Here is a 57,671-nt window from a genome sequence, read left to right on the forward strand (position 1 = left end):
CCCGCCTTTACGTCTTCGTGTTCCGTGGAACGCCGCTTCTGGTCCAGATATTCATCATCTATTACGGCCTCAGCCAGTTTCCGGCCATCCGCTATTCCTTCCTGTGGCCCATCCTGCGCGAGCCCTACTGGTGTGCGATCATCGCGCTGACCTTGAACAATGCGGCCTATGCCAGCGAGATCATCCGCGGCGGCCTGCTGTCGGTGCCGCATGGCCAGATCGAAGCGGCGAAAGCTTGCGGCATGTCGTCCTTCACCTGCTTCCGCCGCATCATCATGCCGCTTGCCATCCGCCAGGCGCTGCCGGGTTATGGCAATGAGATGATCTCGATGATCAAGGCAACCTCGCTTGCATCGATCATCACGCTCATGGAAGTGACCGGCATCGCGGCAAAGCTGATCGCCGAGAGCTATCGAGCGATCGAAATCTTCGTGATCGCCGGTGCGATCTACCTTGCCATCAACTTCGTCCTGACCCGTGTGCTGATGTTTGCAGAATACAGGCTCACCCCTTATCTGCGCCAGCCCGTCGTCAAGCTCTCATCCGAAGGACAAACATCGTGAGCAAAATCGTCTCTCCCAATGCACCGGTGGCTCTGAAAGTCGAAAACCTGCGCAAGAGCTTTGGCGCCAATGAAGTACTGAAGGGCATTTCGCTAGAAGCGCGCGAAGGCGAGGTCATTTCGATCCTCGGTTCGTCCGGCTCCGGCAAGTCGACCTTCCTGCGCTGCATCAACCTTCTGGAGACACCATCCTCGGGCACGGTGACGGTTTCGGGCGAAACCATCCGCATGGCGAAGAATGCGAAGGGCGAAGCCTATCCGACCGACAAGAAGCAGGTTTCGCGCATCCGTTCGGAACTGGGCATGGTGTTCCAGAGCTTCAATCTGTGGTCGCACAAGACCATTCTGGAAAACATCATCGAAGCGCCGATCTATGTGCAGGGGCGTCCGCGCGCGGAATGCGTGGCGGAAGCAGAAGCACTGCTGGCAAAGGTCGGCATTGCCGACAAACGTGACTTCTATCCGGCGCACCTTTCGGGCGGACAGCAGCAGCGCGCGGCGATTGCGCGCGGACTGGCGATGAAGCCGAAGGTCATGCTGTTCGACGAGCCGACTTCGGCCCTTGATCCGGAACTGGTCGGTGAAGTGCTGCGCGTCATGCGCGGCCTTGCCGAAGAAGGCCGCACCATGCTGGTCGTGACCCATGAAATGGGCTTTGCACGTGACGTCTCCAACCGCGTCGTGTTTTTCCATCAGGGCCTGGTGGAAGAAGACGGAAAGCCCGAAGACGTCTTCGCCAACTCAAAGTCGGAACGCTTCCGTAAATTCATCAGCCACGAGAACGCTGCCTGATTATCGAAACTCTGTATTCCGGCGCCAGCCGGACAGAAACACCCGCAATAGGATAACTGTAATGAAGACCATCGGACTTTTCAAAGCCGTGTTCATTTCCGCTCTCGCTCTGACGAGCATTTCGGCCCATGCCGAGGAAAAGAAGTGGACGAAGATCACCATCGCCACGGAAGGCGCATTCCGTCCTTACAACTTCACCAAGCCCGATGGCTCGCTGGACGGCTATGAAGTCGAACTCTACAAGGATCTCTGCGCCCGCATGAAGGTCGAGTGCACACTGGTCGCACAGCCTTTTGACAGCATCATCCCGGCACTCAATGCCGGCAAATTCGATGCGATCATGGCCGGCCTCACGGCAACGCCGAAGCGCGAAGAAACCATCAGCTTCTCGATCTCCTACGGCCTGACGCCGCAGACTTTCGCAACGCTGAAGGACAGCCCTTACGCAAAGCTGCCGCACACCGGCGAGACCCTTTATCTGGCCAAGGACGAAGCGACCGCACAGAAGGCAATTGACGAAGTATCTGCCGAAATCAAGGGCCGCACCGTCGGCGTCCAGTCCGCTTCGCTCGGTCTGTCGCTTCTCGATAAGTACTTCAAGGACAATATCGACATCCGTGAATACAAGACCACGGAACAGCATGACCTGGACCTGAAGTCGGGTCGTGTCGATCTCGTCGTGGCTTCACTCGCTTACCTCACCGACGCTGCCAAGAAGCCGGGTAATGAAGACATCGTCATGACCGGCCCGTTCTTCAAGGGCGGCATTCTGGGCCGTGGCGTCGCCGTCGGCCTGCGCAAGGACGATACCGAACTGAAGAAGATGTTTGATGACGCCATTGAAGCCGCGAAGGCTGACGGCACGATCAAGCGTCTGTCGGAAAAGTGGTTCGGCTTCGACGTCACGCCATAATTTCTGAGTTACGCCTTATGTAAAGCGCCGCCTCCGGGCGGCGTTTTCATTTGCGCGCAAACCTTCACATTAAACCGGCGAACGCCTATAAGTCCGCCAGACGCTTATTGAGAGCCAGAAACTTGCTGTGAGAGTGTGATGGTAAAAATCGGTTTCGTGACTGTTTCCGACCGCGCAAGTCGCGGGGAATACGAAGATCAGAGCGGCCCGGCCATGGAAGCATGGATGAAAAGCGCAGTCGTCACACCTTATGAAACAGTCCGCCGGGTCATTCCGGACGGTATGGAATCGGTCCGCGACACGCTTATCGATCTTTGTGACAACGAAGCCTGTGATCTCATCCTGACGACGGGAGGCACCGGACCGAGCCCGCGTGATGAAACGCCGGAAGCCATGCAGGCCATCCTGCACAAGGAACTGCCGGGTTTTGGCGAACTGATGCGCCGCGTCAGCCTTGAACAAACCCCGACCGCCATCCTGTCCCGCCAGACGGCAGGCAGTCGCGGCAAGAGCTTCATTCTCAATCTTCCCGGCAAGCCTGCATCGATTGCCATGACCTTGCAGGCAATTTTTCCGGCGGTCCCTTATTGTCTCGACCTCATCGGGGCAGGGCGTATCGAAACCGATCCGGCCGTCGTGAAGGCGCATCGACCGGGCTGAACCATCGCTGGCAACATTTGCGCGGCTATTAGAATGCGTCATAGTCCTGCTGTCGCGATGAAAATGCGCAACCCAGCTTTGCGCTTTTGCATGATTTCCTGACTTGCTTTTCCCTGAGCCCGGACTGAATAATAGGGAAAAAGAAGGGGAAGTAAGTGAAGCCATTCGATGAGATGCTCAACCATGGCGGGAATGTCCGCCAGCCTTACGAATTTCTCAAGCAATGGCTCGACCAACAGGACCCGCACAAACTTCTGCAGAAAAGCGACGACGCCGAAAGCGTGTTCCGCAAGACGGGCATCACCTTCGCCGTCTATGGCGATCAGGAGGCGGGCGAACGCCTTATTCCGTTCGACATCATTCCGCGCATCATTTCAGGGCAGGAATGGCGGCGTCTGTCGCAGGGCATCGAACAGCGCGTGATGGCGCTGAACGCTTTCCTCGATGACATCTACCATCGTCAGGAGATTGTCAGGGCAGGGCGCATTCCCAAAGAGCTGATTTCCAGAAATGAAGCTTTCCTGCCGGAAATGATCGGCTTCCGCCCCCCGGGCAACGTCTACACCCATATTATCGGCGTCGATATCGTGCGCACAGCCGAAAACCAGTTCTATGTGCTGGAAGACAATGCCCGTACGCCATCCGGCGTTTCCTATATGCTGGAAAATCGCGAAACCATGATGCAGCTCTTTCCGGAGCTGTTCCAGAACGTCAAGGTTCGCCCGGTCGAGAATTATCCGCAATTGCTGCGCCAGTCACTGGCAAGCGTTGCGCCTCCCGGCACGCAAGATGTTCCGACCGTCGCGGTGCTGACACCGGGCATCTACAACTCCGCCTATTTTGAACATGCATTCCTTGCCGACCAGATGGGCGTCGAACTGGTCGAGGGAAGCGATCTGCGCGTTGTGGACGGACGTGTGGCGATGCGGACCACGCAAGGCTATCGCGCCATCGACGTGCTCTACCGGCGCGTGGATGATGCGTATCTCGACCCGCTGACATTCAGGCCGGATTCGACGCTCGGCGTTGCCGGTATCATGGATGTCTATCGGGCCGGGAATATCACGATTGCCAACGCACCGGGAACCGGCATCGCCGATGATAAGGCGATCTATTCCTACATGCCGGAAATCGTGGAGTTCTATACCGGCCGCAAGGCCATTCTCGAAAACGTTCCGACATGGCGCTGCTCCGAACCGGACAGCCTTGCTTATGTGCTCGACAACCTTGCCGAGCTTGTGGTCAAGGAGGTCCATGGCTCTGGCGGCTATGGAATGCTGGTCGGCCCCGCTTCGACAAAGGCCGAACGCGATGTTTTCACCGAGAAATTGAAAGCAAGGCCGCGCAACTATATCGCTCAACCCACACTGGCGCTTTCAACCACGCCCATCTTCACCAAGAGTGGGCTTGCACCGCGCCACGTCGATCTGCGCCCCTTCGTTCTGGTTTCGGACCGCATCCGCATAACACCGGGCGGACTTACGCGTGTGGCGTTGAAGGAGGGATCGCTCGTCGTGAATTCCAGTCAGGGTGGCGGCACCAAGGATACGTGGGTACTCGACGACTGAAACAATTGGATTGACGTGCTGCAACTGACGGCAAGATCAGGGCGCGAAGAGGGGAATGATTTATGCTTCTTGGCCGTACGGCAAACGGACTTTACTGGATGTTCCGCTATATAGAGCGGGCCGAAAACATGGCGCGCCTTGTCGATGCGGGACTTCGCATGGCACTGACGAAAACCTCAGATGCACCCGAAGAATGGTCATCGGTGGCGGTGTCGGCAGGCGCAAGTCAGGGCTTTTCGGCGAAATACGATGTCTATAACGCCGCCAATGTCGCCGATTTCCTGCTGCGCGATGCGGATAATCCGTCGAGCGTGATGACATGCTTTGAGACCGCGCGTTCCAATGCCCGCATGGTGCGCACGGCACTGACACGAGAAGCGTGGGAGAGCGTCAACGAAGCATGGATGTCGCTGAAAAAGTCGCTCTGCAAGCCGTTGAAGGAAAGCGACCTTCCGCAACTCCTCGACCAGATAAAGCGCGAAACGGCGCTTATTCGCGGCTCTTTCCACGGCACGATGCTGCGCAACGAAATCTTCGATTTTGCAAGCCTTGGCACGTTCATCGAACGCGCGGACAACACGGCCCGCATTCTCGATGTGAAATATTATGTTCTGCTGCCTGCGATTTCCTATGTCGGCACCACGCTCGACAATTACCAATGGGAGTCCATTCTCCGCTCGGTGTCCGCGCATCGTTCCTACCGTTGGGTCTATGATGGCGACTATCGTCCGGCACAGGTCGCGGACTATCTTATCTTGAACGGTCGCATGCCGCGTTCGCTTCATTATTGCTATCGCAGTATCGCAGAGCATCTCGACTACCTGTCGAAAGATTATGACAATCGCGCGGCCTGTCACGAGACAGCGGACAAAATCTATGCAAGCCTGCAAAATCAGGACATATCTGCGATCTTCGATATGGGCTTGCATGAATTCCTGACCGAGTTCATCACCCGCAACAACCGGCTCGGCAACGAGATCGCTGAAACCTATAATTTCTATTGAGGTCTTCGCTTGCTGCTCAATATCCGGCACGTTTCGCATTATCGCTACGACCACCCGGTTCCCTATGCGGTGCAGAGGGTGCGGCTGCGTCCGCCGACGGTGCCGGGCCAGGTCGTGAGACACTGGGAACTGAAAATTGAAGGCGGGGAGCCGGAGGTTTCCTATGTCGACGGTTTTGGCAACAAGACCGATCTGGTCCAGCACGCCCGCAATGTCAGTGAGATCGTCATAACGGCAAGCGGCAGCATCGATGTGGAAGACAGGGTCGGTGTGCTCGGGCCCGTATATGGCTTTGCACCGCTCTGGCTTTTCGAGCGTGAAACGCCGCTGACGATGCCGGGCGAGCGGATCAAGGATCTGGCTGGCGATCTCCCGACAGGGCAGGAACGGCTTGCCCTGATGCATGATCTGATGAACGCCATACACAAGGCGGTTGCCTATATGCCGGGAACGACGAGCGTTTCCACGGATGCCGAACATGCACTGAACGCCGGCAAGGGCGTTTGTCAGGATCACACCCATATCTTTCTTTCGACGGCGCGGCTTATCGGCGTTCCTGCCCGATATGTATCGGGATATCTGATGATGGAAGGCGTCGAGGAACAGACCGCAAGCCATGCCTGGGCCGAAGCTCATATCGACGGCCTTGGATGGGTGGGGTTCGATGCCGCCAACAATATCTGTCCGAATGACCGTTATGTGCGGATTGCAACCGGGCTGGACTATCGCGACGCGGCGCCGATCTCGGGCGTCCGGCTCGGCGGTGCTGCGGAAAGTCTTGCGGTTCACATCAATGTAGGGCAGTGATCCTGCTGAATAGCCAGTTGCCTGCCGGATATTGCTTATGACCTATTGCGTTGGAATGAAAATCGATCGCGGCCTTGTGTTCATGTCCGATACGCGGACGAATGCCGGGCTCGACAATATCTCCGTTTTCTCGAAGATGCGAAGCTGGTCCAAGCCGGGTGAACGTATGATCGTTCTGCTTTCAGCAGGCAATCTCGCGACAACCCAGGCGGTGGCAAGTCTTCTGGAAGAACGTATGAAGGCTCCTGCAGACCGGCACCCGTCGGTCTTTGATGCGGCCTCCATGTTCCAGGTCGCACGTCTTGTCGGCGATACGGTCAAGGAAGTCATCCAGAACTCCGCCACCGGCGGCCAGAACGCCGATGCATTTGGCGCCTCGTTCATTCTCGGCGGGCAGATCAAGGGCGGCCAGCCGCGCCTTTTCTATATCTACCCGGAAGGCAATTTCATCGAGAGCTCCGCAGACACGCCTTTCTTCCAGATTGGCGAGAACAAGTACGGCAAACCCATCCTCGTCCGCGCCTATCAGGAGCAGATGAGTTTCGAGGAGGCGGTAAAGCTGCTGCTCGTCTCGTTCGACTCCACGCTGAAAGCCAATCTTTCGGTGGGACTTCCGCTCGACATGCAGATATACGAAGCCGACAGTTTCGCGCATGGCGCACGCCAACGGTTCGAGGCTACCGATCCTTATTATCAGACAGTATCGGAAAGCTGGTCGGAAGCGCTGAAATCGGCGCTGGAGCAATTGCCGCCCTTCAGCTTCGAGGACGGGAAATAAGAAGGCCGGGCAAAGCGCCCGGCCTTTTCGCATCGCGTCAGTCCTTCGTTACGGTCTGGACATAGTTGGCGTCGGCAACCATGTTGAAATCGTGCACATTCGGAGCCGTCACAGCTGTTTCGATCTGCTGATAGATGATCGCGAACGGGCTGGTTTCCTGAAACTTCTTCTGGAGGTCGTGATACATTTCCTCACGCTTGGCCGTATCGCGCTCTTCAGCGGCAGCCATGGTTTCCGCCGTCAACTCCGGAATATCCCAATGGGCCTGCCATGCGCTCGTGCGCATTGAGACGTCTTCGCCATTGTTGGGATTGTTGGTGAAGGTGACCGCATTGGTGTGCGGGTCCCAATAATCCGGCCCCCAGATGCCAAGCGCCATCTGATGCTTGCGTGCGCGAACCTTGGTGGTCGTCAGCCGGCCGTCTCCCTGCAGGATTTCCACCTGAACGCCCGCCTTGCCCATGGTCTGCTGGATGCTTTCCGCGATGCCGACAAATGGCTGCGTGTTGCGCACGTCGAGCGTCACCTTGAAGCCGTCCTTGAGACCTGCATTTGCAAGCAACTCCTTGGCTTTATCGACATCATAGGAGAACGGCTTGTCACCGACAGCGCCGAACATGCCGAGAGGCAGGAAGGACTGATGCGTGCGTCCGATACCGTTGATGAGTTTCGCTTCGATCGTATCGTAATCGATCAGGTATTTGAGCGCCTGCCTGACTTCGGGCTTTGCAAGTTCAGGCACATTCTGGTTGGCCACCAGATAGTAGACGCGGCCCTTTGGTGCGTTGAGGACGTGATACTTCTGGTTCTTGCTCAGCTCTTCAATGTCGCCGGGTTCCAGATTGCGCGCAATGTCGATATCGCCCGCCTCAAGGAGCAGGCGCTGTGAAACACCCTCCTTCACATGGCGATAGATGACGCGCTTCATCGCCGGTTTTGCATCGGAATAGTTTTCGTTGCGCTCGAGAAGCAGCACTTCATTGGCACGCCATTGCTTGAGCGCCAAGGGACCGGAACCGGCATAGTTGTTCTTCAGCCATTCGTAACCGAAGTCGGTTTCGTAGGGGTAATCCTTGGTCTTTTCCGCTTTCTGCTCATGTTCCTTCACCAGCTTGCTGTCGACAATCGACGCCACGCTGGAGGTGAGACAGTTCAGGACGAAACTTGGCGCAAATGCCTTGCCCGTAGTGAAAACAAGCGTTTCGTCATCGGTCGCGACGATGTTCTGATCGGCGTTTTCCCGGGTGAGGCCAAACTGGCTCAGAATGAATGCCGGGCTCTTGTCCAGCTTGATGGCGCGCTGCAGCGAATAGGCGGCGTCCTGCGCGGTCAACGGGTTGCCGGAGGCGAATTTCAGCCCCTTGCGGATTTTGAACGTAATCGACTTGCCATCGTCGGAGAAGGTCCAGCTTTCGGCAATCTGCGGGACGATCTTGGTCGGGTCCTTGGTATCGGTCGTGATGAGCCGCTCATAGGTGCTGGTCAGGATTTCGGATGTGGTGATCTCGAAGATCTCAGCCGGGTCGAGTGAAATGACATCATCGATGCTCATCGCTATGACGAGCGTGTCGGCCGGTGTTGCGGCTTCCACCGCTTTTGGCGACGCTGACAGAAACAGAGTGATCGCGAGCGCAGCCGGCATGGATGCGCGCAGCAGCTTCCGTGCAACGCCGCGCTTGTTGCGGGCTGCCTTCGAGATATGAGCAAATGGCGGTATTACGGTTGTCATGCAACTTCCCCCTTCGGACCGCGCAATCTGCACATGTCGTGCAATTGCGGCCCGTTCTGATGAAGCTTCACGAGCTTGTCGCTTGGTTGCGACTCTCTTGAAGCATCCCCATTACATCCAGCTTTTGGAGAGGGGACAACGGCCTGATGAAATATTTTACCGCCGGAAAGAAAAAGCCGGAGGAAACTCCTCCGGCCCGATCTTTTTCAATACAATGAACGATTAGAAGAAAACCTTGAAACGGTCGCCGTCGTCCATGAAAGCCTTTTCGCCGAAAGGCTGTTCGTTTGAGCCGAACGGCATCTGGGCGCGGAGTTTCCACGAGGCTGGAATGTCCCAGGTCTGGGCAACTTCCTGATCGATCAGCGGGTTGTAGTGCTGGAGGCTGGCGCCAATATTAGCATTGGCGAGCGCGGTCCATACCGAATGCTGTGCCATGCCGCCGGACTGTTCGGACCAGACCGGGAAGTTGTCAGCATAAAGCGGGAAATTTTCCTGAAGCCCCTTAACAACGCTCTGGTCTTCATAGAACAGAACCGTACCGGCACCGGCAGCGAAGCTGTCGACCTTGGCTTCTGTCTGCGCGAAAGCGTCGGCCGGAACGATCTGGCGAAGCGTTTCCTTCACGATGCTCCACAGCTTGTCGCTCTCGGCGCCAAACAGGATCACGGCACGCGAGCTCTGCGAGTTGAAGGACGAAGGGGTGTGCTTGACCGCTTCGCGGATCAGCTCGGCCACATCTTCGTTCGACAGCGGAAGGGACTTGCCCAGAGCATACTGCGTACGGCGCTTCTTGATGGAATTCAGCAGGGAATTATTCATGACTGGGTCCTGTGTTTCAGCGGTCTGGCAGGCTGTCTGGCTTGGGATTTTCGAGGCAGCCTGTTGGGATAATGTTGGGCTAGATATTGTTATTCGGGCGGTTGAGGCCAGCCCGTGTTTCTGAAACACACTGTCAACGATACGTGGCTGATTTCTTCTGACTGTTTACTTTCCCGCCATGCGCCTGGAGCTAATACGAGTTCATTGTCCGTCAGCCCCACGGCAATTCTCCCGGTTTTGCGGGGTTTACAAGAGCGGTTCTTTATTGGAATCTAACTAAATTAGTGAGATTTATAGGGCGGGTTTTGACGGCGCTCTATTCGGGTCGTTGTCGGGAATTGGGATGAGGTCACGATAGTTTGAAGTCATTTATCATCATCGGCGCCGGGGCAAGCGGCATCATTCTGGCTGCACAGTTGCTCGGGCGTTCACCGGAATCGTCTGTGCGAATTTTCGAGCGGTCGGGCAGGTTGGGAGCGGGGATCGCTTACGCGACGGAAAATCCCAGCCATCTGCTTAATGTGCGCGCCAGCAATATGAGCGCGTTTCCCGACCAGCCGGATCACTTCCTCAACTGGTTGCAGGAGAGCGGCGACCGGTGGGAACCGCACAGTTTTGCGCCGCGCAAAGTCTATCGCGCCTATCTGGAGCATCTGATTGAGCCTTATCTCTCTGTCGGCAGCTCACGATTGACGGTCGAAAGGACAGGCGTCGTCGATGTGGCGCTCAAAGCTGGCAGGCCGGCGGTTGTAAGCGAAACTGGCGAAACCTTCGTGGCGGATGCGGTCATTCTGGCGACGGGCAATGAGGCCGCTATTGCGAAATCAGGTGGCCAGATTGCTGAATACTGGGCGAGCAACGGCTATTTCGATGTGCCGACAGATGCACCTGTGGCGATATTTGGTACAGGCCTCTCGATGATCGACAGCGTGTTGTCGCTGCTCGATAATGGACATCGTGCGGAAATATATGCCATTTCGCGCCGTGGGCTTCTTCCGGCACGCCATGCCCCTGCGCAGGTTTTTCCCGTCGCAGCCGACGACCTTCCGGTCTCGCTCGGGCTTTCCAAGCTCATGCGACGCGTGCGCACCATGATGGCGGAAGCGGAAAGATCGGGTTCCGGCTGGCGCGGCGTGTTGGACGGTCTGCGGCCGCATACACAGCATGTCTGGGCGGGGTTGCCGACCTCACAGCGTCGCAGTTTCCTCCGGCATCTGCGCCCATGGTGGGATGTCCATCGTCACCGCATGGCTCCTGCCGTGGCGGATCGCATCGAATCTGCCATGAAGCACGGACAACTCAAAATCACGGCCGGTCATCTCGTTTCAGTGCGCGGCGAAGGGGAAGGGATGGAAATCCGTTATCGCCCGCGTCGCAGCGAGAAGATCGAAAAGCAGCATGTCGCGACCGTCATTGATTGCCGTGGCGGAAATCCGCGTTTCTCGACAACCCGCAATGCGGCTTTGATCGGCCTCATGGAGCATGGGCTGGCCCGGCCGGATGCGCTCGATCTCGGATTGGATGTTACCCGCGACCTTCAGCTTCTCAATGCGCGAGGCGAACCATCAGGTCCGTTCTTCGCAATCGGGCCGGTCACGAAAGGCGCATTCTGGGAGGTCACAGCCGTACCGGATATCCGCGTTCAGGCCGAGCGGCTATCAGCGATCTTGCTTGAAGGATAAGAACCTCTCCAAAGCCATTACTGCGGCAATCGCCCCGATAAGATCATGTCATTCGGCTGAAAGATATTCGGGGCAATATGTCCAATCGTCGGGCATCGCGGTCCGCAGCAACCGACAAATTATAGATTTTCCGGCAAGAGGAACCATAAAATGATTCAAATTCGCGCGATAAGCCATTGAAAGCTATTGCCATAATGTTCCGTGGCCCGTCATAATAACGCCATCGGAACATATGATTCCTCTCTACAACTTGCCGGAGCGATTCTGTTGCTGTTTTCTTGAGCGGTGCCTGCTTCGGATCAACCTTGACTTCGGCTAGGAGGCCTGTGGCGCATGACGATGGACGGCAGAATGCTTTTCCTGCTTGTCCTTCTACCATTTCTCGGCAGCGCCATAACCGGACTATTCAGGGGGGCGGATCGTAGCGGTTCGGCCTGGTTTACGGCAGCGATTGCGCTTGTCGCCTTTATCGTCACCGCCAGCCTTTATCCTATCGTTTCGGACGGCAAGGTACTTCGCGGCACCGTGGAGTGGCTCTCGGCCTATGGTCTCAATGTCACCTTCCGGATGGACGGCTTTGCCTGGCTTTTCGCGATGCTCATCACGGGTATCGGGCTTCTGGTCGTCATTTACGCGCGTTACTACATGTCCCCGGAAGACCCGGTGCCGAGGTTCTTCTCGTTCCTTTTGTCCTTCATGGGATCGATGCTTGGTGTGGTTCTGTCGGGCAATCTGATATTGCTTGCGGTATTCTGGGAACTGACCAGCATCTTCTCGTTTCTGCTGATCGGGTACTGGTATCACAATGCCAGCGCCCGCGATGGCGCGCGCATGGCGCTGACAGTGACCGGCATAGGCGGTTTCTGTCTGCTGGCAGGCGTTCTGATCCTGGGGCATATCGTCGGCAGCTACGATCTCGACAAGGTCCTGGTAGCGGGCAACCTCGTTCGCACGCATCCGCTCTACAGCGTGGCGCTGATCCTGATCCTGCTTGGCGCATTCACCAAAAGCGCGCAGTTTCCGTTCCATTTCTGGCTTCCGAACGCCATGGCAGCGCCGACGCCGGTATCGGCCTATCTGCATTCGGCAACAATGGTGAAGGCTGGCGTTTTTCTGCTTGCCCGCCTCTGGCCGGTTTTGAGCGGGACCGAGGAGTGGTTCTGGATCGTCGGTTCGGCGGGCCTGATCACCCTTCTGATCGCAAGTTTCTTTGCGGTTTTCCAGCAGGATCTCAAGGGTCTGCTCGCCTATTCGACCATCAGCAATCTTGGCCTCATCACCGTTCTGCTCAGCCTTGGCAGTCCTCTGGCAGCAGTCGCCGCGATCTTCCACATGGTCAACCATGCGATCTTCAAGGCATCGCTTTTCATGGCCGCCGGCATCATCGATCACGAAACCGGCACGCGTGACATGCGCCGGCTGAGCGGGCTCCTGCGCCCCATGCCCTATACGGCGACGCTTGCCATGGTGGCGAGCGCGGCCATGGCCGGTGTCCCGCTGCTCAACGGGTTCATTTCCAAGGAAATGTTCTTCGCGGAAGCGGTCGAAACCCATATGGCCTCCTGGCTCGACACGATCACGCCTTACGTGGCCACCATCGCGGGCATCTTCACGGTCGCCTATTCGGTGCGCTTCATCTATTCGACGTTCTTCGGACCGCCGCCGCATGATCTGCCGCATGAGCCGCATGAACCGCCGCACTGGATGCGCCGTCCTATCGAGCTTCTGGTTCTGCTTTGCCTGTTGATCGGCATCATTCCGGGACTGTCGATCGGGCCGTTCCTGCATTCGGCTGTGCTGTCGGTGCTGGGGCATGCGACGCCGGAATACAGCCTTTCGGTCTGGCACGGTTTCAACCTGCCGCTGATGATGAGTATCGTGGCCATGATCGGCGGCATTCTTCTGCACTGGATGCTGAAGAACTATCTCGCGACGAGCGAAGACGGCCCTCCGCTTTTCCGGCACTTGCAGGGGCAGCGTATTTTCGAGCGTGTTCTTGTAACCCTGTCGTGGAACTGGGCGCGCAAGGCGGAAGCTTTCCTCAGCACGCGCCGTCTGCAACCACAGCTCCGTATCGTGGTCGCGGTGGCGGTGCTTGCCGCCGCCTGGCCGATTTTCGCCTCCGGCTTGCAATCCGGTTCGCTTGGTCCGCAGCCGGTGGACCCGATCTTCGCCGGACTTTGGATACTTGGCGGGGCCTGCGCCGTCGGGGCGGCCTATCAGGCCAAATATCACCGGCTGGCAGCGCTTATCCTTCTGGGCGGGGCGGGGCTTATCACCTGCATCACCTTCGTCTGGCTGTCTGCGCCCGATCTTGCGGTAACGCAGTTGCTCGTTGAGATCGTAACCACCGTCCTGCTGCTGCTTGGGCTTCGCTGGCTCCCGAAGCGTTGGGAAGATCCCGATCCGCTTCCGGTGCAGATCGGCCCGCGCATCCGCCGTTATCGCGACCTGTTGCTCGCCATCGGCAGCGGGGCAGGTGTGGCTGTCATCGCCTATGCCGTGATGACGCGCCTGTCGCCCAGCAGCATCGGCGATTATTTCCTCGAAAACGCCTATTCGGGCGGCGGCGGCAAGAATGTCGTCAATGTCATTCTGGTCGATTTCCGCGCCTTTGATACGTTTGGCGAAATCGCCGTCCTTGGTATTGTCGGTCTTACGGTCTTTGCACTGCTGCGACGTTTTCGTCCGGCGCCCGACACGACCGGATCGACCGCCCAACAGAAAATACAGGACGCCTATGACGAGGCAGCGCCCGACCGCAAGGCAGGTGAAACACTGGCCGATTATCTGGCCGTGCCGTCCGTCATCATGCAATGGCTTTTCCCGGTGATCGTCGTGCTGGCAGTGCATCTGTTCCTGCGTGGCCATGATCTGCCGGGTGGCGGGTTTGCGGCCGGTATCACGCTCGCAATCGCATTTCTGCTGCAATATCTGGCGTCAGGCGCGCGCGTTGTGGAGGACCGCCTGCGCATCCTGCCCCTGCGCTGGATCGGGATGGGCCTGCTATTGGCCGGTGCAACAGGCGCGGGATCGTGGTTCTTCGGCTATCCGTTCCTCACAACCTTCTTCCAGTATACGGAGATACCGCATATCGGAAAAATGCCGACAGCCAGTGCGCTGCTGTTCGATCTTGGAGTCTTCACCCTCGTGGTCGGCGCTACGGTGCTCGTTTTGATCGCGCTCGCGCACCAATCGCTCCGCAAACACCGTGTCGAGAAACTGGCCGCAACGAAGGAGGAGAACTGATGGAACTCGTTCTTGCTCTGGCAATCGGCGTGTTGATGGCATCCGGCGTGTGGCTGATCCTTCGCCCGCGCACCTTCCAGGTGGCGATCGGCCTGTCGCTGATTTCCTACGCGGTCAATCTCTTCATCTTTTCGATGGGGCGGCTTCGCACCAATGCGGCTCCCGTACTCGATAACGGTGTTGACGTTCAGGCCACGCAATATACCGATCCTGTGCCGCAGGCGCTTGTTCTGACCGCCATCGTCATAGGCTTCGCAATGACCGCGCTTTTCCTTGTCGTGCTGCTCGCCTCACGCGGGTTGACACGTACGGACCACGTGGACGGCAAGGAGAATTGATGTTGGACTGGAAAACACATCTCATCGTTGCGCCAATCGTCCTGCCGCTTGTCACGGCGGCCGTCCTGCTGCTGTTCGATGAGCGCAAGCGCAAGCTCAAGATGGCCATCAACTCCATTTCGACCCTGGGGTTGATCGCGATTGCCATCACGCTTGCAGGCATGGCGAGCGAAAGGGCGCCCGATGCTCTGGTCTACCTGATCGGCAACTGGCCCGCGCCATTCGGCATCGTTCTGGTGCTTGATCGCCTCGCGGCCCTCATGCTCGTGCTGACAAGCCTGCTCGGCATGGCATCGCTCAGCTTTGCGCTTGCCCATTGGCACAAGGCCAGTCCGCATTTCCATACGATATTCCAGCTTTTGCTGATGGGACTGAACGGCGCATTCCTGACCGGCGACCTGTTCAACCTTTTCGTGTTCTTCGAAGTCATGCTGGCTGCGTCCTACGGGCTGGCGCTACACGGATCCGGTCCGGCGCGCGTGAAGGCCGGCATGCATTATATCGCCGTCAACCTCGTCGCCTCGTCGCTGTTCCTGATCGGCGTCAGCCTGATCTACGGTGTGACCGGCACATTGAACATGGCTGATCTTGCGCAGAAGATTTCGCAGGTCGCGCCCGAAGATCGTATGCTGCTTGAAGCAGGCGCCGCGGTTCTGGGCGTAGCGTTCCTCGTCAAGGCAGGCATGTGGCCGCTCAATTTCTGGCTCGCGCCAACCTATACTGCAGCAGCAGCACCGGTTGCGGCGGTCTTCGCCATCATGAGCAAGGTCGGTATCTACGTCCTTCTGCGCCTGTCGCCGCTGATGTTCGGCATCGGTGCCGGTTCATCCTATGGCTTCGGCAATGACTGGCTCTATTTCGGCGGGATGGTAACGCTTGCCTTCGGCCTGATCGGCGTCGTCGCATCGCAGGCGATGGGACGTCTCGCCAGCTATAGCATTCTAGTATCCTCCGGCACCTTGCTGGCCGCCATCGGCAGCGGCAACACCGCCATGACAGGTGCTGCACTTTTCTACATGGTCAGTTCGACACTCACCATTGCCGCATTTTTCCTGCTGATCGAATTGATCGAGCGCGGGCAGGACGCAGCCGCCAACGTTCTCGCCGTTACCATGGAAGCCTATGGTGACGATGAGGAGGAGGAAGAAGAGGATGAGATCGGCGCAGTATTGCCCGCGACCCTTGCCGTTCTCGGCACGTTCTTCGGAATTTGCGCGATATTGCTGATCGGTCTTCCGCCGTTTTCGGGCTTCATCGCCAAATTCCTGATCCTGGCGGCGGTGTTCAACGGAGAAGGTGCAACCCCGCAGCTTGCAATGCCGGTCAGCCCGGCAAGCTGGGCACTGGTTGCGCTTGTTCTCCTATCCGGCCTGTCGGCCCTTATCGCGATGACACGTACCGGCATCCGTACCTTCTGGGCTTCGCTCGAAGGTAACGTACCGCGTGTTCTGGTGCGCGAAGTCGTGCCGATCGCAGGACTTCTGGCAATCTGTCTGGCGTTGACGATCGCAGCCGGTCCGGCGATGCGTTACATGGACGAAACGGCGCGTTCGCTGCACAATCCTGCATCCTATATCAGCAGCGTTCTCAATGCGCCGCGCGCTGGCATGCAAACGGAGGAGGCACAGTGAAGAGAATCCTGCCTTATCCGCTTCTGTTCGCCTCGCTGCTTCTGTTCTGGCTGCTTTTAAATGGCTTCACACGGGCGCAGTTCCTGCTCGGTGCGATCATCGCAATCATTGCATGCCTCATCATGACGGCCTTGCAGCCGCAGAAGAACCATATTCGCTCAATCCCGACCATGCTCTGGCTGTTCGGAGCCATAAGCTATGACATACTGCAATCGAATATCGCCGTTGCGGGGATCATCCTGTCGCGCAAGCGCAAGCGGCGTCCGGGCTTCGTCGTCATCCAGCTCGATCTGGAAAACCGGACTGCGCTTGCTGTCCTCGCCTGCATAATCACCGCGACGCCAGGCACGGCATGGGTGGATTATAACGCCGCAAGGCGCGAACTGACGATCCACGTGCTCGATCTGGACGATGCGCAGGCGTGGCGAGATACGATCAAGGGGCGGTATGAGCAGCCGCTCATCAAGATATTTGCAGTCGCCGACACCGTCGAAGAGGAGAAATCCGCATGAGCGCAGTCATCATCTTCTGGTCCCTGCTTTTCGCTCAGCTGATGCTTCTTGGCGCCATGGCCTGCGCAGTCTACAGGCTTCTGGTCGGTCCGCGCGCACAGGATCGCATTCTCGCGACCGATGCGCTTTACCTCAATGCGTTGCTGCTGCTGATTACATTCGGCATACGCACGGGCAGCATCATCTATTTCGAAGCCTCGCTGATCATCGCTCTTCTGGGCTTTGTCGCTACCGTGGCGCTGTCCAAATTCCTCATGCGCGGGGAGGTGATCGAATGATCAATGCAGGCGAAATTCCCGTCTGGGCGGCTGTCATCATTTCATTTTTCCTGCTGGGCGGCGCGTTCCTGACGCTTGTCGGATGCATCGGCCTCGTCCGCTTCAAGAGCTTTTATGAGCGTGTTCATGCGCCCACGCTCGGCTCATCGTTCGGAGCGGGCGGGATCCTGATCGCGTCGATTATATTTTTCTCCATCTTGCAATCGAAGCCGATTCTGCATGAAGTGGTCATTACCGTCTTTGTGGTTGTCACAACGCCGGTAACGCTCATGCTGCTCAGCCGCGCCGTGATCCATCGCGACAGAACGCAGGACAGCAAGGAGCTGCCTTCATCTTCCGACCCGCTATAGTCGGTTTGATGTTCGAGGGTGCGGAGAGGGCGGAAAGCCAGCGTTTTCCGCCGCACCAAATGGGGAAAACCGCCTGTTCCGACAGGAGACGGCGGCTGTCGCTTCCGGGCTGACCGGAGACCTGTTTTGGAGTTCGCTTCAAGACCGGCTATCCTGCCGACCGGAAACTCTATCTGCCATTTGCCGAATCCCCTGCATCAATGCCCACCGACCGCGGAACGGGATGCAGCGGCCTATCGTCTTTTCGGGCATTTGGAGGAGTGTCCCGGGGCTGCGGCCAATTGTCCATTCGGGCCAGACCCGGGGACAAGCGGATTGAAGGAACAGACCATTTGAATTATCTGAATTTCAGTAATTTCTGAAAATTCAGAATTTACGGGAGAGAGAATTTTGGAATTGTCGCCAATCGTTCAATCGTTCGTGCTCCACTTCGGTGAGATGGGCAGCCGTTGGGGCATCAACCGCACCGTGGGGCAGATATATGCGCTGCTTTACATATCGCCTGACCCTCTTTGCGCCGACCAGATCGTCGACGCCCTCGGTGTGTCACGTTCGAACGTCTCCATGGGTATCCGCGAGTTGCAAGGCTGGAATCTGGTGTTGCTGAAGCACATTCCCGGTGATCGCCGCGATTTCTTCACGACGCCCGACGATGTGTGGCAGATTCTGCGCACCCTCGCCGAGGAGCGCAAGAAGCGCGAGATCGATCCCACGCTTACCGTTCTGCGCGAGATCCTGATGGAACAGCCGAAGGGCGAAAGCGATCTTTATGCGCAGGATCGCATGAAGGACATGTACGGCCTGATCGAAAGGCTGACCAACTGGTACGACGACGTCAAGCGGCTCGATACCGACCGTTTGACCAGTCTCCTGGCGCTTGGCGCCAAGGTGACCCGCTTCCTTGAGACCACGGACAGGATCGTGGCGCTGGGGCGCGGGCGAACATCGGCCAAAAAGGAGCCTAAGCGAGAGTGACATCCGTTGTCCCCCGAACGGAAACATTGACGGCAGAAGGCGGCGAAGCGGCAGGCATCCGGCAAAGTTCGCGCCGCCCGCAACGTCGTCCTGTCCCGTCCTTGCTGAAGCGGGGGGCATATCTTCAGGCATTGGCCGCACTTTTGTGGCTGCCGCAGGCGGGCATTCTCGCCTATGCGATCGGGCGGCTGGCCGATACCGGCTTCGACAGTTCCGTCTATTACAGTGCAGCAGGCGTCTTCATTCTCGGCTGCCTGCGCAGCATTCTCGACAGTGCCGGCGCGGCCAAGGCTTTCGATGCCGCCCGGCAAGAGCTTTCCCGACTGCGAACCAATGCCGTTGCGGCGCTTGCGGAGCGTTCGCCCCTCGATGTGTTGCGTCCATCATCCGGCGAGGCTGCAAGCATTCTTGCCGAACAAGCGGAAATGGTCGTTCCTTATCTTTCACGCTTCGTGCCGGTGCGCATTCGCGTCATGCTGGTTCCATTGGCCATACTTGCAGTCGTGCTCTGGTATTCGTGGGCTGCGGCGCTTGTCCTGATGGTTGCAGCCCCGCTGATACCGATATTCATGGCGCTGATCGGCTGGCGCGCAAAAGCGGCCAGTGAAAAGCAGCTTATCGCCCTTGGCGGCATGAACGGTTTTCTGCTCGACCGCCTGCGCGGCCTTGCCACCATCCGCACATTCCATGCCGTGGATGCTACCGCGAACCGGTTGCGCGAGAATGCGGAAACCCTGCGCTCAAAAACCATGTCTGTCCTGCGCATCGCATTTCTGTCGTCCGCTGTGCTTGAACTCTTCGCGGCCATCGGCGTCGCCATGGTCGCGGTCTACATTGGCTTTCATTTGCTGGGCCAGCTCAACTTCGGAGCATGGGGCCACAAGCTGACGTTGGCGGAAGGCCTTTTCGTCCTGCTTCTGTCGCCTGCGTTCTTTGAGCCGCTACGCGATCTTTCTGCCGTCTGGCATGACCGCGCTGCGGGTGAAGCTTCTATCGACGCGCTGGAAAAGCTTTCCGAACATCCGATGACCGTTGTCGGAAAGAGCGAAAGCCAGACAGCAATGAGTGGAACTCCTACGGTGGGCTTGCGCAATATCGGCTTCAGTTACGGGACGGGAGCCAAAGTTCTCAACGAATTCAGCCTCCACATCGAGGCTGGAGAACACGTAGCTCTGCTCGCGCCGAGTGGCTACGGAAAATCCACCATTCTGGCGCTCGTTGCCGGGCTGACGGCTCCGCAGGCTGGCCGGATCGAGATCGGCGGCGTGGCGCTGACAGATGAAACCGCAGCAGCACTTCGTGCAAGGATGAGCTGGATCGGACAGAAACCGCACATCTTTGCCGGATCGGCCCGTCAAAATATCTCCCTTGGCCGACACACCGACGTGGAAGCCACCAGAGCCGTTATCGACGACATGGCGCTTGGTCATGTTCTGGGCGTTACCGGCAACGGCCTGATTGGTGAAAACGGTGCCGGCATTTCCGGGGGCGAGGCCCTGCGGCTCGCGCTTTCCCGTGCGGCTGTCGATCCCGGTGCAGATATTCTCCTGGCTGATGAGCCGACTGCTCATCTTGATCAGGATACGGCAACGCTCATTGCCGACAGTCTTTTGAAGCTTGGCAGAGGCAAGACGCTGATCGTCGCTACCCATGACGAAACCCTTGCCCGCAGGATGGATCGCGTCGTCCGTCTGGATGGCGGCGTGAGCAACGATCCCCTTTGGCAGAGGAGGGCAGCCGAATGAATGGTTTCCAGTCATTGCAGCCAATCCTGCGGCTCTTTTTCCGCACTAAGGGAACAGCTCTCCTTGCCGGTATCGCAACGGCAACCGTAACGGTCCTCGCCGGCATTGCACTTCTTGGCCTGTCGGGATGGTTCATAACCGCTACGGCAATCGCAGGCTTGAGCATCGCCACGGCGGTTGTGTTCGACGTGTTCGCGCCCGCCGCCGGTATTCGCCTGCTTGCGATCCTGCGGACCGGTTCACGCTATCTGGAACGGCTCGTCACCCATGATGCGACGCTCGCGATCCTCGCGGCCCTGCGCGAAAAACTGTTCCGCAGCTGGGCGCGCCCAAGCGCTGCAAATACGCTGCTAAAACGTCCGGCGCGCCTTCTCTTCCGTCTGACCGCGGACATCGATGCGCTCGACTCGCTTTATCTGCGCGTGGTGGTGCCGGTTGGCGCTGCGCTTGCCACCGCCCTTGTTGCCGGTATCGCGCTCGGTCTGATGAACCCGTTTTTTGGGCTGGTGGTGGCGACCGTCCTACTTGCGGCTGGTCTTTGTATTCCGCTTGCAGCTGCCCGCCGTTCCGAAAAATCCATGCGCCGGCGCGCCAAGGGCACGGAAGCGCTGCGCGCCCGCACGGTCGATCTTGTGGCCGGTCAGACCGAACTTCTGATGGCCGGGCGGCTTGCAGATCGGAAGCTCGCATTGGCCCGCGCCGATGGTTACATCGCCGCATCGGATCGCAGGCTCAACCGCATAGAGATCGTTACCGGCGCCGGTTTCGGCATCGTTCACGCATCCCTGCTTGCAGGCGGCCTCGTCGCTGTTGGATTGTTGATGCGGTCCGAAACAATCGGAGCCCCCGTCGCAGCGCTCGGAATGCTCGTCATTCTTGGCGCGATGGAGCCTTTTTCCGCATTGCGGCGCGGCGCGATGGAACTTGGCCGCACAGTCCTCGCTGCGAAGCGCGTCGCGCCTCAACTGACGGATGAGGCCGAACCCGCAGCGCCGCAACGGCCAGCGAATGGCAAGGCGGTTCAGCTGAAAAGCGTTTCCGCTCGCCATGAGGGTGCCGAACGCGATGCCCTCAAAAATATCACGCTCGATATTGCTGCTGGTGAGCGTGTCGCCATCGTCGGCACAAGCGGCGCAGGCAAATCGACACTGTTCAGTCTGCTTGCAGGAGAAATTCAAGCAACGCAAGGCAGTGTCGCGGTGTTGCCGACACGCCTTCTCACACAGCGGACCGAGCTTTTTCAGGACAGCCTTCGTGATAATCTGCGTCTGGCGCGCGCCGATGCGGGCGATCACGAACTGATGGATGCGTTGGATGCTGCTGGCCTTGGGACATTTATCAGGGAATTGCCAGCTAGTCTGGATGCGATGCTGGGCGAGGGCGGTCTGGGGTTGTCGGGCGGGCAGGCCCGCCGTCTGGCCCTTGCGCGGCTGTTTCTGACCGATGCGCCGCTCTGGCTGCTGGATGAACCGACCGAAGGTCTCGACAGTGCGACGGCCGAGGATGTGCTTGAGCGCCTCAAGGCGCGGGCGGGTTCGCGCACATTGCTGATCGCCACGCATATCCGTCGCGAGGCGCGAATTTGTGAACGGATCATTGTTTTAAATCAAGGCGCTCTAATTGAGTCCGTAGGTAAGGAGACAGGGCGCTTTGACGAAATCCTCGAAAACATGAGGTGAGCGAACAGCACCGGGACGGTTAAGGCTCGTGTCGGTGGCTAAACCGGAACTTGGACCGGTAGTTGGAATTGAAGCGCGGGAAACGGGTTTTCAGGAACCCGCCCGCTTTCAAAGGGGGCAGCGCTGGAGCGCAGCTCATAACACCAGGAGGGCCGGATTTACCGGCTTAAAGAGATGGAACTCGATATTGTCTCCCTGTCGCGATTGCAGTTTGCGATCACGGCACTTTATCACTTCCTCTTCGTACCTCTGACCTTGGGTCTTTCCGTGCTGCTTGCCATCATGGAAACCGTTTACGTTATGACGGGGCGACTCATCTGGCGGCAGATGACGAAATTTTGGGGTACGCTGTTTGGCATCAACTTCGTGATGGGCGTCGCGACGGGCATCGTGATGGAATTCCAGTTCGGCATGAACTGGAGCTATTACAGCCACTATGTCGGCGACATCTTCGGCGCACCGCTCGCCATTGAAGGCCTCATGGCATTCTTCCTCGAAGCGACCTTCGTGGGCCTGTTCTTCTTCGGATGGGATCGCCTGTCGAAAGTCGGGCACCTCATGGCGACCTATGCGGTTGCGGCCGGTTCCAACTTCTCGGCGCTATGGATTCTGATCGCCAATGGCTGGATGCAGAATCCGGTCGGATCGGCGTTCAATCCCGAAACCATGCGCATGGAAATCTCCGATTTCTTCGCCGTGCTGATGAACCCGGTCGCTCAGGCAAAGTTCGTGCATACGGTATCAGCCGGTTATGTCACGGCAGCCATTTTCGTCCTTGGTATTTCCGCCTGGTATCTCCTCAAGGGGCGTTCGGTAGAGCTTGCCAAGCGTTCCATCACCATCGCGGCTTCCTTCGGTCTGGCCGCCTCGCTTTCGGTTGTCGTTCTCGGCGATGAAAGCGGCTATCTGGCCAATGAACATCAGAAGATGAAGATCGCGGCCATCGAAGCCATGTGGGAAACGGAACCGGCACCTGCGCCGTTTACGGTCTTCGGCTTCCCCAATCAGGAGGCGCGCGAAACCCATTTCGCGGTGCGTATTCCATGGGTCATGGGCCTGATCGGCACCCGCTCTCTTACGACCCCGATCCAGGGCATCAACGATCTGGTTCAGAATGCGGAAAACCATATCAGGAACGGTATCGTCGCCTATGACGCCTTGCAGAAAATCCGTGAGGTTGGCGATACAAACGCCGTTCCGCAGGAAGTGAAGGACGTTTTTGCCGATAACAGCCAATGGATGGGCTATGCGCTACTGCTGAAGCGCTATGTCGACGATCCGCGTCAGGCAACCGACGCGCAGATCACGCAGGCAGCCAACGACACGGTTCCCGGCGTGCTGCCCCTCTTCTGGGCATTCCGCATCATGGTGGGCATCGGCTTCTTCCTGATCCTGCTGACGGGCACATTCTTCGTGCTGTCCGCCCGTCGCAAGCTCGACCGTTATCCCTTCCTGCTGCGGGTAGCCGTATTTGCTATACCGCTGCCGTGGATTGCAGCCGAAATGGGCTGGATCGTGGCCGAGTTCGGCCGTCAGCCCTGGGTCATCGAAGGTATATTGCCGACGGCGGTCGGCGTATCAAACCTCGGGGCGTCCACAGTGCTGCTGACGATCCTTGGTTTTGTGGCGATCTATACGGTTCTCTTCATCATCGAGATGGGCCTGATGATCCGCGCCATCAAGGCCGGACCTGAACCCGACAGCAAGCCGGAAGCGATTCTCGCCCCGGCCAGCATCGCACCTGCGGAGTAAGGATCATGATACTCAGCGATTTGTTGGACTATGAAACCCTGCGCATCATCTGGTGGGTACTGCTCGGTGTATTGCTGATTGCCTTTGCAGCGATGGACGGGTTCGATCTCGGCGTGGACATTCTCATGCCGGTGGTCGGCAAGACCGATGTGGAACGGCGCATCATCATCAACACGATCGGCCCGGTCTGGGAAGGCAATCAGGTCTGGTTGATTCTGGGCGGCGGCGCCATTTTCGCCGCCTGGCCACCGCTCTACGCGGTGTCCTTCTCGGGCTTCTATCTGGCGATGTTTGCCATCCTGTTCGCACTTATCCTGCGTCCGGTCGGCTTCAAGTATCGCTCCAAGCGGGACAGCGAAGCCTGGAGAAAGGGCTGGGACTGGGCGCTGTTCATCGGCGGTTTCGTGCCTGCCCTCATCTTCGGCGTTGCCGTCGGCAACGTCCTGCAGGGCATTCCCTTCCGGCTCGCCGACGACCTTCAGATATTCTACGAAGGTTCGTTCTTCGGCCTGCTCAATCCGTTCGCGCTGCTTTGCGGTGTGCTTTCAGTCACGATGCTCTCCATGCATGGCGCCTCGTGGCTGGTCCTGAAGACGACCGGGGAAGTTCAAGCGCGCGCGCGGTTCTATGGCAGCATCGCGTCGCTTCTGACCGTTGTCCTTTATGTTCTGGCCGGGGTGATCAGCTGGCTCTGGATTTCGGGCTACCGCATCACAAGCGCCGTCGTCACGGACGGCCCGTCCAATCCGCTGCGCAAGACGGTGGAACTGGATCACGGCGCATGGTTCGCCAATTATGCGAACTATCCAATCCTGCTAATCGCTCCGGCGCTCGGCATCCTTGGAGCGCTTGCGGTCTTCGTCGCGCTGCGCAGCCATCGTGAAGTCGCGCCGCTGCTGTTTGGAAAGCTGTCGATTTTCGGCATCATTTCATCGGTCGGCGTGTCGATGTTCCCGTTCATTCTGCCATCGTCGCTCGATCCGCGCGCCAGCCTGACGGTATGGGATTCGTCTTCCAGCCATATGACGCTGTTCATCATGCTGGTGGTGACGCTCATCTTCCTGCCGCTGATCGTGGTCTACACGTCCTGGGTCTACAAGGTTCTGTGGGGCAAGGTCGAAAAGGACATGATCGAAGACGACAGCAACCACGCCTATTAGAGCGGTTCCGGTTCAAACGGAGCCGCTGGAGCGCTCTATCTCTTTGTTTTACGCATTGTCCTACGCAAAACCGCTTCGCACTTTTGCTGGAAATGCTCTAATCGGAAAGGAAGCAAGATGTGGTATTTTTCCTGGTTACTGGGGCTTCCGCTTGCAGCAGCTTTCGCCGTGCTCAATGCCATGTGGTACGAGCTGATGGACGACCGGGCGCGCAGACGCCTGTCGGCGGATCCGACGGCGGATATGGCCCGCGAAGGCAAGAAACATCATTGAACGAACCAAAACGGCCCGGAAACGGGCCGTTTTCATTGATAAACTCATTCAAGGCTGCGGTATCGTCAGCTCCGCGACGAAATCATAGGCATCGCCGCGATAGAGCGATTTTGTAAATTCGACCACGCGGCCAGAGGGCAGATAGGAAATCCGCTCGATGGACAGGCCAGCGTCTCCCTCCTTGACGCCGAGAATGCGTGCATCCGGGTCCTTGATGTTGCAGGCGGCGATGCGCTGGACAGCACGAACGGGGCGAAACCCGTTACGGCTCAGTTCGGCATAGAGCGAACCCTTGACCGCATCCGGATCGGGCAGGATTTCACTCGAGAGGCTGGCCCGTTCGATGGCCAGCGGCAGATCGCTCGCCATGCGCAGGCGGCCAAGGCGGGCAACGCGGGTTTCCGAGGAAACGCCCAGTTTCATCATTTCCTCGGGCGAGGGATAGTAAAGACCGCGTTCCAGCCATTTGGATTGCGTTGTGATGCCGCGTCGCGCCATGTCTTCGGTGAACGAGGTCAGCATGGAAAGCGACTGCTGCACCCGCTCACTCGGACGCACGACGAAAGTGCCGGAACCGTGGCGGCGCACCAGAAGCCCGGCCTTGACCAGATCGTCCACGGCCTTGCGCACCGTGACGCGGCTGATATTGGCATATTCGGCGATGTCGCGTTCCGGCGGCAGGGCTTCGCCGTCAATCAGTTGTCCGGCGCGGATCGCGGCTTCCAGCGATTGGCGCAACTGCATGTAGAGCGGCCCTCCGGAAGAAGGGGCGGAACCTTGCAGGTTCTTGGGAAGGAAAGCGCCGAAATTTCCGCTCATTCGCGCGCCCTTCCATTTTGCGGCCCATATCGCTTGAGAGCGAGCTGAAGCGCGCCCGTCAATGCATCCGCCGCGGGGGCGACCAGAAGCGCCTGCTGGTGGGGAGGCAGCCATTCCACATAGAGTGGCGCCATGCCGCCAAGCAGGCTGATGCGTTCGGCACCCTGATTGATCAGCATGTCGAGCGTTTCGCTGATATAACCGGCGGAGCGCTCCAGCAGCATACGCGCGGTTTCATCGCCTTCACTGGCATATTGGAAAACACGCGGAGCATATTTGCCAAAGTCGCCGGGTTTCGCCGTCCAGGCGAACTCGACCAGATTGTCGGGGTTATTGTCGAACTCATCGAGGAGATCGGTCGTCAGGCGCGTGCGCCGATGAATGCCGTCATGCACAAGCAGGCTTTCCTGCAGCAGGCTTTGACCAAGCCGCGCGCCGCTGCCGAGGTCGCCCAAGGGAAACCCCCAGCCGCCGACCGAATGGATGCGGCCGTTCCGCCGCGTGATATAGGCCGTACCGGTTCCAAGAATGGCGACGATACCATCCTGGTCGCCAAGCGCGCCTTGGAGCGCAATCACGCCGTCGAATTCCACATCGGAGTGCGCAAAGGGCAGGCCGCGTTCTATCGGTACGCCCGCACCCTCGACATTGCCGCCGGCAAGGCCAAGAACCGCGTGGCTGGTTGCATAGTGCGCCCTGTCCAGCCCGGCATCGTCAAAAGCGTTGTCGACCGCCGCGATCACATTGATCAGCGCCGTCTGCGGATCGGTGACAATATTGGCAGAGCCGCTGCGCCCCGAACCCAGAATCGCACCATCGCTGCCCGCCACAACAGCACGGCATCCGGTGCCACCGCCATCAACGCCAATGAAGAATTCAGTCATGAAGATACCTCCGGCTTGAAGATACCAAAAAAATACCATTAACCAAGCAGATTTGTCGGCTTGTGAAAATTTTGATTAATTTATTGAAACAATTAAGGAAAAAAAGCCGCTCTGAATTTTTCTGCGCGAAAGCTGTAAACTTCTCTGGACAATTGGTACGTTTTTGGCATTAATTTCAGCAGAAGGGGAGCGCAGTGCCGCTGAGGGCGTGGGTCACGCGGATTTGGGATGGAGACAACCGGCGGGGGCCCGGTACAATCCCGTAACGCGAGGAGCGATCGTACCGAAGCGGTCTGGCGTGCTTTCGCCTCTTTTGCGCATCCGCGCTCAAAAAACGGGAGAAGGTCAAATGGTTCGTAATACGTTCAAACTCATGCTGCTGGGTTCCACGCTTCTGGCGTCGGGATCGGCTGCGCTGGCCGAAGACGTTACGCTGACGGTTGAAAGCTGGCGTAACGACGATCTGCAGATATGGCAGGAAAAGATCATTCCGGCTTTCGAAGCCAAGAATCCTGGCATCAAGATCAATTTCGCACCAAGCGCGCCAACCGAATTCAACGCGGCCCTCAATGCCAAGCTCGACGCCGGTTCGGGCGGCGACCTCATTTCCTGCCGTCCTTTCGACACTTCGCTTGAGCTCTTCAACAAGGGCAAGCTCGCCGATCTCACCGATCTGGAAGGCATGAAGAACTTCTCCGACGTCGCCAAGTCCGCCTGGACCACCGACGACGGTTCCAAGACCTTCTGCGTGCCGATGGCTTCGGTCATTCACGGCTTCATCTACAATCAGGAAGCCTTCGACAAGCTGGGTCTTAAGGTTCCGGCAACGGAAGCCGAATTCTTCGACGTTCTCGAAAAGATCAAGGCAGACGGCAACTACATCCCGATGGCCATGGGCACGAAGGACATGTGGGAAGCCGCAACCATGGGCTACCAGAACATCGGCCCGACCTACTGGAAGGGCGAAGAGGGCCGCAAGGCACTGATCGCCGGCACGCAGAGGCTGACCGATCCGCAATGGGTCGAGCCGTTCAAGGTTCTTGCCAAGTGGAAGGACTATCTGGGCGACGGTTTCGAAGCGCAGACCTATCCGGACAGCCAGAACCTGTTCACCCTCGGTCGTGCGGCCATCTATCCGGCTGGCTCGTGGGAAATCGGCCTGTTCAATACGCAGGCGCAGTTCAAGATGGGCGCGTTCCCGCCGCCGGTCAAGAATGCAGGCGACACCTGCTACATCTCCGACCACAACGACATCGGCCTCGGCCTCAACGCTTCGAGCAAGCACGCAGAACAGGCAAAGGTGTTCCTGAACTGGGTTGCTTCGCCTGAATTCGCTGAAATCTACGCCAACGCGCTGCCGGGCTTCTTCAGCCTGAACTCGACCGCGGTGAAGATGAGCGATCCGCTGGCGCAGGAATTTGTTTCCTGGCGCGAAAAGTGCAAGCCGACCATTCGTTCGACCTACCAGATTCTGTCGCGCGGCACGCCGAACCTCGAAAATGAAACCTGGGTTCAGTCGGCCAACGTCATCAACGGCACCGTAACGCCGGAAGACGCTGCGAAGAAGTTGCAGGAAGGCCTCGACAGCTGGTTCAAGCCTGCGAAATAAAAACGCGGGGCTTTATGGGCGGCGATCGCGGGGGCGCGCCGCCCATATCTTTTCGTCTGGCGCATCGACATGCCGTTTTGCATTCGGTGCATTCCGTGTCAGTTTAAAATGACGCGAGCGTGCGGGGAGGGGAAAGCCCGGCTTTCTCCGGTTGCACGCTTTTTCGTGAGAAAGAACGCCAGCCATCGGTTTTATGCATTTCCGAAGCAAGCGGTGCATCCTCTGCTGGAAATGCTCTTGAAGAGCGAATGCCTATATGAGCCAATCTGCCGACATGACAGGTATCGTGCACAAGCGCCCGAGGCGCTGGCATATACTTGTGTTTCTTCTGCCCTGCGTCCTGATCTACACGGCAGTGATGGTCCTGCCCCTGATCGAGACCTTGCGGCAGGCATTCTTCAATGTCGTCGACGGACAGCGCACTTTCGTGGGGTTCGCGAATTTCCAGGCACTTTTCGGCGATCCGAACTGGTCGCGTGATTTCTGGAATGCCTTGAAAAACAACTTCATATTCTTCTGCATTCACATGCTCGTTCAAAACCCGATCGGCATTCTGCTGGCGGCCATGCTGTCGCTGCCGAAGCTGCGTTTCGCCGCCTTCTACCGCACGGCGATCTTTCTTCCGACGCTGCTGTCCTTCGTTATCGTCGGCTTCATCTGGAAACTGATCCTGTCGCCGATCTGGGGCGTGGCTCCATGGATGATGGATCTCGTCGGGCTTAAATGGCTGTTCGGCCCGTGGCTCGGCAAGGCCGATACGGCTCTCGTCACAGTGTCTCTCGTCTCCGTCTGGCAGTTCGTCGGTATTCCAATGATGCTGATCTACGCGGCGCTGCTCAATATTCCCGATGAAATCATCGAGGCGGCTGAATGCGACGGCATTACCGGCTGGAGCCAGTTCTTCAAGATCAAGCTGCCGCTGATCCTGCCATCCATCGGCCTGATCTCCGTGATGACCTTCGTTGCCAACTTCAATGCGTTCGATCTCATCTATTCGATGCAGGGCGCGCTGGCAGGACCGGACAAGTCGACCGATATTCTGGGCACGTTCCTTTACCGCACTTTCTTCGGCTTCCAGCTGCAGCTTGGCAATCCCTCGATGGGCGCGACCATCGCCGCCGTGATGTTCCTCATCATTCTGGCAGGCGTGTCGCTCTACCTGTTCGGCATCCAGCGCCGCATGCGCCGCTATCAGTTCTGAGGACGAGACCATGTCGAAAGCACGCACATCGCCCCTTCGCACCACGCTCGTCCATGCGGCCCTGATCTTCTACATGCTGATCGCCGTGTTTCCGGTGGCCCTGACGCTGATCAATTCCTTCAAGGACCGCAATGCAATCTTCCGCACGCCGTTGCAGTTTCCGACACCGGAAAGTTTCAGTCTCATCGGTTATGAGACGGTTCTGAAGCAGGGTTCGTTTCTGACCTACTTCCAGAACAGCGCCATCGTTACCGTGGTCAGCATTTTCTTCGTGATCCTGTTCGGAGCAATGGCAGCCTTCGCGCTCGCCGAATACCGCTTCAAGGGCAATACGCTGATGGGCCTCTATCTCGCCATTGGCATCATGATCCCGATCCGGCTCGGCACGGTGGCCCTGCTGCAGGGCATGGTGGCGGTTGGTCTGGTCAATACGCTGACGGCGCTTATCCTCGTCTATACCGCGCAGGGCCTGCCGCTGGCGATCTTCATCCTGTCGGAATTCATGCGAACCGTGTCCGATGATTTGAAGAATGCCGGACGAATAGACGGCATGTCGGAATATGCCATCTTCTTCAAGCTGGTGCTGCCGCTGATCCGGCCTGCCATGGCGACCGTCGCCGTCTTCACCATGATCCCGATCTGGAATGACCTCTGGTTCCCGCTGATCCTCGCGCCAAGCGAAGCCACCAAGACGGTAACGCTCGGTTCGCAGCTCTTCATCGGTCAGTTCGTCACCAACTGGAACGCTGTTCTTTCGGCCCTTTCACTGGCGATGTTCCCGATCCTCATCCTCTATGTTCTCTTCTCGCGGCAGCTGATCCGCGGCATTACCGCGGGAGCTGTAAAATGAGTTCTGCAATGCAAAATCCTGTTCGTGTTCTTTCCGCCGGTCTCGGCAATATGGGCCGCAGTCATGCGCTCGCCTATCATCGCAATCCCGGTTTTGAGATTGTCGGTCTCGTCAATCGCACCAAGGTTGCGGTTCCGGACGAGCTGGCGGGCTATGAAATTCATCCTTCCTTCCTGGAAGCATTAAAGGAACTGAAGCCCGATCTCGCCTGCGTCGCCACCTATTCGGAAAGCCATGCGGATTATGCCGTCGCCGCGATGGAGCAGGGTGCGCATGTGTTCGTGGAAAAGCCGCTTGCAACGACGGTCGAAGATGCGCGCCGCGTGATCGACTGCGCGCGGGCCAACGGACGCAAGCTCGTCATCGGCTATATCCTGCGCCATCATCCGTCATGGATGCGGCTCATCTCCGAGGCGCGCCAGCTGGGCGGGCCTTACGTCTTCCGCATGAACCTCAACCAGCAGTCCAGCGGCGCGACCTGGGAAACCCACAAGAACCTGATGAACACCACGTCGCCCATCGTCGACTGCGGTGTGCATTATGTGGACGTCATGTGCCAGATCACCGACGCCAAGCCCGTGGAAGTGCGCGGCATGGGCCTGCGCCTTTCCGACGAGATCAAGCCGGACATGTATAATTACGGCCATCTACAGGTGCTGTTCGATGACGGTACGGTGGGCTGGTACGAGGCAGGCTGGGGTCCGATGATGTCGGAGACCGCCTTCTTCGTGAAGGACGTCATCTCGCCCAATGGCTGCGTCTCGATCGTCATGAACGAGGCCGTGACGAAATCCGACGATGTGGACGCGCATACCAAGACCTCGACCATCCGCGTTCACCGCGCCGAGCGTGGAGCCGATGGCAAGTTCCTGAAGCCGGATACGGACCTCTCCATGGCCGATGAACCGGGGCATCAGGAATTGTGTGAACGCGAGCAGGCCTACATGCTGAAGGCCATTCGCGAGGATATCGATCTCAACCGCCATATGGATGACGCGCTGCAATCGCTGCGCATCTGCCTTGCTGCGGATGAAAGTGTGCGCACCGGCAAGCCGGTCAAATTGTAAGGGAATTTGATACGTGGGATCGCTGCTACTCAAATCGGTACACAAGCGCTACGGTGCGCAGGAAGTCCTGAAAGACATTAATCTGGAAGTGCAGGACGGGGAATTCATCATCTTCGTCGGGCCGTCCGGTTGCGGGAAGTCAACGCTACTGCGTTCCATCGCGGGGCTGGAAGACGTTTCCTCCGGGCAGGTAGTCATCAATGGCGAGGACGTAACCGTGACGCCGCCCTCCAAGCGCGGCATTGCGATGGTGTTCCAGTCCTATGCGCTTTATCCGCACCTGTCGGTCAAGGACAATATGGGACTTGGCCTCAAGCAGGCAGGCACGCCGAAAGCCGAAATCGAAACGCGCGTTTCGAAGGCTTCCGCCATGTTGTCGCTCGACCCGTATCTGCAACGGCGACCGGCGGAAATGTCGGGCGGCCAGCGCCAGCGTGTCGCCATCGGCCGCGCACTGGTGCGCGAACCGGAACTGTTCTTGTTCGACGAACCGCTGTCGAACCTCGATGCGGCACTTCGCGTCCAGACCCGGCTTGAGATCGCCAAGCTGCACCGCGAGCTGAAGGCGACGATGATCTATGTCACGCACGATCAGGTCGAGGCCATGACGCTGGCGGACCGCATCGTCGTTCTCAATGCCGGTCGCATCGAGCAGGTGGGCTCGCCGATGGAGCTCTATAACAAGCCCGATAATCTCTTTGTCGCGGGCTTTATCGGTTCGCCGCAGATGAATTTCGTTGACGGCACCCGCATCGGCGACGAAGGGGCGAAGACGGTCGGTATCCGGCCCGAGCATATTTCCGTCAGCCGCGACAGCGGCAGATGGAAAGGCAAGGTCATCCATGCCGAACATCTTGGCGCCGACACGATCCTTTACGTCGAAACAGAAGCAGCGGGTCTGATCACAGTGCGGCTCTTCGGCGAGCATCACTACAATGAAGACGACGTGATCTTCATCACGCCCGATGACGGCAAGGTGCATCGGTTCGATGCGACCGGCAAGGCGATCCGCTAGAGCCAAATGTCGTAGTGTCTATTGAAGCCGTACCCTCGCGGGTGCGGCTTTTCTTTTGGAGAATCGGCGCCGCCCGGTGGCTGCAAATCGTGCCGGGCACATATGGACAAAACGCCTCAGACGGTTTCATGAGTGATGGCAACACGACCCGCACGAGCCGGAATAGTACCAATGGGTACTGACGTTATCGTCAATCAAAAGCAATAATGTTGCGATATTTGGATGCTAAACATTCGAGTTGAAATCCCTTTTAAATCGCGGAACTAAGCTTGTTTCGTCCGATGGACGTCGCCCCCGGTCGGGGTAGGAGCGAACCCGTTTCACGAAAGAGTGCCAAGGGGCACGAAAAATAATCTTGCTTTATTTTTGAACCCGTTCCACCCTGAATGCGGATGGTGCCGAAGGAGGAAATCGGCGCCATGTCGCATGGGAGGAGCAAGATCGGCGGCGTGATATTCACGCGCCGAAAGCGGGTCGGGGGCTCCGGAACCAGTCTTAGATTTTCCCGTTCGACATTCCGTAAATTTGCGAGGCCAATGGCCAGGCCAGTTTCGAGGGTTCCCCGCATGAGCGATGATGTCGTACTATCCCTGCATGTTCCCGAGCCGGAATGGCGGCCAGGTGACGCGCCGGATTTTTCCCATGTCAAAATCCCGCGCGCGGGCAGCGTCCGCAGGCCAGAGATCGATGAAAAACCGGAAGCGATGCGCGATCTGGCTTTCAGCATCATCCGCGTTCTCAATCGTGATGGCGAGGCGGTTGGCCCATGGGCGGGAACGCTTACCGACGACGAACTGAAAGAGGGCCTTCGCCACATGATGATCCTGCGCGCCTATGATGCGCGCATGATGATGGCGCAGCGCCAGGGCAAGACATCATTCTATATGCAGCATCTGGGCGAGGAGGCGGTAAGCTGCGCTTTCCGTAAAGCGCTGCGCAAGGGCGACATGAATTTCCCGACCTATCGTCAGGCCGGACTGCTCATTGCTGACGATTACCCGCTCGTCACCATGATGAACCAGATTTTCTCCAATGAGCACGATCCGCTGAAAGGCCGTCAGCTTCCGGTGATGTATTCCTCGAAGGAGCACGGCTTCTTCACCATCTCCGGCAATCTTGCAACGCAATATACGCAGGCCGTCGGCTGGGCCATGGCGTCCGCCATCAGCCACGATACGAAGATCGCCGCCGCATGGATCGGCGATGGCTCGACAGCCGAAAGCGACTTCCACGCGGCACTGGTCTTTGCTTCGACCTACAAGGCCCCGGTGGTGATGAATATCGTCAACAACCAGTGGGCCATTTCCACCTTCCAGGGCATTGCGCGCGGCGGATCCGGCACTTTCGCCGCACGCGGCCACGGTTTCGGCATTCCGGCGCTTCGTGTTGATGGCAACGACTATCTGGCCGTCCATGCGGTTGCAAAATGGGCGGTGGAACGCGCTCGGCGCAATCTCGGGCCAACCATCATCGAATATGTGACCTATCGCGCTGGCGGGCATTCCACCTCGGATGATCCGTCCGCCTATCGTCCCAAGGCCGAAAGCGATGCATGGCCACTTGGCGACCCGATCCTGCGACTGAAAAACCATCTTATCAAGCGCGGTGTCTGGTCGGACGAGCGTCACAAGCAGGCGGAAGCCGAGGTGATGGATCTGGTGGTGGCCGCACAGCGCGAGGCGGAAGCCATTGGCACGCTGCATGACGGGCGCAAGCCATCCATGCGCGACATGTTCGAGGATGTCTATGCTGAAACGCCGCCGCATCTTATCCGCCAGCGCCAGGAAGCGGGGTTTTAATCCATGAGCAAGATGACCATGATCGAGGCGATCCAGAACGCCCACGACATTGCCATGGAACGCGACAAGAATGTCGTCGTGTTCGGTGAGGATGTGGGTTATTTCGGCGGTGTTTTCCGCTGTACGGCTGGCCTCCAGAAGAAATACGGCAAGGAACGCTGCTTCGATGCGCCGATCAGCGAGCTTGGCATCGTGGGCACTGCCATCGGCATGGCGGCTTACGGCCTTCGCCCGTGCATTGAAGTGCAGTTTGCGGACTATGTTTACCCGGCCTATGACCAGATCGTTTCGGAAGCGGCGCGCCTGCGCTATCGCTCGGCGGGCGAATTCACCTGTCCTATCGTGATCCGCATGCCTTCCGGAGGCGGCATCTATGGCGGGCAGACGCACAGCCAGAGCCCGGAGGCGCTGTTCACGCACGTGTCGGGCCTGAAAACCGTCATGCCATCCACCCCTGCCGATGCGAAGGGACTGCTGCTGGCGGCGATCGAAGACCCGGATCCGGTTATCATGTTCGAGCCGAAGCGCCTTTATAACGGGCCTTTCGACGGGCATCATGATCGCCCGGTGACCTCGTGGAAAAAGCATGATCTCGGCGATGTGCCGGAAGGCTATTACACCGTGCCGCTTGGCAAGGCCGCTATTCGCCGCGAAGGCAGTGACGTGACAGTGCTTGCCTATGGCACGATGGTTCATGTGGCGCTTGCTGCCGCCGGGGAAACCGGCGTCGATGCGGAAGTGATCGATCTTCGCACGCTTTTGCCGCTCGACACCGACACCATCATGGCTTCGGTGAAGAAGACCGGGCGCTGCGTGATCGTGCACGAGGCGACGCTGACCTGCGGCTATGGCGCGGAGCTTGCGGCTCTCGTGCAGCGTGATTGCTTCTACCATCTGGAAGCGCCGATCATCCGCGTCACAGGATGGGATACGCCTTATCCGCATGCGCAGGAGTGGGCCTATTTCCCCGGTCCGGACCGGGTGGGCCGCGCGCTTACATCGATCATGGAAGCTTGAGGGGGCGAAGCAAATGGCACATTTTACGATCAAGCTCCCCGATGTAGGTGAAGGCGTTGCCGAGGCCGAACTCGTCGAATGGCATGTGAAGGTCGGCGATGTCGTGCGCGAGGATGATCTTCTTGCCGCCGTCATGACCGACAAGGCAACGGTGGAAATTCCCTCGTCGCGCGCTGGCAAGGTTATCGCCATCAATGGCGAGGTAGGCGAGAAGATCGCGGTCGGGTCCGAACTGGTCCGTCTGGAGATCGAGGGCGGCTCGCCGGAGGAAAAGGCTGAGGAAAAGCCGGTTCCGGCGGCAGCGCAAGCGGCCAAACCCCAACCGGCGCCAGCGCCTGAAACACCTGTTCTGTTGCAGACGCCGGTTCCTCCGAAACCCGCTGCACCCAAGCGTGAAGCCGCAGGCAGCGCCTTCTCCGGCGCGGGGCCGGTTCGCCAGGAAGGTGAAAAGCCGCTTGCCACGCCTTCTGTCCGTCTGCGGGCTCGCGACGGGGGCGTCGATCTGCGCCGGGTTCGCGGCACCGGACCGGCAGGACGCATCACGCATGACGATCTCGATCTCTATTTCCAGCAGGAAATCGGCGCGGCTCCCGTTCTATCCGGCTACGCGACCGACACCTCGGTCAACGAGATCAAGGTCATCGGCCTTCGCCGCAAGATTGCCGAACGCATGGCGGAAGCGAAACGCCACATTCCGCATATTACTATCGTCGAAGAGGTCGATGTCACGCAGTTGGAAGAACTGCGCAATGGTCTCAATAATGAGAAGAAGGAAGGTCGTCCACGCCTGACGCTGTTGCCGTTCATCATCCGGGCAATGGTGAAAGCCGTGAAGGAACAGCCCGGCCTCAACGCGCATTTCGATGACGAAGCGGACATCATCCGCCAGTTCGGCGGCGTGCATGTCGGCATTGCCACACAGACGCCGAACGGCCTGATCGTGCCGGTGGTGCGCCACGCGGAAAGCATGAGCGTATTTGCGGCGGCTTCGGAATTGTCGCGCGTGACCGATGCCGCCCGCAACGGCACCGCCAAGCGGGAGGAACTGACCGGTTCCACCATCACCATCACGTCGCTTGGGGCTCTCGGCGCAATCGCCACGACGCCGATCATCAATCGTCCGGAAGTCGCGATTGTGGGCATCAACAAGATGGCCGTGCGTCCGATGTGGGACGGGGTGCAGTTCGTGCCGCGCAAGATGATGAACCTGTCATGCAGTTTCGACCACCGCGTGATCGACGGCTGGGATGCGGCGGTCTTCGTGCAGAAGCTGAAAAGCCTTCTGGAAGCGCCTGCGATGATTTTTGTAGAAGGCTGATCGAATGAGCGAGATTTCCTGCAAACTCCTGATCATCGGCGGCGGCCCCGGCGGCTATGTCTGCGGCATCCGGGCGGGCCAGCTTGGCATCGATACGGTGCTGGTGGAGAAGACGCGTCTTGGCGGCACCTGCCTCAATGTGGGCTGCATCCCGTCCAAGGCGCTGATCCATGCGGCCGACGAATTTCACCGGCTTTCCGTCTTTGCATCCCAGGGCGCGCTCGGTATTTCCGCCGAGAACCCGGCCATCGATTTCGCCAGAACGCTCGAATGGAAAGACGGCATCGTCAACCGTCTCAACAGCGGCGTTGCCGGTCTCCTGAAACGCTCGCGTGTACGCATGTTCCATGGACAGGCGCGTTTTCTCGACGGAAAGACCGTTCTCGTTGAAACCGATACGGGTCGCCAGACGATCCACGCCGAAAACATCGTGATCGCGACCGGCTCGGTTCCGGTTGAAATTCAGGCGCTGCCTTTCGGCGGAAAGGTCATTTCATCCACCGAAGCGCTGTCGCTGGAAAAGATACCTGAAAAGCTCGCCATTGTCGGCGGCGGCTATATCGGGCTTGAGATCGGCACTGCCTTTGCCAAGCTTGGTGCGAAGGTCACCGTGGTCGAGGCGACCGACCGCATCTTGCCGCAATATGATGCGGAACTCACGCGGCCCATCATGGCGCGCCTGAAGGCGCTCGGCGTCGAAGTCCTGACCGGCACTTCCGCCAAGGGACTTTCACAGGATGAGGCCGGGCTGGAAGTCCTGACCGCCGATGGAACCACGAAAACCATCGAGGCAGACAGGATACTTGTTACGGTAGGCCGCAAGCCGCAGACCGATGGCTGGGGCTTGAGCGAAATCCGGCTGGATATGGATGGGCGTTTCATCCGGATTGACGAGCGCTGCCGCACCTCCATGCGCGGCGTCTACGCCATCGGCGACGTGACCGGCGAGCCGATGCTTGCGCATCGCGCCATGGCGCAGGGCGAGATGGTGGCGGAGATCATTGCCGGCGGCAATCAGGTATGGGACAAGCGCTACATCCCTGCCGTCTGCTTCACCGATCCCGAAATCGTCACTGTCGGCCTGTTGCCGGATGAAGCCCGCAAGGCTGGCCATGAAATTCAGGTCGGCGTCTTCCCGTTCCAGGCCAATGGCCGGGCCATGACCGTCGAGCGTGAAGACGGCATGATCCGTGTCGTCGCACGTGCGGATAACCACCTGATCCTTGGTATTCAGGCCGTCGGGGTCGGCATATCCGAGCTTTCATCTTCCTTCGCGCAAGCCGTGGAGATGGGCGCAAGGCTGGAAGACATCGCAGCAACGATCCACGCGCATCCGACATTGAGCGAGGGTTTTGTCGAAGCCAGCATGAAGGCGCTCGGTCACGCCTTACATGTTTGATGATTTACGCTCGTGCCGCCAGAGAAAAATGGCGGCACCGGCAACCATGGCGGCAAGCGCGAACCAGGTGATTGCATAGGAAAGATGGCTGTTGCGGAATTTCACGACCGTCAGACCGCCGATGGGCAGCGCTCCGGCAGCGGAATTTGCATCGGCATCGATGAAATAGGGCGCGACCTGACCCAGATTGAGCTTCTGCGCAAAGGCTGCGACATCGCGCGAGTTCCAGTCGTTACGCGCCGGATCATTCGGACGGAGGAAAAACCCGTCCGGTTCCGGCATGCGCAGTAGTCCGGTTACGGTCGTTTCCCCGGCAATCTGCGTTTCGTGGCGCGAAGACGGATCGCGCCTGTCGCTCGGAACAAAGCCGCGATTGATGAAAGTCAGCGCACCGTCGGGCGAGCGCATCGGGGTCAGAACCCAATAGCCCGCGCCGCGTTCGGTCAGCGCATGAACCAGTACTTCCTTGTCATTCAGATAGGTTCCGGTCAGCTTGACGCGGCGGTACTCGTCATCCTTCTGGTTGACATTGGCCCAGTCGTCCCGTCCGGGTGCGGCGACCGGCTCGGCATGGACCCGCGCATCGACCCGTTCGATAAGATCGACCTTCCATTGCAGGCGCTCTACCTGCCAGATGCCAAGACCCATGAATAGAACGAAGAAAACCGCGCCCAGCACCGAAAACAGGCCGATGAAGAAACGCGAGGAAGACTTCTGGACGGGTTTTTCATTCTTGGGGGAGGGCATCATCCTGTCCTTCAATCACGGCAGCTACAAAGCCTGATAGAGAAAGTGGCCTTCTATAGCAAAAATGCAATGGCGAGAAAGGGCAGAACCACAAAAGAACGTGATCGCTGAACTTGTCATCCGCGAGCCGGATTTCCCATAGTGGCGGAAGAGAGAATCGCACCATTTCTGGAAGTGGCTGAATATGACGGATTGCATCGTTGTGGGTGCCGGTTTGGTGGGTGTCGGCACAGCGCTCGCCTTGCAGGAAAGCGGCTGGTCGGTGCTTCTTGTGGACCGAAGCGGTCCGGGAACCGAAACGAGCTATGGCAATGCTGGAATAATCCAGACAGAGGCCGTCAGCCCCTATGCCTTGCCACGCGCCCCTCTGGAACTGCTGAGGGCGGCGTTCGGCGCCAATAATCAGGTCGCATGGCGGCTTCGCGACATGCCACGCCAGGTCGGCCCGTTGTGGCGCTACTGGCATAATTCGGAAGCGGGACGTCACCGCACGGCATCGCAGTTCTATGCACGCATGATCCGGCGCGCTGCCGATGATCATGCGCCGCTGATCGAAGCGGCGGGCGCTGAAAACCTTATCAGGCGGACGGGACTGCGCGAACTGCATCGGTCTGCCCGATCGTTCGAGCTTTCCGCACGTGACGCGGAGCTGAAAAAGCAAGAATTCGGCGTCGCCAGCGTCATCGAGGACGGCAAGGCAGTCAGCGCTGCCGAACCATCCTTGAAGGCAAATCTGGCCGGAGCGATTCACTGGACCGATCCCTGGTCATGTTCCGATCCCGGTGCGCTCGTCCAGTCCTATGCCAACCTGTTCGTCAAGCGCGGCGGCACTTTCGTGCACGGTGATGCGCGAAGCTTGCGGCAGGATGGTTCCGGCTGGCAGGTTGATACGGCGGACGGTCCGCATGCGGGACGCCACGTCGTGCTCGCCCTCGGCCCGTGGAGCCCGGAAATCCTTCGCACTTTCGGCTATAAAATTCCGCTGGTTATCAAACGGGGATACCATCAGCATTTCTCCGGTACGGGACCAAAGGTGCCTGTTCTCGATGTGAGCAATTCGACCGTTGCAACACCCATGCGCGCCGGGTTGCGCATCCTGACCGGGGCTGAGCTGACGCCTCTCGGCAGCGTGGCGCGACACGAGCAGCTGAACAGGTCTATCAAGGCCATAAGCGAGCTTTTCGATATAGGCGCACCCGTGGAGCATACGCCCTGGTTCGGCAGCCGACCCTGCATGCCGCGAATGCTGCCAGTCGTTGGAGAAGCCCCGCGACACAAGGGATTATGGCTGAATTTCGGGCACGGGCATCAGGGGTTCACGCTTGGGCCGACAACAGGGCGGATTCTGGCGGACCGTATGACCGGGGAACCAGAGGACGCGAAGCTCTACGGCGCGCTCGCTCTTCCGCACTGAACAGCCTGGCCAAAAAATTACAGCGCCTGCCGCATTCGTGACGAATGCGTGGCGCTGGGAAAAATCTCAGTATATCGCTTGGTTATCAGGCAAGTTTATGGATTTTACGTCTGCGGTGTGAATAGCCGCCCTTCGACAGGCGCAATACGTTGCAGACCTGTGTCTTGTCTTCGGAAGGCTTTGGCATCTGTTCATGAATGCGCCGCAGAATCTGCTGCGTAACTGTGCGTTCCTTATCGCTCGCTGCTGGACCGATAATAATGCTTTTCATCGATCATTCTCCCTATATTCTGGGCACGAGACGGCTTCCGAGGCTGCCTCGACCGATTATCAAGAATGTACGAATGAACTAAGTATTAACCAATTTTTATGTCTTGACAAGCGCATCGGCGCAACACTCTGCAACCCATTGCAAAGCATGAAGAAAAGCCGAATCGCGGGCGCGATCCGGCTTCATTCTGTCATGGCTCTCTGGTCAGTCGCGGTTGCCGGTCAGGATCTCGCGCTTTCCAACATGGTTGGCCGGGCCGACCAGTCCGTCCTTTTCCATCCGCTCGACGAGGGAGGCGGCACGATTATAGCCGATACCGAGGCGGCGCTGGATATAGGAGGTGGAGCACTTCTTGTCGCGCATCACCACCTTGACGGCCTGCTCATACACGTCGTCGCCATCTTCCGAGCCCATCGCGGTTGCGTCGAACACAGCCGCTTCCTGCGTTGCGTCTTCTTCTTCCTCGTCTTCCGTGACAGTCGCCAGATAATCCGGGCGTCCCTGTTCCTTCAGGTGATTGACCACCTTTTCCACTTCCTCGTCGGAAACGAACGGACCATGGACACGGACGATGCGTCCGCCGCCTGCCATGTGCAGCATGTCGCCCTGACCGAGAAGCTGCTCGGCACCCATTTCACCAAGGATAGTGCGGCTGTCGATCTTCGAGGTGACCTGGAAGGAGATGCGGGTGGGGAAGTTGGCCTTGATCGTACCGGTAATAACGTCGACCGAGGGGCGCTGCGTTGCCATGATGAGGTGGATGCCAGCGGCGCGAGCCATCTGGGCAAGACGCTGGACTGCGCCTTCGATATCCTTGCCTGCAACCATCATCAGGTCGGCCATCTCGTCGATGATGACCACGATGTAAGGCATTGGCGTCAGGTCGAGTTCTTCCTGAATATAGGTAGCTTCACCCGTTTCCTTGTCGAAGCCGGACTGGACCGTGCACATCACGGTTTCGCCCTTGCCCTTGGCGGACGCAGCGCGGGCATTGAAGCCCTCGATGTTGCGCACGCCTAGGCGGGCCATCTTGCGATAGCGTTCTTCCATCTCGCGCACGGCCCATTTCAGGGCAACCACGGCCTTTTTCGGGTCGGTGACAACCGGCGTCAGCAGGTGCGGAATGCCGTCATAGATGGACAGTTCCAGCATCTTCGGATCGACCATGATCAGGCGGCATTCTTCCGGCTTGAAGCGGTAGAGCAGCGACAGGATCATCGTGTTGATGGCAACCGACTTGCCTGAACCGGTGGTGCCAGCCACCAGAAGGTGGGGCATCTTTGCCAGTTCCGCGATGATAGGCTCGCCGCCGATCCCCTTGCCGAGGCAAAGCGGCAGGCGATAGTTCGATGCCTCGAAGGTGCGGCTGTCGATCATTTCGCGCAAGTAGACGGTTTCACGGTTGGCGTTCGGCAGTTCGATACCGATGACATTGCGGCCCGGAACGACCGCAACGCGGGCGGAAAGCGCCGACATGGAGCGGGCTATATCGTCCGCCAGACCGATGACACGCGAGGATTTGACACCGGGCGCCGGTTCAAACTCATAGAGCGTGACGACCGGGCCGGGGCGGACATGGATGATCTCACCGCGCACGCCGAAATCTTCCAGCACGCTTTCGAGAAGCCCGGCGCTGCGTTCCAGCATTTCCTGCGTGATGACATTTCCGTCCTGTTCGGGCGGCATCTGCAACAGGTCGCGCGGCGGGAACTCATAAGCGCCGTGCATGACAGGCGCTTCCGCACGGGGGAGGGGCTGCGGCTGGTAAAGCGCGATCGAAGGCGCGGCTTTTGCAACCGGCGCAGGCGCTTCAACCACCGGCTCGGCAACTTCCACGTCCTCGACGACATGTTCTTCTGCTTCCGGAACGGTCAGCACGATTTCATCTTCGGTGGCTTCACCGGCGACTTCCGGCGCAATCTCCGGCTCGGCTGCGACAGGCTGTGGCGCAGGCGCTTCCACTTCTTTCACAGCAACGGGCTGCGGTGCAGCCACTTCGACCGGAACAGGGGCAACCGGCGTCTCCGCGACTGGCTCGACAGGGGCGGCGACAACCGGTTCAGGTTGCTTGTTCCATTCGCGAATGCGGAACTGCGCCAGAATGGATTCGACCGTTGGCAAAGGCTTGCGCGGTTCCGCCGGAACAGCCGAAACGAGAGGCTCCGCAGGCACCAGCGCAGTATCGACGCCGCAGCCTTCCCAGAAGGCAAAGTCGGAAAGATAGGTGAATGCCGACGGCTGCTCGGAAGTTGCAGGCTCGGTTACAACAGCGACAACTTCCGGGACGGCTTCTACAGGCGGCGTGACGACAGCAACAGGGACCGCAGGCATTGCAGGCGGAACGGGCGCCACCGGCGAACGAACCATGCCCTGCGATACGGTTTTCTGGAGTTCCGCAACAGCCATGGGCTGCTCTTCGGCAACCTTTTCAACGCTGATCACTGGCGCCGCGTCGGCTGCATGCGCCTGCGTCCGCTCATTGATGCTCGGCAGTTCTTCGCCCCGGCGACGCATAAGCTCGACTTCCGGCGTGCGGGTAAAGCGAACATTCTCACCGAGCGAGAAATGAATTTTCCAGGCATCATCGCTGGCAGGATTGTGGGTTCCCGTCTGGCCGCGAGGCTGCTTCGGGTCCTGAGCGTTCTCTGCACGATTTCCTGTCGATGGGGGGAAATTTTCTCTCAAATTACGCATGATACCTGAACCATAGATACTGTCGCCTGAATGAGCCCAAGTAATAAAAAATGAAGGTTAACAACCCCCTTCCGAAACAGCGCAGACGACAGAAATTTCTTGCAGCCAAATCGTGCCGCTGGAAGGCGGTTCGCAACGCATATCACCATCGGTTGCAACACAAAACAAAATAATAACAGATTGATAAAGAGGTTTCTTATATTGATTTATACGAAGTCGAACAATTACAGGTAGCGACGGCGGCCTGTTAATTTTGCCATTCCGCGCATTGCCGGAGGTAAATGCCGCTGACGCGGGCAGACTCACCCGTCAGTCCCGTGCCAGTGCGATGACGGGGTCGAGTCTTGAAGCGTTTCGGGCCGGAATGAAGCCGAAACCGATGCCGATCAGGCTGGAGCAGACAAGCGCAACCACGATGGATGCCGGCGAATAGATCAACTGGAACATCGAGTTGAACTGCGCGAACAGCAGGCCGAAACCGACGGCGATGAGCACGCCCAGAACCCCGCCGATCAGGCAGACCAGAATCGCCTCGATCAGGAATTGCTGCAGGATGTCGCTCTGGCGTGCGCCGATCGCCATGCGGACGCCGATCTCGTTGATTCTTTCCGACACGGCGACGAGCATGATGTTCATCACTCCGATGCCGCCAACGAAAAGCGATATGCCGGCGATGCTCGATACGAGAAGGGCAAGCGTCGCAGTGGTGGCCTGAATTGTCTTTTGCAGGCTGTCGGTGTTGAAGATCGAGAAATCCTTTTCGCCATGCCGCTTGGTCAGGAATGCCGTTATCAGCTTTTCCGCTTCAGACGGATCCATCGTGTCGGCGACGCGCACCAGGATCATCTGCAGGGAACGCGAGCCGGTCATGCGTGTCTGCACGGTGGTGTAAGGGACATAGACTTCGAGCCGCTGCGCGCCGCCCATGCCGCGTTCCTCGGCCTTGACCACGCCGACGATCCGTACCGGCACCTTGCTCAGAAGGATGGTCTTGCCGACGACCGAACCCGCTTCGTGAGGAAAGAGCGTCTTCCGGGCGGTTTCATCGACCACCGCCACCTGCGCCAGATCGTTGACGTTGCGCTGATCGAAAAAGCGGCCTTCGAGCAGCTTGCTGTTGCGGGTAACGAAATAATCTGCGCCGACGCCGCTCACGGAAACGCTGACTTCCTTGTCCTCGACGCGGATTGTCGAGCTGGTCGAACTGGACGGCGTTGCCGCCAGAACGTAGGGCAGCTTCGCGATTTCGGTCGCATCCGCCAGATTGAGCGTGGTGATAAGCGCGGCTTTCAGGTCGCCAAATCCCTTGCCGGGGCTGATATAGAGCGTATTGGTGCCCAGATCGCTGATCTGCTCGAGGATCTGCTTCTGCGACCCCTGTCCCAGTGCAACCACGCAGACAACCGATGCCGTGCCGATGATAATGCCGAGCATGGTCAGAAATGTGCGGAGACGGTGCGCGTTCATCGAGCGTAGCGCCATCGAAAACGCCTCGTTGAAGCGATCCCACATCCCGGCGAAAAGCCTTGGCCGGGCGGCAGCCTGTTCAACCGGCACGGACGTCGCAGGGCGTTCGGTTTCACCGTTTCTCGTATCGGAGATGATTTCGCCGTCGCGAATTTCGATGATGCGCTGCGCACGGGCGGCGACCTGCCGGTCATGCGTCACGATGACGATGGTGCGCCCTTCACGGTTGAGCTCCTGAAGGATGCCGAGAACTTCTTCACCACTATGGCTGTCGAGCGCGCCGGTCGGTTCGTCGGCAAGGATGACCTCCGCATCGTTGATGAGCGCGCGGGCGATGGAAACGCGCTGCTGCTGTCCGCCGGAAAGCTGGCTCGGGCGATGGTGCGTGCGTTCGCCCATCCCGAGCCGTTGCAGGATCATGCGGGCTTTCTGACGCCGTTCTTCCTTTTTCTGGCCTGCATATATGGCGGGAATTTCGACATTGCCCACCGCATCCAGCTCGCCCAGCAGATGATAGCGCTGGAAGATGAAGCCGAAATGCTCGCGCCGCAACTGCGCCAGCTCATCGGCTTCAAGTTCCGATGTGGCGCGGCCGGAAATCAGATACTCGCCTTCAGATGGCCGGTCCAGGCAGCCGAGAATGTTCATTAGCGTCGATTTGCCCGAACCGGACGCACCGATGATCGCCACCATCTCGCCCCGCTCGATGGTCAGGTTCACATGGTTCAGAACCGTCGTGAAGTCGTCGCCCGAGGGGTAATGCCGGGAGACGCCCTTGAGCGAGAGCAGCGGCGCATCAGCCATGTCAGCTACCAGCCGGGGCGGGGGCCGCGACCTGATTGTCGGTCACGACCTTGTCCCCTTCGTTCAGGCCCGAACGAATTTCTATATTCACCTTGTCGGTAATGCCGGTTTCGACGGTCCGTTCTTCGATCTTGCCAGCGCCGGTCACGACGCGCACCTTGGCCTTGCCGGGTTCGTCCGTGTCTTGCAGAGCGGTTACGGGCGCGATCAAGGCGTCTTTTGCCCGTGCGAGCACGATATGAACCTCGGTGGTCATATAGGTCCTGAGCAGCCCATCCGGATTGGGAACCGTGAAAATGCCCTTGTAATAAATGGCGGAAGCGGTGGCAGTGCTGGAGGACGAACTTACTGCCGTAGTCGTGAAGCTCTTGTCGCTGACGATGGAATCCGGTGCGGGTTCGATCTTTTCCAGCTCGGCATCGTAACGCTTCGAATTTTGTCCCGATATGGTGAAATAAAGCGGCATCCCCTCGCGAACCTGCGTCACGTCCGCTTCCGAAATATCCGCCTCCACCCTCATGGTGTCGAGCTGGCCCAGAATGGCGATTGTCGGCGCGCTCTGCTGCGCGTTGACGGTCTGGCCTTCCTGAACCACGGTCGCGAGGATCGTTCCATCGATGGGCGCGGTTATGCGGGTATAGGCGAGATTGGTCTCGGCGATCTGCACCTCGACCTTCGCGGCAGCGATTGCCGCTTCGCTGTTCTCGACCTGCGCTTCCTTCACCTTCACGGTGCTGACCGCCTTGTCGTAATCGGCGCGCGCTACGGCATTTTTGCCGATCATCATCTGGTTGCGCGCCAGATCCTGCCGGGCCATTTCCAGATCGGCAAGATTCTGGGCGCGGGTGGCTTCGTTCTGGCGAAGTGACGCCTGGGCCTTGTTCAGTTCGTTCTGCTGGTTGGTCGAGTCGATCAGGGCGACGACCTCTCCGGCCTTTATCTGCTGGCCCGGTTTCACTTTCAGGGAAAGAATGCGGCCCGTCGCCTGAGCGCCGATTGCGACCAGATTTTTGGGCCGCAGCGTGCCAGTGGCAAGAACCGAGCTTTCAATCTCGCCGCGCCTGATCTCTGTCGTGGCGGGCAGAGGCTCTTCCTTGGTCAGCGCACGAACGACGAAATAGCCGACGATCAGCAACGCGATGAGGACCGCCAGCCACAGGCGCCAGCGAAAACGGCGTTTCGACTTGGGTTTCATAGTGGTCTCTTATCGGTTGTCAGCGGAGGAATCCGTGTCGTTTTGACGATGCGGGGGCCTGTATAGCCGTCAACGACTTCCGGCTTCGCAACGTCGATGATGCCGTTCCAACCGCCGCCAAGCGCTTTCTGCAAGGCAACATAGTTCAGCACAAGTTCGGTCCGCGCTTGACTGAGCTCGGTTTCCGCGCCGAGAAGATCGCGTTGCGCCGTCAACACGTCCACGAAGCTCTTGGTGCCCGCCCTGTACTGCTCCAGCGTCAACTCGTTGATCTTCCGGCTGTTGCTCACGATTTTCTGCAGTTGTCCGACGCGCAGACGGTTCTGGTTGAGCGACACGCTGGCATTTTCGACTTCGCTCAGCGCCGTCAGGATGACCTTGCGATAGGCGATGAAGGACTGGTCGCGCGCAGCGCGCGCGGCATCCACATCCGCGCTCAATCTCCCGCCCTGGAAGATCGGGACGGTCAGGCTTGGGCCGAAGTTCCAGCTGATCGTCGACAGCTTTCCTAGATCGCCGAAATTGGCGCCGCCCGTATTGATGCCCCCCGTGAGGGAAACACTCGGATAGAGCAGGGCCTGCTTCTGGCCGACACTGGCATTGGAACTTGCATAATCGCGTTCGGCTGCACGGACATCGGGGCGGCTCAGCAACAGATCGGCCGGAAGTCCGGCTGATATCTTGCCCGGAATTGGCGGGACCGGACGCGGCTTGTCCAGAACACTGGCCAGCGAAGATGAAGACCGCCCGGTCAGGACGGACAGTTGGTTCAGATACTGGGCATAGTTGATCCGCAGTCCCGGCACCTGGGATTCTGTCCTGCTGGCCTGCGTTTCCGCATTCAGAAGATCGACCTGAGAAATCTGGCCAGCTTCAAGCTGGCTGCGGGTCAGTGCAACGGTCTGTCGCTGGGAAGCGGCATTGCGTTGCGCAATGGCAATATCGGCCTGCGCACCGCGCAACCGGGCATAATTGGTGGCGATATCGCCGATCAGCGTGACGAGCGCCGCCCGCAATTGTTCATTTGCGGATTCGACATTGTAATAGGCAGCTTCCACGCCGCGCTTGTTGCCGCCGAAAAGATCGAGTTCCCACGTGGTGTTGAAGCCCATGCTCGACTGATTGGTGGCGAATGTCGCCGGGGAGTCAGATCGCTTGTAGCTCCCGTCGCCATCAAGCTTCGGATAAAGCGCGCCGCCCGCCGAAGTGTAATTGGCGCGAGCCTGCCGCACCTTTGCCTTCGCAGTCGCGACATCGGGGCTGCCTGCAATACCGTCCGCTATCAGCTGATCCAGAACCGGGTCCTTCAGCTTTTTCCACCAGTCGCCCAGTTGCGGGGTACGGCTGTCAGCCCTGCTGTTCCAACCGGCAGGCGTCACCACATTCGGCGTCTGATAATCGGGACCAACAGTGACGCACGCCGCCAGCATTGGCAGGATGCTTCCTAATACAGTCAGGCGAACAAGCGATATCGTCAATAAATGGGTCCTGAAATTCCGGTGCTGTCCTCGGACGGTATTCACCCACCGAAAACAAGACGCCCTTATATCTGCAACGGCAGCACCCAGGCACCCCAAGCTCGTGGGAGTATACCTTGGGGCACGTCGAGTCGCGTTTGGGTGGCATAATGCCATCCTTCGCCTTCGACCATCAGCGGATGATCGAAGTCAATTGTGGCAATGCACAGGAAATATCAGGATTGTGTGTGGAAGCCGTCAACTTCCGCCAAGGTCTAGCCTCTGTCGTTTTCCAGCCAGTCGGCAAGCGAGCGGCGGTTTGCGGCGCGCCCGCGCATCGGTTCGGCCATGCACATGGAATTGAGAACGGCTTCCTGCGTAGACTCAACTGCCGCGCGGAACAAGGTATCGATGCGGTTTTCATTGAGCACGGCAATCTCGACCACATCACGTGCTTCATCGTGATCGAATGTCACCGCCGTCGAAAAGCCGATGGCGATATCGCCGCTTCCATGGCCCCAGAAGGCGCCGAGACGCGCCAGCCCTGCGCCGCAGCGGCGCGTCACGCGCTTCAACTGGCGGTGTTCCATCGGAACATCGGTCGCGAGCACCAGAATGACGGAACCCTTTTCCGGCTGCGCTTCGGCCTTGGGCGAGGGCCTGCGTCCATCGGGAAGAACCAGATCACCGGCGCGACCGAAATTGGTCAGCGCCAGAACGCCGAGATGATGCACCTTGCCGCCCAGTTCGAACTGGCGCGAGGAGGTGCCGATGCCGCCCTTGAAGCCGAAACAGCTCATGCCTGTGCCTGCACCGACATTGCCTTCGCCAACAGTCGTTTCAGCAAACTTCAGAGCTTCCCTTGCGTCAGCTTCCGTAACGGCCATCGCCTGAATGTCATTGAGCGGGCCATCATTGCATTCCAGAACGACCGGATTGACGGTTGCCGTGGTGCGGCCAATATCGGGATTGGCCGCAATCGCCTCGCGGATCAATGCATTGGCGCAGGTTCCGACGCCGAACGTATTGGTCAGCAGGATGGGCGTTTCCAGCGTGCCCAGTTCCTCGACCTGCACGAGACCGGTGCTCTTGCCGAACCCGTTGATGACATCGCAAGCGGCCAGCACCTTGCGGCGATACAGGTTGCCGTCATGCGGGATGATCGCCGTCACGCCGGTGTTGATGTCGCCGCTGCGCAAGGTGCGGTGCCCCACGCGCACGCCCGGCACATCGGTGATGGCGTTAGTCTCGCCCGGCTGCATGATGCCGCAAATGATGCCGTAGTCGCGTGCCTTGCCTGTCATGGTCATTTTCCGTTGATGCTAGAGCATTTCCAGCAAAAGTGCGAAGCGGTTTTGCGTAGGATAATGCGACAAAACAAATAGATAGAGCATTTCCAATGATTCAAGGAAACAGGAAATGCTCTAGGGGCAGGGCGTCAAAGACGCCCGGCCTCGATGATGCGTTTGAGGAAAGCCTGCGTGCGCTCCCCTTGCGGATTGCCGAAAATCTGCGACGGAGGGCCTTCTTCATAGACCTTGCCGTTTTGCAGGAAACAGACCTTGTCCGCAACCTCGCGCGCAAAACCCATTTCATGCGTGGCCAGAACCATGGTCATGCCCTTCTTGGCAAGATCGCGCACAATGTCCAGCACTTCCGACACCAGTTCCGGATCGAGCGCCGAAGTGATTTCGTCGAGCAGCAGCAGCGTCGGGTCCATCAGCAGGGCGCGCACGATGGCGACGCGCTGTTGCTGCCCGCCGGACAGGCGGTCCGGATATTCCTTCGCCTTGTGATCGAGCCCGATGCGTGCGAGCAGCGCCAGACCTTTTTCCTGGGCTTCCTTCACCGGCATGCCCAGCACCTTCGTCGGGCCAAGGGTGACATTTTCCATCACCGTCATGTGCGGGAACAGATTGTAGCCCTGGAACACGATGCCGATCTCCCGGCGCAGAATGTCGAGGTCGACGCCCGGCCCGGTTACCCGGTCGCCGTGCAGGCGGATTTCGCCTTCGTCGATGGTTTCCAGCCGGTTGATGCAGCGCAACAATGTGGACTTGCCGCAGCCCGAAGGACCGATCAGGCACACGACCTGATGTTCCTCGATGGTGAGGCTGATGCCGGACAGAACTTCCAGCGCGCCATAGCGCTTATATGCCTTGTCGATTTCTACGAGTGCCATTGTCCGTCCCCTTACATGCTCGAGCGCATTTTTCTGCGATCACGTTCGATCAGGCGATCGACAAAGCGGGCCTGCGGAATGGTGATGACGATGAACAGGATGGCGACAGTGGTGACAGCCGACAGGTTGAAGTAGTTTGCCGCGATGATCTTCGACTGGTTGAAGGCATCGATGGTGCCGATGATGGCGACCAGCGCGGTATCTTTCTGCAGGCTGATGCAATTGTTCATCAGCGGCGGAATGATGCCGCGCACGGCAAGCGGCACAACCACATAGCGCATGGTGCGCGCATAGGAGAGGCCGAGCGAACGCGCCGCCGCAATCTGGCTTGGGTGCACGCTTTCAATGCCCGCGCGATAGACTTCCGACGTATAGGCGCCGTAGGTCAGCGTCAGCGCGATGATGGCATAGGCGTTGGACGACAGGTCTTTCAGGATCGGCAGGCCGGTCAGCGGCAGGCCGAAACCGATGAGATAGATCGTGATGATGGCTGGAAGCCCGCGAAACAGATCGCTGTAAAGCGTTGCAAGCACGCGGATCGGCTTGCCAGCCTTGCCCGGCAGGGTGCGCGCAATGGCGATGACGAGCGCCCAGACGAGGATGAGTATGGCCGAGACGAAGAAGATGACGATATTCGTGCCGAAGGCCTTCAGCACCGTGCCCGCCGATTTGGCGATCAGGCTGACGTCGAAGAAGGTCCGGCTGACGGCTGCGTCATTGACGATCATGAACCACGCGCCGGCGCAGATGATGAGGACCGCCACCGCATAGGAAATCACCTGCCAGGAAAGGTCGGACGCCTTTGCACCGAGTTCGCGGCCCCGGTAAATGTCCGCGCTCTTTCCGGATTCGCCCGAAATCTGCACGGCGCGCCATGCGAACCACAGGACGGCGAGCGGCGCCAGCAGCAAGGCCGTGCCGACCGCGACGACGGGCAGTTCGGGCCAGCCCTGCGAAATCGTATAGGCCGAAACGCTATAGACCGTCTGGCCCGCAGCCAGAAGGGTGAGGAAGGAAAAGACGAAAGCGAACAGGGAACGACCGCCATGGGTGCGAACCTTGTTTCGGACACGCCATTGCCGCGCGCGTTCCGCGCCTGCATCCGGTGCCGGATAAGACATGATTTATTCTCGCTGAAACAGTATGGGGAACAGTCGGTCCGGGCCGCAACCGGCGTTGCGGCTGCGACCCGGGAACCGTCAGATCAAGGCTTCCAGAGCGGAACGTCGGAAGGCGACGTACCCCAGGATGGAAGCAGATAGGCGGCTTCGAGCTTCTTCAGCGTGCCGTCCTTTTCCATGTCCTCGATCAGCTGATCGATGACTTTCTTGTTTTCCGAACCCTTCGGGTAGATGCCTGCGGTCTGGCCGCCGGACTCATACTTGCCGACGACCGCCAGCTTTCCGTTGGAATTGTGCACCTGTCCCAGAATGATCGAAAGATCAGTCATCACGGCATCGACCTTGCCTGCGGCAAGGGCGGTGAACATCGACGCCGTATCGTCGAACACGTCGAGGCTTGCGACCTTCAGCGTGTCCTGTGCGAACGGAACCAGCGTCGTACCGGCCTGCGTGCCGATCTTCCCGGTCTTCATGTCGGCTTCCGTCACCGGCTTGTCGGCGCGCGCGGCGACACCGTAGGCGGAACTCATGTAAGGAACCGAGAAATCCACGACCTTCTTGCGCGGTTCGGTGACCGAGATCAACGCGAGCGCGATGTCGTAATCCTTGTTCTGTCCGGCCACGATGGAATCGAATGAGGCGTTGACGAGCTTTACCTTGTCGAGGCCCAGACGATGCGCGATGTTGACGGCCATGCAGAATTCATAGCCGTCCTTGATGGTATCGGGCGTATCGCCGTTGAACTGGCCAAGGGCGGGCAGGTTGATGATGACGGTGAACTGTCCGTCGACCGCCGGATTGATCTTGGCCGAACCCTTTTCACCGGTCAGCGGGCAGTCGCCGTAACCTTCGGTGGCTGCCGATGCGGTTCCCGCACCTGCCAGCGCTGCCGCGCTGGCAAAAAGTGCACCATAGGCTGTCTGTTTCAGTAGTCTTTTTATTGTCATTTTCCCCTCTTGCTTTCATTTTTTGAGGTTAAGGTTGAAATACCGGCTCCGCTCCCGTGCGAGCCATGTCCATGTAGATCTCCTGCAGACGGCGGGTGAGTGGCCCGGGCTTGCCGTCAGAGACCGTGTGATCCTGAATGCCGATGATCGGCGTCACGAAGCTCGATGCGCTCGTGAGGAATGCTTCCTTGGCGGCCTTTGCCTCATCGACCGTGAACAGGCGCTCCTCGATGCGAAGGTTCTGTTCTTCCGCGATCTTGATAACGGCGCGGCGCGTGCAGCCTGGCAGGATGGCATGCGAGTTCGGCCGCGTTACCAGCACATTGTCAGCGGTGATGATGAATGCCGTCGAGGAGCCGCCTTCGGTGACGAAGCCGTCTTCGACCAGCCAGACCTCGTGGAACCCCTTGCTCTTGGCCTGTTTCTTCGCCAGCACCTGCGCCAGAAGCATGACGGTCTTGATGTCGCGGCGCGCCCAGCGCGTATCCGGCGCAACGTCCACCCGCACGCCGTTCTGGACCGATGGCGCATTGGCGAGGTTCTTCGCCTGCGTGAACATGACGAAATTGGGCTTGATGTCATCCGTGTAGACGAAATCGCGTTCGGCTTCGCCGCGCGTCACCTGCATATAGACGACGCCTTCGTGCAGCTTGTTGCGGACGATGAGTTCGATCTGCGCGGCGCGGATCGCATCCAGCGAGGCGGGCAATGGTATTCCGAGTTCCTTGACGGAACGCTCCAGACGAGCCAGGTGAAGTTCGTTATCGACGAGACGGCCATCGATGACAGCGCTGACTTCGTAAATCCCGTCACCAAAAAGAAAGCCGCGATCGAACACCGACACTTTCGCTTCATTCTCAGCGACGAAAGCGCCGTTCAAATAAATTACCCTGGCCAAAACACGTCCTCGGACATCTGTGTGATTGATTGGTCCGGACGGTAGGAAAAAACTTTTGGAGCGGCCAATGCTATGTTTTGCAATAACTATGCAGAAATTGCATAAGGGGCAGGGGCGGCGAAACAAACGCGAGCGGCAGTATGAGAGACGGAAGATCGCCTCTCATACTTCAGGCATCGGCGCGGCCAACAGCCTTTCAAATCATTGCGCGGGGCGGGAGAGGGGGAGCCCTTTCTTGCCAGCGTAGAAGACCAGAATCGTTGCTCCCTCCTTGCCGGTATAACCCCGGTGAGCAATATCAACCGTTTCCGGCAGCACCTCTCCCGCCTTCAAGGTGCGTTTTTCACCGGTGGATTTTTTCTCCACGGTTAGAACCCCCTCCAAGACGTAGCCAACATTCGGGGCCGGATGTTCATGCCACGCCAGACGTGTGAAAGGTGAAATGGTAATTTTCAAAATAGAGAGCTGAGGCGTACCTTCCGGATAGGACTTGTAAACCGTCCCATCCCACGATTGTTCGGACTCCAGTAGTTTTTCACTCTTCACGCCGGGGGTGTTATTGGCATCCGCATGAGCGGACAAGGAACAAACAGAGAGAAAGAATACAAAAAACACAGACTATAAATATATAAGCGCATTATCATCCTTCCACGGTGGAAAAATCGTTTCTCGGATTACGTAATGATATATACATTCGGCATGACTTGCCGCAACACCTATATATTTGACTGGTATTTCAATTTTTACACTACCTATATTCAATTCCCACTATGACAGATCACCTGCATTTGAATTGAATAATCGCCCAAAAACTTTCAAATCTATTTACATATACATTTTCATGAGAACATCTGCGAAATCGGGTTTCGGCATGGTGAGCCGATGACGTTTTCATTTGCAATTAGTGTAGAAGAAAATAAGCGCTAATTATGATCATACGCATCACCTCCCCCTTGAGAAGGCCCGCCCCATGGAACTGAAATGGCTGGAAGACTTCATCGCGCTGGCGGCAACGTCGAGTTTCTCGCGCGCGGCAGATACCCGTCATGTGACGCAATCCGCGTTTTCCCGCCGCATCAAGCAGCTTGAACTCTGGCTGGGCGTCACACTGGTCAACCGGGCGACATTTCCGGCCGAACTTACCCGCGAGGGACGGACCTTCCTGCCTGTCGCGCAGGAGACCGTTCGCCAGTTCTACAACACACGCAAGGCGCTACAGCCGAGCCGCGAGGTTCAAAACCCCGTCCTCACATTTTCAGCGCTGCACACGCTGACGGTCACCTTCTTCCCCCACTGGCTGAAGCAGATCGAGAATGACATTGGCGGCATACGCTCACTGCTCAGTCCGGATCGTGGCGGCTTCGAGGACAACATAGCGACGCTGACGGAAGGGGAGGTGCATTTCTTCCTGACCTATGCGCACAGTTCGGTGCCGATCCTCATCGACCGCACGCAATTTCCCTATATCGTGCTTGGCACGGAACGGCTGTTGCCCGTCTCGCGCCCTTCGCCCGCAGGGCCGACGCTCGACCACGCCATTGCCAGCGGAGAACCGCTGCCATATCTGAGCTATGGCGACTTTTCCTTCTTCGGGGCCGTATTGTCGCAGAAATTTGCATCTGGCAACGCGTTTGAGCGTCAGGTAGTCCACGAGAACACCATGTCGATCGGCCTCAAGGCCATGGCGGTTGCCGACTGGGGCACCGCCTGGCTGCCGGAGAGCCTCATCTACGACGAATTGCGGCGAGGCGAGCTCGTACCGGCTTCTGCCGATCCCTACTGGGACGTCACTGTCGAAATCCGCATCTATCGTCATGATGCAGCACTTCCGGCCCATGCGGAAAGCTTCTGGGAATATTTGCAGGCAAAAGATCGGGCAATATCCGAAAAGGGCGATTGACAGCACCCCGCCGTCAGCGCTGTAAAAGGCAACATATCTTCAGCCGGTAGCAGGGGACACATCGCGGCATGAAAGTTACCATTGAACAGACGCTCGATCAGGCAGGTACGGGCGCATTTCAACGCGGTCTTCTGGGCGTGTTCGGTCTGGTCTGGGCCGCCGACGCCATGCAGGTGCTGGCGGTCGGCTTTACCGGCGCATCCATCGCGCGGACATTCGGGCTCACCATCCCGCAGGCATTGCAGACCGGCACGCTGTTTTTCCTCGGCATGCTGATCGGCGCTGCCGCATTCGGCAGGCTGGCGGACAAATACGGTCGTCGTCGCGTGCTTCTGGTTACCGTCGCCTGCGATGCCGTGTTCGGGTTGCTTTCGGCGTTCGCGCCAAATTTCGGCATTCTGCTTGCCCTGCGCTTCATGACGGGTGTGGCAGTGGGTGGAACCTTGCCGGTCGACTATGCGATGATGGCGGAATTCCTGCCCGCGAGGAACCGTGGCCGCTGGCTCGTGATGCTGGAAGGTTTCTGGGCGGTCGGCACGGTTATCATTGCGCTTGCGGCCTGGGCGACAAGTCTCGCGGGCGTCGAGGATGCATGGCGCTATATCTTCATCGTCACGGCAGCCCCGGCTCTTATCGGCATCTGGCTGCGCCTCTGGGTGCCGGAATCCCCGATGCATCTTCTCAAGTCGGAACGCCCGGAAGAAGCGAAATCGGTCATGAACCGCGTGCTTCGCCGCAACGGCAAGCCGGAACTGCCGCCGAAAGCCCGCCTCGAAGCGCCGCTCATGGTCACGAATGAAAAGCTGCTCTCGCCCAATCTGCGCCAGCGCACGCTGACGACACTGGCGATCTGGTTCCTTGTTTCGGTTTCCTATTACGGCATTTTCACCTGGATACCGGCAAAGCTCGCCGGTGACGGCTTCGGCTTTGTCCGCGGCTACGGCTTCCTTGTCGTGGTTGCACTGGCGCAATTGCCGGGCTACGCGCTTGCCGCCTATGGGGTCGAGGCGTGGGGGCGCAAGAAGACGCTGATTGCCTTCCTGTTCATCAGCGCTGCCGCCTGCGCGCTCTTTACCGTCGCCAACAGTTCGGCAGTTGTGGGTGCGTCCATTCTCATCATGAGCTTTGCGCTGCTTGGCACATGGGGCGCGCTCTATGCCTTCACGCCGGAGCTTTATCCGACCGGATTGCGCGCAAGCGGAATGGGAGCGGCAGGCGCGATGGCTCGCCTTGGCGGTCTGCTCGCGCCATCCGCGCTGGCGCTCGTCATCAGCCAGAGCTTCTATGTGGCAGTAGCACTGTTTGCGGGACTTCTGGCGCTGGCCGGCATCATCGCCTTCTTCATCGATGTGGAAACGCGGCAGAAGGCGCTCGACTGACGATCAGGCCCGGAAGCCAATCCGCTTCCGGCTTGTTCAGCTATGCTGTATTCGCCAGCCACTGACTTCGGTAGGCGGCATAGGCCTCGTTGCCTGGCTTGAATATCCTGCCATGTTTCTCGGGAACGGTTGCGCCTGCAAGCAATCCGGCGCCAAGCGCGGTGCCGGTCGATCCCGTGACCGCTTCAACATCGCGGCCCGTAAAGTTCGCGAGGGCTTCAAGATAGGTCACGTTTCCGGCAAACGGACCTTCGACAATGACAGGGCCATCGGCACCCAACAGCCGAAGACAGGTTTCCGTCATCAGCGCGGCATAGATGCAGGCCGCAACATGGCGCTTCGCATCGCTGGCCGTCTCCGCATTGATCCAGCGAAGGCTGGAATGCGGGTAGGGGCCGCAGCCGGGAACGGCTGAAGGCAGCGCCATGATCCGCCGCTCCAGCACCCGCGCCACAATATCAGGCAATTCGGCGGCCGGAGGCACGGACAATCCCTCGGTCATGAGGTCGAATTCGCGCCCGCCCATGTAACGGGCAGAAGGCACCGCTCTTCCATAGGCATCCACATTGGCCAGCGTGTCGCGCGCGGGGTCCAGCCCGTCGAGGTTGCCGCCAACGGCAAAACTGACGACCCATGTCCCGGTCGAAACGACGGAAAACGGACCTTCGCGATCCATCAGATGCGCCAGCAGCGACGCGTTGGAATCGTGGATGCCGCAATGAACCGGCACAGACCGGCTCAGGCCGATTTTCTCGGCAATTTCAGGAAGCACGTCGCCGAGCGCATCGAAGGCGGAGCGAAGCGGCGGAAATTTCTCGCGGATGTCCAGCCGGTCAACGAGGTGCGAGAAGGCGGATTCCTTCGGCAGCCATAGATCGGTGTGGCACCCGAGCGACGTCACTTCCGTAGCCGCTATGCCGGTCAGGCGCCACGCCCAATATTGGGGGTAGGTGAATAT

50 protein-coding genes (1 of these 50 running past the window's edge) are annotated in these 57,671 nt (G+C 58.7%); 33 read left to right on the top strand and 17 right to left on the bottom strand.

Features of this window, described 5'->3' with window-relative positions; translation table 11 throughout:
- The 8 genes from ABWW28_RS08680 to ABWW28_RS08715 all read left to right on the top strand — a co-directional run.
- Positions 1–563, top strand: a 563-nt coding sequence (locus tag ABWW28_RS08680) for an ABC transporter permease (RefSeq protein WP_353390800.1), incomplete at its 5' end; no start/stop codon positions are given.
- Positions 560–1,354 (top strand): ABC transporter ATP-binding protein, encoded by a 795-nt coding sequence (locus ABWW28_RS08685; RefSeq protein WP_006468786.1) that lies wholly within the window; start codon positions 560–562, stop codon positions 1,352–1,354. The genes ABWW28_RS08680 and ABWW28_RS08685, both read left to right, overlap by 4 nt.
- 61 nt (positions 1,355–1,415) lie before the next feature.
- Positions 1,416–2,267: a transporter substrate-binding domain-containing protein gene (locus ABWW28_RS08690; protein WP_176587828.1), complete on the top strand. Its 852-nt coding sequence runs from the start codon at positions 1,416–1,418 to the stop codon at positions 2,265–2,267.
- A gap of 138 nt (positions 2,268–2,405) precedes the next feature.
- The gene (gene mog, locus ABWW28_RS08695; protein ID WP_176587827.1) at positions 2,406–2,927 is read left to right on the top strand and encodes a molybdopterin adenylyltransferase; all 522 of its coding nucleotides are present in this window, start codon (positions 2,406–2,408) and stop codon (positions 2,925–2,927) included.
- Between the two features lie 155 nt (positions 2,928–3,082).
- Positions 3,083–4,495, top strand: coding sequence for a circularly permuted type 2 ATP-grasp protein (locus ABWW28_RS08700; RefSeq protein ID WP_176587826.1), 1,413 nt, complete (start codon positions 3,083–3,085; stop codon positions 4,493–4,495).
- Positions 4,496–4,557: 62 nt separating this feature from the next.
- Positions 4,558–5,499: an alpha-E domain-containing protein gene (locus ABWW28_RS08705; protein ID WP_006468791.1), complete on the top strand. Its 942-nt coding sequence runs from the start codon at positions 4,558–4,560 to the stop codon at positions 5,497–5,499.
- Between the two features lie 9 nt (positions 5,500–5,508).
- A complete protein-coding gene (locus tag ABWW28_RS08710; RefSeq protein ID WP_176587825.1) occupies positions 5,509–6,306 on the top strand; it encodes a transglutaminase family protein in 798 nt (265 codons plus the stop codon).
- A 37-nt stretch (positions 6,307–6,343) separates the two neighbouring features.
- Positions 6,344–7,084 (top strand): proteasome-type protease, encoded by a 741-nt coding sequence (locus tag ABWW28_RS08715; protein WP_176587824.1) that lies wholly within the window; start codon positions 6,344–6,346, stop codon positions 7,082–7,084.
- Positions 7,085–7,121: 37 nt separating this feature from the next.
- On the opposite strand, the gene ABWW28_RS08720 is transcribed toward ABWW28_RS08715, so the two are convergent.
- Both ABWW28_RS08720 and ABWW28_RS08725 read right to left on the bottom strand, forming a co-directional pair.
- Positions 7,122–8,813 (bottom strand): ABC transporter substrate-binding protein, encoded by a 1,692-nt coding sequence (locus ABWW28_RS08720; protein WP_176587823.1) that lies wholly within the window; start codon positions 8,811–8,813, stop codon positions 7,122–7,124.
- 222 nt (positions 8,814–9,035) lie between these two features.
- Positions 9,036–9,635 (bottom strand): nitroreductase family protein, encoded by a 600-nt coding sequence (locus tag ABWW28_RS08725; RefSeq protein WP_113474061.1) that lies wholly within the window; start codon positions 9,633–9,635, stop codon positions 9,036–9,038.
- Between the two features lie 359 nt (positions 9,636–9,994).
- On the opposite strand from ABWW28_RS08725, the gene ABWW28_RS08730 reads away from it, so the two are divergent.
- The 13 genes from ABWW28_RS08730 (at position 9,995) to cydX (ending at position 25,259) form a co-directional block, all read left to right on the top strand.
- Positions 9,995–11,317 carry an FAD/NAD(P)-binding protein gene (locus ABWW28_RS08730; protein WP_176587822.1) on the top strand — a complete coding sequence of 441 codons (1,323 nt, stop codon included), beginning with the start codon at positions 9,995–9,997 and terminating at the stop codon, positions 11,315–11,317.
- Positions 11,318–11,650: 333 nt separating this feature from the next.
- Entirely contained in the window at positions 11,651–14,566 is a 2,916-nt protein-coding gene (locus ABWW28_RS08735; RefSeq protein ID WP_176587821.1) for a monovalent cation/H+ antiporter subunit A, read from the top strand.
- The gene (locus ABWW28_RS08740) at positions 14,566–14,904 is read left to right on the top strand and encodes a Na+/H+ antiporter subunit C (RefSeq protein ID WP_006468798.1); all 339 of its coding nucleotides are present in this window, start codon (positions 14,566–14,568) and stop codon (positions 14,902–14,904) included. Before ABWW28_RS08735 ends, ABWW28_RS08740 begins: the two co-directional genes overlap by 1 nt.
- 2 nt (positions 14,905–14,906) lie before the next feature.
- Complete coding sequence (locus tag ABWW28_RS08745; RefSeq protein WP_025090358.1) at positions 14,907–16,535, top strand: monovalent cation/H+ antiporter subunit D; 1,629 nt, start codon at positions 14,907–14,909, stop codon at positions 16,533–16,535.
- Positions 16,532–17,047: a Na+/H+ antiporter subunit E gene (locus tag ABWW28_RS08750; RefSeq protein WP_176587820.1), complete on the top strand. Its 516-nt coding sequence runs from the start codon at positions 16,532–16,534 to the stop codon at positions 17,045–17,047. The genes ABWW28_RS08745 and ABWW28_RS08750 overlap by 4 nt, the downstream gene beginning before the upstream one ends.
- Positions 17,044–17,325: a K+/H+ antiporter subunit F gene (locus tag ABWW28_RS08755; protein ID WP_006468801.1), complete on the top strand. Its 282-nt coding sequence runs from the start codon at positions 17,044–17,046 to the stop codon at positions 17,323–17,325. Before ABWW28_RS08750 ends, ABWW28_RS08755 begins: the two co-directional genes overlap by 4 nt.
- Positions 17,322–17,675, top strand: a complete 354-nt coding sequence (gene mnhG / locus ABWW28_RS08760) for a monovalent cation/H(+) antiporter subunit G (RefSeq protein ID WP_006468802.1) — start codon at positions 17,322–17,324, stop codon at positions 17,673–17,675. Before ABWW28_RS08755 ends, mnhG begins: the two co-directional genes overlap by 4 nt.
- Before the next feature lie 390 nt (positions 17,676–18,065).
- Entirely contained in the window at positions 18,066–18,650 is a 585-nt protein-coding gene (locus ABWW28_RS08765; RefSeq protein ID WP_006468803.1) for a GbsR/MarR family transcriptional regulator, read from the top strand.
- A complete protein-coding gene (gene cydD, locus ABWW28_RS08770) occupies positions 18,647–20,395 on the top strand; it encodes a thiol reductant ABC exporter subunit CydD (RefSeq protein WP_176587819.1) in 1,749 nt (582 codons plus the stop codon). Before ABWW28_RS08765 ends, cydD begins: the two co-directional genes overlap by 4 nt.
- Complete coding sequence (gene cydC / locus ABWW28_RS08775) at positions 20,392–22,074, top strand: thiol reductant ABC exporter subunit CydC (RefSeq protein ID WP_176587818.1); 1,683 nt, start codon at positions 20,392–20,394, stop codon at positions 22,072–22,074. The genes cydD and cydC overlap by 4 nt, the downstream gene beginning before the upstream one ends.
- A gap of 174 nt (positions 22,075–22,248) precedes the next feature.
- Positions 22,249–23,826, top strand: a complete 1,578-nt coding sequence (locus tag ABWW28_RS08780) for a cytochrome ubiquinol oxidase subunit I (RefSeq protein WP_176587817.1) — start codon at positions 22,249–22,251, stop codon at positions 23,824–23,826.
- Between the two features lie 5 nt (positions 23,827–23,831).
- Positions 23,832–24,986, top strand: coding sequence for a cytochrome d ubiquinol oxidase subunit II (gene cydB / locus ABWW28_RS08785; protein WP_176587816.1), 1,155 nt, complete (start codon positions 23,832–23,834; stop codon positions 24,984–24,986).
- A 117-nt stretch (positions 24,987–25,103) separates the two neighbouring features.
- On the top strand, positions 25,104–25,259 hold the full coding sequence (gene cydX, locus ABWW28_RS08790; protein ID WP_006468808.1) for a cytochrome bd-I oxidase subunit CydX: 156 nt from the start codon (positions 25,104–25,106) through the stop codon (positions 25,257–25,259).
- Between the two features lie 48 nt (positions 25,260–25,307).
- Here cydX and ABWW28_RS08795 read toward each other — a convergent pair whose 3' ends face one another.
- Entirely contained in the window at positions 25,308–26,078 is a 771-nt protein-coding gene (locus ABWW28_RS08795) for a GntR family transcriptional regulator (protein ID WP_121994640.1), read from the bottom strand.
- Entirely contained in the window at positions 26,075–26,962 is an 888-nt protein-coding gene (locus ABWW28_RS08800) for a glucosamine kinase nucleotide-binding domain-containing protein (RefSeq protein WP_176587815.1), read from the bottom strand. The genes ABWW28_RS08795 and ABWW28_RS08800 overlap by 4 nt, the downstream gene beginning before the upstream one ends.
- A gap of 349 nt (positions 26,963–27,311) precedes the next feature.
- On the opposite strand from ABWW28_RS08800, the gene ABWW28_RS08805 reads away from it, so the two are divergent.
- The 9 genes from ABWW28_RS08805 (at position 27,312) to lpdA (ending at position 38,237) form a co-directional block, all read left to right on the top strand.
- Complete coding sequence (locus ABWW28_RS08805; protein WP_021586068.1) at positions 27,312–28,571, top strand: ABC transporter substrate-binding protein; 1,260 nt, start codon at positions 27,312–27,314, stop codon at positions 28,569–28,571.
- A gap of 256 nt (positions 28,572–28,827) precedes the next feature.
- Complete coding sequence (locus ABWW28_RS08810; protein ID WP_006468812.1) at positions 28,828–29,772, top strand: carbohydrate ABC transporter permease; 945 nt, start codon at positions 28,828–28,830, stop codon at positions 29,770–29,772.
- Positions 29,773–29,782: 10 nt separating this feature from the next.
- On the top strand, positions 29,783–30,622 hold the full coding sequence (locus ABWW28_RS08815) for a carbohydrate ABC transporter permease (protein WP_021586067.1): 840 nt from the start codon (positions 29,783–29,785) through the stop codon (positions 30,620–30,622).
- Positions 30,619–31,689 carry a Gfo/Idh/MocA family protein gene (locus ABWW28_RS08820; protein WP_006468814.1) on the top strand — a complete coding sequence of 357 codons (1,071 nt, stop codon included), beginning with the start codon at positions 30,619–30,621 and terminating at the stop codon, positions 31,687–31,689. Before ABWW28_RS08815 ends, ABWW28_RS08820 begins: the two co-directional genes overlap by 4 nt.
- Positions 31,690–31,702: 13 nt before the next feature.
- On the top strand, positions 31,703–32,704 hold the full coding sequence (locus ABWW28_RS08825; RefSeq protein ID WP_176587814.1) for an ATP-binding cassette domain-containing protein: 1,002 nt from the start codon (positions 31,703–31,705) through the stop codon (positions 32,702–32,704).
- Positions 32,705–33,270: 566 nt separating this feature from the next.
- The gene (locus ABWW28_RS08830) at positions 33,271–34,503 is read left to right on the top strand and encodes a 3-methyl-2-oxobutanoate dehydrogenase (2-methylpropanoyl-transferring) subunit alpha (protein WP_021586064.1); all 1,233 of its coding nucleotides are present in this window, start codon (positions 33,271–33,273) and stop codon (positions 34,501–34,503) included.
- Between the two features lie 3 nt (positions 34,504–34,506).
- On the top strand, positions 34,507–35,520 hold the full coding sequence (locus ABWW28_RS08835) for an alpha-ketoacid dehydrogenase subunit beta (protein ID WP_176587813.1): 1,014 nt from the start codon (positions 34,507–34,509) through the stop codon (positions 35,518–35,520).
- A 13-nt stretch (positions 35,521–35,533) separates the two neighbouring features.
- Positions 35,534–36,838 (top strand): dihydrolipoamide acetyltransferase family protein, encoded by a 1,305-nt coding sequence (locus ABWW28_RS08840; RefSeq protein ID WP_176587812.1) that lies wholly within the window; start codon positions 35,534–35,536, stop codon positions 36,836–36,838.
- A 4-nt stretch (positions 36,839–36,842) separates the two neighbouring features.
- Entirely contained in the window at positions 36,843–38,237 is a 1,395-nt protein-coding gene (lpdA, locus tag ABWW28_RS08845) for a dihydrolipoyl dehydrogenase (RefSeq protein WP_176587811.1), read from the top strand.
- Here the strand turns inward: lpdA and ABWW28_RS08850 are convergent.
- Positions 38,226–38,984, bottom strand: coding sequence for an SURF1 family protein (locus tag ABWW28_RS08850; protein ID WP_176588025.1), 759 nt, complete (start codon positions 38,982–38,984; stop codon positions 38,226–38,228). The genes lpdA and ABWW28_RS08850 overlap by 12 nt on opposite strands.
- A gap of 184 nt (positions 38,985–39,168) precedes the next feature.
- On the opposite strand from ABWW28_RS08850, the gene ABWW28_RS08855 reads away from it, so the two are divergent.
- A complete protein-coding gene (locus ABWW28_RS08855) occupies positions 39,169–40,398 on the top strand; it encodes an NAD(P)/FAD-dependent oxidoreductase (RefSeq protein WP_176587810.1) in 1,230 nt (409 codons plus the stop codon).
- A gap of 85 nt (positions 40,399–40,483) precedes the next feature.
- Here ABWW28_RS08855 and ABWW28_RS08860 read toward each other — a convergent pair whose 3' ends face one another.
- From ABWW28_RS08860 to ABWW28_RS08910, 11 genes are all read right to left on the bottom strand, one after another.
- The gene (locus ABWW28_RS08860; RefSeq protein WP_006468822.1) at positions 40,484–40,669 is read right to left on the bottom strand and encodes a hypothetical protein; all 186 of its coding nucleotides are present in this window, start codon (positions 40,667–40,669) and stop codon (positions 40,484–40,486) included.
- 204 nt (positions 40,670–40,873) lie between these two features.
- On the bottom strand, positions 40,874–43,183 hold the full coding sequence (locus tag ABWW28_RS08865) for a DNA translocase FtsK (RefSeq protein WP_376780768.1): 2,310 nt from the start codon (positions 43,181–43,183) through the stop codon (positions 40,874–40,876).
- Between the two features lie 489 nt (positions 43,184–43,672).
- The gene (locus tag ABWW28_RS08870) at positions 43,673–45,634 is read right to left on the bottom strand and encodes a MacB family efflux pump subunit (RefSeq protein ID WP_176587808.1); all 1,962 of its coding nucleotides are present in this window, start codon (positions 45,632–45,634) and stop codon (positions 43,673–43,675) included.
- 1 nt (position 45,635) lies between these two features.
- On the bottom strand, positions 45,636–46,829 hold the full coding sequence (locus ABWW28_RS08875) for an efflux RND transporter periplasmic adaptor subunit (protein ID WP_176587807.1): 1,194 nt from the start codon (positions 46,827–46,829) through the stop codon (positions 45,636–45,638).
- Positions 46,826–48,307: an efflux transporter outer membrane subunit gene (locus ABWW28_RS08880; protein WP_313012794.1), complete on the bottom strand. Its 1,482-nt coding sequence runs from the start codon at positions 48,305–48,307 to the stop codon at positions 46,826–46,828. The genes ABWW28_RS08875 and ABWW28_RS08880 overlap by 4 nt, the downstream gene beginning before the upstream one ends.
- A gap of 254 nt (positions 48,308–48,561) precedes the next feature.
- The gene (locus ABWW28_RS08885; protein ID WP_176587805.1) at positions 48,562–49,590 is read right to left on the bottom strand and encodes a DmpA family aminopeptidase; all 1,029 of its coding nucleotides are present in this window, start codon (positions 49,588–49,590) and stop codon (positions 48,562–48,564) included.
- A 134-nt stretch (positions 49,591–49,724) separates the two neighbouring features.
- Positions 49,725–50,468 (bottom strand): amino acid ABC transporter ATP-binding protein, encoded by a 744-nt coding sequence (locus ABWW28_RS08890; RefSeq protein WP_176587804.1) that lies wholly within the window; start codon positions 50,466–50,468, stop codon positions 49,725–49,727.
- 11 nt (positions 50,469–50,479) lie between these two features.
- Positions 50,480–51,589 (bottom strand): amino acid ABC transporter permease, encoded by a 1,110-nt coding sequence (locus tag ABWW28_RS08895; protein ID WP_113474080.1) that lies wholly within the window; start codon positions 51,587–51,589, stop codon positions 50,480–50,482.
- Between the two features lie 83 nt (positions 51,590–51,672).
- Positions 51,673–52,536 carry an ABC transporter substrate-binding protein gene (locus ABWW28_RS08900; RefSeq protein WP_151569391.1) on the bottom strand — a complete coding sequence of 288 codons (864 nt, stop codon included), beginning with the start codon at positions 52,534–52,536 and terminating at the stop codon, positions 51,673–51,675.
- Between the two features lie 28 nt (positions 52,537–52,564).
- A complete protein-coding gene (locus ABWW28_RS08905) occupies positions 52,565–53,434 on the bottom strand; it encodes a D-amino-acid transaminase (RefSeq protein ID WP_151569389.1) in 870 nt (289 codons plus the stop codon).
- Positions 53,435–53,635: 201 nt separating this feature from the next.
- Positions 53,636–54,016 carry a cupin domain-containing protein gene (locus ABWW28_RS08910; RefSeq protein WP_353390806.1) on the bottom strand — a complete coding sequence of 127 codons (381 nt, stop codon included), beginning with the start codon at positions 54,014–54,016 and terminating at the stop codon, positions 53,636–53,638.
- A 388-nt stretch (positions 54,017–54,404) separates the two neighbouring features.
- Between ABWW28_RS08910 and ABWW28_RS08915 the strand changes: the two genes are divergently transcribed.
- Both ABWW28_RS08915 and ABWW28_RS08920 read left to right on the top strand, forming a co-directional pair.
- Complete coding sequence (locus ABWW28_RS08915; RefSeq protein ID WP_021586053.1) at positions 54,405–55,334, top strand: LysR family transcriptional regulator; 930 nt, start codon at positions 54,405–54,407, stop codon at positions 55,332–55,334.
- 68 nt (positions 55,335–55,402) lie between these two features.
- Positions 55,403–56,713 carry an MFS transporter gene (locus tag ABWW28_RS08920; RefSeq protein WP_025090339.1) on the top strand — a complete coding sequence of 437 codons (1,311 nt, stop codon included), beginning with the start codon at positions 55,403–55,405 and terminating at the stop codon, positions 56,711–56,713.
- A 40-nt stretch (positions 56,714–56,753) separates the two neighbouring features.
- On the opposite strand, the gene ABWW28_RS08925 is transcribed toward ABWW28_RS08920, so the two are convergent.
- Positions 56,754–57,671, bottom strand: the 3' portion of a protein-coding gene (locus tag ABWW28_RS08925; protein WP_176587802.1) for an FGGY-family carbohydrate kinase. 444 nt of this gene lie beyond the right edge of the window; only the last 918 of its 1,362 coding nucleotides appear in the window; its start codon lies off the right edge, out of view — the gene reads right to left on this strand; it ends in the stop codon at positions 56,754–56,756.

The sequence above is a fragment of the Brucella sp. NBRC 14130 genome, from assembly GCF_040371715.1.
Lineage (GTDB): Bacteria > Pseudomonadota > Alphaproteobacteria > Rhizobiales > Rhizobiaceae > Brucella > Brucella intermedia.

Excerpts from the sequence above, each read along its gene's own strand:
- ABWW28_RS08915 (WP_021586053.1), top strand. The coding sequence starts at position 54,405 with ATGGAACTGAAATGGCTGGAAGACTTCATCGCGCTGGCGGCAACGTCG.
- ABWW28_RS08795 (WP_121994640.1), bottom strand. The coding sequence starts at position 26,078 with ATGAGCGGAAATTTCGGCGCTTTCCTTCCCAAGAACCTGCAAGGTTCC.
- ABWW28_RS08865 (WP_376780768.1), bottom strand. The coding sequence starts at position 43,183 with ATGCGTCGCCGGGGCGAAGAACTGCCGAGCATCAATGAGCGGACGCAG.
- ABWW28_RS08815 (WP_021586067.1), top strand. The coding sequence starts at position 29,783 with ATGTCGAAAGCACGCACATCGCCCCTTCGCACCACGCTCGTCCATGCG.
- ABWW28_RS08690 (WP_176587828.1), top strand. The coding sequence starts at position 1,416 with ATGAAGACCATCGGACTTTTCAAAGCCGTGTTCATTTCCGCTCTCGCT.
- ABWW28_RS08780 (WP_176587817.1), top strand. The coding sequence starts at position 22,249 with ATGGAACTCGATATTGTCTCCCTGTCGCGATTGCAGTTTGCGATCACG.
- mog (WP_176587827.1), top strand. The coding sequence starts at position 2,406 with ATGGTAAAAATCGGTTTCGTGACTGTTTCCGACCGCGCAAGTCGCGGG.
- ABWW28_RS08890 (WP_176587804.1), bottom strand. The coding sequence starts at position 50,468 with ATGGCACTCGTAGAAATCGACAAGGCATATAAGCGCTATGGCGCGCTG.
- cydC (WP_176587818.1), top strand. The coding sequence starts at position 20,392 with ATGAATGGTTTCCAGTCATTGCAGCCAATCCTGCGGCTCTTTTTCCGC.
- mnhG (WP_006468802.1), top strand. The coding sequence starts at position 17,322 with ATGATCAATGCAGGCGAAATTCCCGTCTGGGCGGCTGTCATCATTTCA.
- ABWW28_RS08855 (WP_176587810.1), top strand. The coding sequence starts at position 39,169 with ATGACGGATTGCATCGTTGTGGGTGCCGGTTTGGTGGGTGTCGGCACA.
- ABWW28_RS08860 (WP_006468822.1), bottom strand. The coding sequence starts at position 40,669 with ATGAAAAGCATTATTATCGGTCCAGCAGCGAGCGATAAGGAACGCACA.
- ABWW28_RS08900 (WP_151569391.1), bottom strand. The coding sequence starts at position 52,536 with ATGACAATAAAAAGACTACTGAAACAGACAGCCTATGGTGCACTTTTT.
- ABWW28_RS08735 (WP_176587821.1), top strand. The coding sequence starts at position 11,651 with ATGACGATGGACGGCAGAATGCTTTTCCTGCTTGTCCTTCTACCATTT.
- ABWW28_RS08755 (WP_006468801.1), top strand. The coding sequence starts at position 17,044 with ATGAGCGCAGTCATCATCTTCTGGTCCCTGCTTTTCGCTCAGCTGATG.
- cydX (WP_006468808.1), top strand. The coding sequence starts at position 25,104 with ATGTGGTATTTTTCCTGGTTACTGGGGCTTCCGCTTGCAGCAGCTTTC.
- ABWW28_RS08835 (WP_176587813.1), top strand. The coding sequence starts at position 34,507 with ATGAGCAAGATGACCATGATCGAGGCGATCCAGAACGCCCACGACATT.
- ABWW28_RS08870 (WP_176587808.1), bottom strand. The coding sequence starts at position 45,634 with ATGGCTGATGCGCCGCTGCTCTCGCTCAAGGGCGTCTCCCGGCATTAC.
- lpdA (WP_176587811.1), top strand. The coding sequence starts at position 36,843 with ATGAGCGAGATTTCCTGCAAACTCCTGATCATCGGCGGCGGCCCCGGC.
- ABWW28_RS08920 (WP_025090339.1), top strand. The coding sequence starts at position 55,403 with ATGAAAGTTACCATTGAACAGACGCTCGATCAGGCAGGTACGGGCGCA.
- ABWW28_RS08705 (WP_006468791.1), top strand. The coding sequence starts at position 4,558 with ATGCTTCTTGGCCGTACGGCAAACGGACTTTACTGGATGTTCCGCTAT.
- ABWW28_RS08875 (WP_176587807.1), bottom strand. The coding sequence starts at position 46,829 with ATGAAACCCAAGTCGAAACGCCGTTTTCGCTGGCGCCTGTGGCTGGCG.
- ABWW28_RS08820 (WP_006468814.1), top strand. The coding sequence starts at position 30,619 with ATGAGTTCTGCAATGCAAAATCCTGTTCGTGTTCTTTCCGCCGGTCTC.
- ABWW28_RS08830 (WP_021586064.1), top strand. The coding sequence starts at position 33,271 with ATGAGCGATGATGTCGTACTATCCCTGCATGTTCCCGAGCCGGAATGG.
- ABWW28_RS08715 (WP_176587824.1), top strand. The coding sequence starts at position 6,344 with ATGACCTATTGCGTTGGAATGAAAATCGATCGCGGCCTTGTGTTCATG.
- ABWW28_RS08805 (WP_021586068.1), top strand. The coding sequence starts at position 27,312 with ATGGTTCGTAATACGTTCAAACTCATGCTGCTGGGTTCCACGCTTCTG.
- ABWW28_RS08850 (WP_176588025.1), bottom strand. The coding sequence starts at position 38,984 with ATGCCCTCCCCCAAGAATGAAAAACCCGTCCAGAAGTCTTCCTCGCGT.
- ABWW28_RS08810 (WP_006468812.1), top strand. The coding sequence starts at position 28,828 with ATGAGCCAATCTGCCGACATGACAGGTATCGTGCACAAGCGCCCGAGG.
- cydB (WP_176587816.1), top strand. The coding sequence starts at position 23,832 with ATGATACTCAGCGATTTGTTGGACTATGAAACCCTGCGCATCATCTGG.
- ABWW28_RS08885 (WP_176587805.1), bottom strand. The coding sequence starts at position 49,590 with ATGACAGGCAAGGCACGCGACTACGGCATCATTTGCGGCATCATGCAG.
- ABWW28_RS08840 (WP_176587812.1), top strand. The coding sequence starts at position 35,534 with ATGGCACATTTTACGATCAAGCTCCCCGATGTAGGTGAAGGCGTTGCC.
- ABWW28_RS08800 (WP_176587815.1), bottom strand. The coding sequence starts at position 26,962 with ATGACTGAATTCTTCATTGGCGTTGATGGCGGTGGCACCGGATGCCGT.
- ABWW28_RS08895 (WP_113474080.1), bottom strand. The coding sequence starts at position 51,589 with ATGTCTTATCCGGCACCGGATGCAGGCGCGGAACGCGCGCGGCAATGG.
- ABWW28_RS08720 (WP_176587823.1), bottom strand. The coding sequence starts at position 8,813 with ATGACAACCGTAATACCGCCATTTGCTCATATCTCGAAGGCAGCCCGC.
- ABWW28_RS08740 (WP_006468798.1), top strand. The coding sequence starts at position 14,566 with ATGGAACTCGTTCTTGCTCTGGCAATCGGCGTGTTGATGGCATCCGGC.
- ABWW28_RS08725 (WP_113474061.1), bottom strand. The coding sequence starts at position 9,635 with ATGAATAATTCCCTGCTGAATTCCATCAAGAAGCGCCGTACGCAGTAT.